This is a genomic window from Methylobacterium thuringiense (assembly GCF_022179645.1).
Lineage (GTDB): Bacteria > Pseudomonadota > Alphaproteobacteria > Rhizobiales > Beijerinckiaceae > Methylobacterium > Methylobacterium thuringiense.
The window spans coordinates 168,539-226,209 of the sequence record NZ_BPRA01000005.1 but is presented as its reverse complement, the minus strand read 5'-3'; the positions used below and the strand labels follow the sequence as shown (position 1 = coordinate 226,209).

The window sequence follows — 57,671 nt, the reverse complement described above, 5'->3', positions numbered from 1 at the left end:
GCTTGAGCTCGTCGGGGGTGGTGACGTGGGCGCCGACGCCGCCGAAGGCTTCCATCATGCGGTCGTAACGCGCCTCCGGCACGAAGACGGTGGTGGCCGGGTCGCGGCCGGTCGGGTCCGTGTCGGTGCCGCGGTAGATGCCGTTGTTGTTGAACACCACGATGCAGACCGGCAGGTTGTACCGGCAGATGGTCTCCACCTCCATGCCGGAGAAGCCGAAGGCGCTGTCGCCCTCGACGCACAGCACCGGCTTGCCGGTCTCGACAGCGGCGGCGACGGCGAAGCCCATGCCGATGCCCATGATGCCCCAGGTCCCGACGTCCAGGCGCTTCCTCGGCTGGTACATGTCGATGATCCCGCGGGCGAGATCGAGGGTGTTGGCGCCCTCGTTGACGAGGATTGCGTCCGGCCGCTCCTTGATCACGGTGCGGAGCGCGCCCAGCGCCGAGTGGAAGTCCATCGGCGCCGTGTTCTTCATCAGCTTCGGCGCCATCTTGGCGACGTTGGCCTCGCGCTTGGAACGCAGCGTCTCGATCCAGTCGGCCGGCGCGGTCTTCCAGCCCTGGCCCATGCCTTCGAGGAGTGCCGCGAGGCAGGAGCCGATATCGCCGACCACGGGCGCGACGATCTCGACGTTCGAGTCCATCTCCCGCGGCTCGATGTCGATCTGGATGAAGCGCTTGGAGCCGGGCGCGCCCCAGGTCTTGCCCTTGCCGTGCGAGAGCAGCCAGTTGAGGCGGGCGCCGACGAGGAGGACGACGTCCGAATCTTTCAGAGCCGTCGAGCGCGCGGCACCGGCCGAGAGCGGATGCGTGTCCGGAAGGAGGCCCTTGGCCATGCTCATCGGCACGTAAGGGATGCCGCTGGTCTCGACGAGTTCGCGCACGAGTTCGTCGGCCTGGGCGTAGGCGGCGCCCTTGCCGAGCACGATCAGCGGGCGCTTGGCGTTCTTCAGTTCCTCAATGGCGCGGGCGACGGCCGATGGCGCCGGGATCTGGGCAGGGGCCGCGTCGATCACCTTGACGAGCGAGGCCGCGCCGGCTTCGGCATCCATCACCTGGCTGAAAAGCTTGGCGGGGAGATCGAGATAGACCCCGCCCGGACGACCGGAGACGGCGGCGCGGATGGCGCGGGCGATGGCGATGCCGATATCGGCCGCGTGCAGCACGCGGAAGGCGGCCTTGCAGAGCGGCTTGGCGATGGCAAGCTGGTCCATCTCCTCGTAATCGCCCTGCTGCAGGTCGACGATCTCGCGCTCGGAGGAGCCCGAGATCAGGATCATCGGGAAGCAGTTCGTGGTGGCGTTGGCGAGTGCCGTCAGGCCGTTGAGAAAGCCCGGGGCCGACACGGTGAGGCAGATGCCGGGCTTCTTGGTGAGGAAGCCCGCGATCGCCGCCGCGTTGCCGGCATGCTGCTCGTGCCGGAAGGAGATGACGCGCATGCCCTCGGCCTGGGCCATCCGGCCGAGATCGGTGATCGGGATGCCGGGCACGCCGTAGATCGTCTCGATGCCGTTGAGCTTCAGCGCGTCGATGACGAGGTGGAAGCCATCCGTCAGCTCCATCGGAGCGTCGGCTTCGGCGATGCTGACGTCGGTCGTCGACGTATCGATGAGCTTGGCCACTGCAAACATGTCGTTCCCTTCCGAGAGAATGTGTGAGGTGTCACCCTTGTCCGACCGGGTTGTTCGGAATCGGCGGGCGCGTGGGATCCGGCTGAGATCCGATCTTTGGTATACCAAATACCAATAATTGGGTCAACGAAAACGCCGGCCGAAATGGGGATCGGCCGGCGTCTGGGAGATCGTCAGGCGAGGGTGAGCGAGCGATCTTTGGCCACGGCCTGGCCCGGCTCCTCGGTGAGGTAGCGCCGGCGCAGGGGCTTCAGCACGAACATCGCGAGCGATGCCGCGACGATGTTGAGACCGATGATCAGCGCGAACACCGCCGACCAGCCATAGGCCGCCGAGAGCATACTGCCGAACGGCACCAGGAAGGCGGCCGATCCCTTTGCGGTGTAGAGGAGCCCGGCATTGCTCGCCGCGAACTTCGAGCCGAACGTGTCGCCGCAGGTGGCCGGGAACAGCGAGTAGATCTCGCCGAACACCCCGAAATAGACAGCCGTCGCGAAGACGAAGACGTAGGGGTTGGTGCCGAGGTTGAGCAGGACGATGATCGCCATTGCCGCGATGCTGAAGGCGATGAACATCGTGTTCTCGCGGCCGATATTGTCCGAGACCCAACCGAAGAACGGCCGGCCGAAGCCGTCGAAGATCCGGTCCAGCGAAATCGCGAAGGTCAGGGCCGCCATCTGCAGGCCGAACAGGCTCACCGGGACGTCGGCGACCTTGAAGTCATGGGCGATCGGCGCGATCTGCGCCGCCGCCATCAGGCCGCCCGAGGCCACCATGACGAACATGGCGTACATCACCCAGAACACGGGGGTACGGACCGCTTCCTTCGGGCTGCGGTCGACGCTCGTCTGCGGCAGGCGCAGGCTCTTGCGCTGGACCGGGCCGGCCGAGCGCGGCTTGCGCAGCAGAAACGACAGGGCGACGACGACGAGGCCCTGTCCGACGCCGAAATACAGGAAGGCGTCCTGGTAGCCGCTCGTGGCGATCATCTTGGCGATCGGAACCACCGTGATGGCCGCGCCCGCGCCGAAGCCGGCCGCCGTGGCGCCGGCCGCGAGGCCGCGACGGTGCGGGAACCACTTCAAGGCGTTGCCGACGCAGGTACCGTAGACCGAGCCGGCCCCGATCCCGCCGATGACCGCGGCCGTGTACAGCACGGGCAGCGACTCGGCATGGGCGTTGAGGAACCAGGCGAGACCGATCATCACGCCGCCGAAGCCGACCACGACGCGCGGGCCGTAGCGGTCCACGAACCAGGTCTCGATCGGTACGAGCCAGGTTTCCGTTGCGACGAAGATCGTGAAGGCGAACTGGATGGCCGCACGGCCCCAGTGAAACTTGGCGTCGATGGGATCGACGAAGAGCGTCCAGCCGTACTGCAGGTTGGCGATCATCGCCATGCAGAGCACGCCGAAAGCGAGCTGCCACCATTTGGCCGAGGGCGCGTCGTGCGCTGCCTCCCGGTGTCGAGCGGATGTGTTCGGCGCGTCCTGGCGATCCATCCCGGATACCTCCCGTTGCGGGTTTTCTTGATTCCGTAGCAGGTCCATCAAGCATGATATTTCTAGGTATGCAATATACCAGAGATCGGATCGGGCGAAGAATATGGTGCCGCGCAGGTCGATCGTACGATCCGCGCTGGGCATGGTCGAGACCGAAGGCCTGATCATCGCGGCCGGAGGAGGGCCGAAACGACGACGCGCGCCGGGCGTCTCAGCCACGGCGCGCGTCCGCGCAAAAACAAACCGGCGGCCGGTTGCTCGAACCGGCCGTCGGCGATCGTGGGGAGGTTACTCCGCGGGAACCGCGTGGAGGGCGAGCGCCGGCTTCGTATAGGCGGCCCGCATCGGCTTGAGCACGAACAGCGCCATCAGCGCTGCGAGGATGTTCAGCCCGGCCGCGGCCAGGAACACCGCGTGCCAGCTTCCGGTCATCGTGGTCAGCACGCTGGAGAAGGGCACGATCAGCGCGGCCGTGCCCTTGGCCGTGTAGAGCAGGCCGGCATTGGTCGCGGCGTATTTCGAGCCGAAGGTGTCGCCGCAGGTGGCTGGGAACAGCGAGTAGATCTCGCCCCAGGCGAAGAACACGAGCCCGGTGAGGATCACGAACATGAACGGGTCCTGCCCGAACACGCTCAGGAGGTAGATGCCGACGCCTTCGATGCCGAAGGAGAGGAACATCGTGTTCTCGCGGCCGATATGGTCGGAGACCCAGCCGAAGAACGGTCGGGTGACGCCGTTGAGCACCCGATCGATCGTCGCTGCGAAGGTCAGGGCCGGCAACGTGATGCCGAGCAGGCTCACGGGGGTGTCGATGATGTGGAAGTCCTTGGCGATCGGCCCGAGCTGGGCGGTGGCCATCAGGCCGCCGGCCGCCATCATCACGAACATCGCGTACATGATCCAGAAGATCGGCGTGCGCACCATCTCGCCGGGCGTGAAGTCGCGCTTGCTCTGGCTGACCTTGGCCACCTCCGGCACGTCGCCCTTCTTCGGCGCGATCAGGAACAGCGCCAGGATCATGACGACGACGCCCTGGCCGATGCCGAAGTAGAAGAAGGCCGACTCGTAGCCGTAGTTCTTGATCATCGCCTGGATCGGGATGACCGTCAGTGCCGAACCCGCGCCAAAGCCCATCGCGGTGAGGCCGGCGGCGAGGCCGCGGCGATCGGGGAACCACTTCAGCGAGTTGCCGACGCAGGTGCCGTAGACGGCGCCGGCGCCCGTGCCGCCGACGGCGGCGGCGGCGTAGAGCATCGTCAGCGAGTCGGCGTAGGAGTTCATCACCCAGCCGACGGCACAGAGCAGGCCGCCCATCAGCGCGACGATGCGCGGGCCGTACTTGTCGACGAACCAGCCTTCGATCGGGACGAGCCAGGTCTCGGTGACGACGAACATCGTGAAGGCGACCTGGATCGCGGCGCGGTCCCAGCCGTGACGCTCCTGGATCGGGTTCACGAAGAAGGTCCAGCCGTACTGCATGTTGGCGATCATGCACATGCAGACGATGCCGAAGACCAGTTGCAGCCATCGACTGGTGGGCGGTGAACCGGCTGTCGTGGAGGGGGTAACCATGGCGTTTCTCCAAGGAGAGGTCTTTGGGATGCTTGGCGTTATTGGACCGTCTTGATTGTCTTGATTCTTGATTGCGTCGTCGGCCGGCCGGCTTCGCGCGGATGGCTGCGGACGAGGTTCGGACGCTCCTGCGCAGACGAGCGCCGCAAGCGGAAAGCCGTATTGAAATAAGTTCGGGGACGTCGTCCTTCGGTCACGGGTCAAGGCCTCCGTCGGAGCGAAGAGGCGCGAGAGAAGTGAGTGTCGTCACAAGCCCGGCGGTGCCGGAATCATGCGAATGCTTCGACGGCCAGATGCGGATGTATGTTTCCGCTTCTCCGACCGGCGCCTGCACCATAATTCAAAATTCAGAATTGACAATAGGTATGTTGTATACCAGATTGGCCTCCATGGATCGTTCCCGGCCATAAGGGGACACCTGACAGGAGGAGCGCCATGGACCGGGAATCGGGCCGAGCGCGCGGCAGAACGGACGCGCCGCGCATCCACAGGGATAGCTCCGTGGGCGAAGCGGCGCGGCGGCTCTCGCAATCGGGCGCCGGGGCTTTGCTGGTCGTCGATGGCCATGCCGCGGATGCCGCCGTCGTCGGGCTGTTGACCGAACGCGACATCTTCCGGGCCCTCGCCACACGCGGCTCGGACATCTACGGTCATTGCGTCTGGGTCATCGCCGAGCACGACTTTCCGGCGATCGACGTCACCGCCTCGCCCGGCGACCGGATGCGGGCCTTCTGCGACCACAAAGTCGACCACATCGCGCTGATGGACGGATTTCGGGTCAGCGCTATCCTGAGCATCTGGGATTGCGCCGGTGCGGCGGACGCCGCGGCTGCGCGAGCCTAGAGCGCCTTCCGGCCAAGTGGATACCGCTTGGCCGAAAGAAGGCGCGGCAAGACAAAGCCTCGGAGCCGCGGGCGATTGCAGGGCGATCGGGCACGGCTCCAAGCCCCCCATCGCATGAGCCGAAAGAGCGCCCGATGAAATACCTCACCGTCGTCGAATGCCCGGTGGCCTTTCCGGCCGAGAACGAGCACGGCCTGTCGAGCAAGGACATGCTGCCCCGCGCCGGCGTGACCGGCGGCCTCGAGAGCCGGCACGTGCGGGTCCTGGAGAACCGGATTACCGCGGTCTGCATCTGGGCGAGCCAAGCCCAGGCCGAGCGGTTCTTCGACCGGGACTGGCACGACAAGGCCGACGCGATCTGGGGCGCGGAATACCAGACCCGGTTCGAGACGATCGACAGCGTGTCGGCCGCCTGAGCGATCCGGCCCGGGGCCTCGCAAGTGGCTATGCCGGAGCCCGACCCCATCGCGAACGGCGACGGCACCGGCTTCCACGCCTGGAACCCCGGCCTCGTCTCGGGCCTGCCGCGCTACGTCCGGCCGCTGGCCACCGTCTTCCGGCCGGAGAACGTCGAGAACACGTTCGCGGAGATCCATGAACTCAGCGATTTCAGCGGGCTGCCGGCGACGCAGCTCGCCCTGTTCCGCCCCGAGCGCCTCGTCGTCCACGAGGTGCTGATCCGGGTGATGGCCGACCTGTCGGTGCCCCTCGGAAGCGTCTACGCCGATCTCGGCGTCAACACCCGCCGCATCGCGGCGACGATTCTTCGCGATGGCGTCGCGGCGCGCCTCCCGCAGATCACCGAACTCCTGGCGTCGATCCGTACCCGGGCGAACGCCGTGCTCGATGGCGAACTCGCGGCCCTGTTCGACCATCCGGGAGAGGAAGGCGATCGCGAAAAACGGCCGTTCGGCCTGTCGGTCTTCGCACGGCGTGTCCCGTCGCCGCCCGCCGAGGACCGCGAGGCGCGTGCCCTGCGCCGCCTCCAAGAGCCGGCGGGTGCACCCGAAAGCCTGGAGCGCTGCGCGCGCGAGTCCCTGCGCACCGTCGTGGCGTGCGTCGTCACCCGCCAAGGCTGTCTGATCCGCGATCGGAGGTTGCTGCGGGGGCTCGCCGTCATCCTCGTCTCGAACGCCCATGGCAGCCGGCGGATCGGGGAGACCCTCGAACCCTGGATCGCGGCCGTCGTCGCGCAGGAGGGCTATCGCCGGGTCGGCGCCCAGGACCGACCCGTGGTCATGAACGTCAAGGGCGCCTCGGCCTCGGGGAAGAGCACCATCCGCCCCTACCAGCGGGCGCTCGTCGAGCGCAGCGGCGCCGACTGGTCCGACTTCGCGGTGATCACACCCGACGTCTGGCGGAAATTCCTGCTCGACTACGACGGCCTCGGGCCGGCCCGGCTTTATGCCGGCCCACTGACCGGCCACGGAGTCGAGATCATCGACGCCAAGCTCGACCTTTACATGGCCCGCAAGGCGGCCGAGGGCCGGATTTCGCACCTGCTGATCGACCGCTTCCGCTTCGACAGCTTCTCCGCCGATGCGCGCGGCGACGGCACCAGCCAACTGCTGACCCGCTTCGGCCACCGGATCTACCTGCAATTCATGATCACTCCGCCCGAGGCGACGGTTGAGCGGGCCTGGAAGCGCGGCGAGGAATTCGGGCGCTACAAGGCCGTGGAAGACCTCCTCGCGCACAACGTCGAGGCCTTCGCGGGCATGCCGCGGCTGTTCTTTCTGTGGGCCCTGCGGACGGACAAGGCGGTGGCGTTCGAATTCCTGGACAACACCGTCCTGAAGGACGAGACTCCGCGCACCATCGGCTTCGGCAGCAACGGTGCCATGACCGTCCTCGACGCGCGGGCGCTCCTCGATATCGACCGCTACCGTAGGATCGACATCCACGCGCGCTCGCCCGCGGAAGTCTATGCGGGCGCCGATCTCGCCCCCGAGCACAATGCCGGATTTTTGCGGGACTGCGTCGGCCGGCTCGCCAGCGTCCGGTTCGCCGAGCGCTCGACCGGCCGCGTCTTCGCCCGGTTCGAGCGCAGCCGCCTCGTCGGCCTCGATCGGGATGTGTATGCCGCCGTCTGCACGGATGACGGGATGCGGGACGCGCTACTCGCCGCAGGCCTTCCCGCCGGGGTCATCGATGTGGCCGGGATCAGCGAGACGCTGTGCGCCGCGGAGATCTCCACGCTGGGAGCATGGGGGCGCGGATAAAAAGCTTCCGAACGGTCGCGGTGCCGCACCGCAGCATCGCGATGGGCCGAAAATGCTGGCCCTCGGAGGGAAATCACGACGACAGCGCGCCCCAGCATGCACAAGGCGCATGGCTGTATCTGGTATTTTGTACTTCATATCCAAAATAACACGAGCTATCACTCTCTTGTCGCACCGCAACATCGGTTCAAGAGGTCATCATGCTCGGTACCGCCCTCGTCGCCCTCGTCCTTCTCTTCGCCCTCCAGGGTCTGCTCGTCGTCAAGCTTGCCGACAAGCTGACCGCGAACGCCGCAACCAGCCCCGATGGCCGCAACGGGAACCTCCAGAACGCCGGCCGCTACGCACAGCTCGCCTGACGGGCTTGGCCGTTCACCGGTCGGTAGACGATCGCTCATCGACGGCTCGCTGCACTCTCGGCTTGGCCGACGAACGCTGCGGCGATGACGGCGAGATCGGACGGATGGTCCGACGCCTCGCTGCCGGTGGGCGGCATCGGTGCCTCCAGGTCTTGGCCGAAGGCTTCCGCGAGGAGTGCCAGGGGTTCGTCGATCATCGTCATTCCTCAGACGCCACCAACCATCCGACGCATCGAATCGCAGCTTCGTAGCCACTCTTGGTATTTGGCATACCAAAATACAATTCGTCAATATAATGCATGCTCGTATCCGCGATCTCCGCGGCACGTGAACGTTATTCTGCGGCGACCCTCTGGATCGCGCCGGTGGCGCCCGAACCCCGTATCGTGTCGATCTCGGCCTCGGAGCAGCCCAGCACGTCGCGAAGAACCTCGTCGGTGTGCTCGCCGAGGAGCGGCGACCGCGTGATTGCCACGGAATTCGCCGAGAGCTTGATCGGGTTGCCGACGGTCAGATACGGCCCGCGCGTCGGGTGATCGACCTCGACGACCGTTCCGCTGGCGCGCAGCGCGTCGTCCTCCGCGATCTCCTTCATCGACAGGATCGGCCCGCACGGGATGTCGTAGGCGTTGAGGATCTCCATCGCCTCGAGCTTGTCGTGCTTCATGGTCCACGCTTCGATGCGCGTGAAAATCTCGTTGAGATGCGGCAGCCGGGCTTTCGGCGTCACGTAGTCCGGATCGGTCTTCCAGCCGGGCTCGCCGATGATGTCGCAGATCGGCTCCCAGACCGCGCCTTGGGTGATGAAGTAGATGTAGGCGTTGGGGTCCTGCTCCCAGCCCTTGCATTTGAGAATGCGCCCAGGCTGGCCGCCGCCGGAATCGTTGCCGGCCCGCGGCACGGATTCGCCGAACTCCACACCCTCGCCGAACTGGCTGTATTCCGCGAGCGGGCCCCGCGCGAGGCGCTGCTGGTCGCGCAGCTTCACCCGGCAGAGGTTGAGCACGCCGTCCTGCATGGCGCAGTCGACGCGCTGGCCCTGGCCGGTCTGCGTGCGGTGGTAGAGCGCCGTGACGATGCCTAGCGCGAGGTGCAGGCCGGTCCCGGAATCGCCGATCTGCGCGCCGGTCACCGTCGGCAGGCCATCGCGCCAGCCGGTGGTGGAGGCGGCCCCACCAGCGCATTGCGCAACGTTCTCGTAGACCTTGCAATCCTGGTAGCGGCCCGGGCCGAACCCTTTCACGGAGGCGAGGATCAGGCCCGGATTGGCAGCCTGCAGTGCCTCCCAGGTCAGGCCCATGCGGTCGAGGGCACCCGGCGCGAAATTCTCGACGAGGACGTCGCATTCCCGGATCAGCCGCCAGAGGAGTTCCTTGCCGGTGGCGTTCTTGGCGTCGATCGTGATCGAGCGCTTGTTGTGGTTCAGCATCGTGAAATAGAGGCTGTCGACGCCGGGTATGTCCTGCAGTTGCTGGCGCGTGGCGTCGCCGGCGCCGGGCCGCTCGACCTTGATCACGTCGGCGCCGAACCAGGCGAGAAGCTGCGTGCAGGTCGGGCCGGACTGGACATGCGTGAAGTCCAGGATTCTCACCCCATCGAGTGGCGTGCCCGTCATAGTCTCCTCCCGAGGAGCGGTTGGTCTTCCGCGGATCCCGGCCGGGCCTTTGTCGGTCCGTACCGGGGCGCGCGCCGCCTGGAAGCGGGCGACCCGGATCTGCTGCGGACCGAACGAAACTCGGGCGCGGAGCAAGGGCGAAAGCTTCGTGTTCGACGACTCGCAGAGTATTGGCATACCAAATACCAGCGGTCAATTTTGCTGGCTGCCGCGGGTGCGACCGTTTCGGGCTATGCCCTGCCAAGCGCGGCCGCCGCCTTGTGTTTCCAACGGTGAGCCGCCATGGTCCCGACGGTTCGCGAAGCCTTCAGCGATCCCGATCCGAAGCCAATACCGGACTGATACTGACGCGATGCAGACCTTCACAATAAAGCCGATCGTCCCGGCGACGAGTTTGCGGACACTGGCGTATGAAGCGCTGAAGTCTGCCATCACCAACATGGACATCTACGGTCAGACCGGTGACGTCCGCCTCGACGAGCGCGGCCTGTCGCAGACGCTCGGCGTCAGCCGCACGCCGATCCGCGAGGCGCTGACGGTGCTGGAGCAGGAAGGCTTCGTCCGCAACGAGCCGCGGCGCGGCGTCTTCGTCGTGCGCAAGACCCGCAAGGAGATCGTCGGCATGATCCAGGCCTGGGCGGCCCTGGAGAGCATGGCCGCGCGGCTCGCCTGCGCGCGCGCTTCGGACGAAGACCTCAAATGCATGCGCACGATGTTCCCCGAATTCTTCGAAGGTACGCCGGCGGACCACCTCGCCGAATATTCGGAAGCCAACATCCGCTTCCACCAGAAGATCATCTCGCTCGGTCATTGCGAGGTCATCCAGGATCTCTGCAGCAATCTGCTGATGCACGTGAAGGGCGTCCGCAACATCGCCCTGCGCGAGGGCGATCGGGCCTCGACGTCGATTGCGGAGCACATCCAGATCATCGAGGCGCTCGAAGCGCGCGATGCCGATCTCGCCGAGCGGCTCGTCCGCGATCACGGGCTGGGCCTTGCCATCCATGTCGAGCGTTACGGCAAGCACCTGGAATGAAGCCGTAGATCGGTGCAGCCGGTTGGAACTGGGGTTCGCAAGCCCAAGTATCGGCGGTCGCGACTTGGGCCAGTTTCGCTTGGTCGGCGGGCCGACGCGCTTCGATGTTCTGCATGTCCGGAATGGACTGGAACGGCGATAGCGAGCCATCGACGATCTACATGACGAAGAAGGGAGCCGCGCTCGAAACGCGGCTCCCTTCTTCGTTCCAAGCCCGTGGCCAACCCGATCGGATCGCGGGGCCACGTCCTGGTGTTGTCCCCGTTTCCCTTCGACGAAACGGCAACCGTCTCGTCGAAGGATCCGCTAGTGCCGCGGCAGGCGGTGCAGCGCCTTGAGGAAGATGTCGACGTCCTCGCGGGTGTTGTAGAAGGCGAGCGAGGCGCGGATCGACTGGTCGACGCCGAAGCGGCGCAGGGCCGGCAGGGCGCAGTGGTGGCCGGAGCGCACCGCGACACCGTGGCGGTCGAGGTGGTGGGCCACCGCCTCGTTCTTCTGGCCCTCGATCGTGAAGGACATCACGCTGGCCTTCTCGCGGGCCGTGCCGATGAGGCGCAGACCCTTGATGTCGGCCAAACCCGCCTGCGCATAGTCCAGCAGGTCGTGCTCGTAGGCCGCGATGGCCGGCAGGCCGACGCTCTCCAGGTAGTCGAGCGCCGCACCGAGGCCGACCGCGCCGGCGATGTCCGGCGTGCCCGCCTCGAACTTTTCGGGCGCGCCCTTGTAGACGGTCTTCGTGAAGGTCACGTCCTCGATCATGTGGCCGCCGCCCTGCCAGGGCGGCATCGCCTCGAGCAGGTGCTTCTTGCCGTAGAGGGCGCCGATGCCGGTCGGCCCGAACACCTTGTGGCCGGAGAAGACCACGAAGTCGGCGTCGAGCGACTGCACGTCGATCGGGATGTGCGGGGTCGACTGGGCCGCATCCACCAACACCGGCACGCCGTAGGCGTGGGCCAGCGCGATGATCTCGCGGACTGGGTTCACCGTGCCCAGCGCGTTGGCGACATGCGTCACCGACACGATCTTGGTGCGGCCCGAAAGCAGCGCGGCATACTGCTCGAAGATGATCTCGCCGCGATCGTTGACCGGGATCACCCGCAAAGTCGCGCCGGTGGCCTGCGAGAGCAGTTGCCAGGGCACGATGTTGGCGTGATGCTCGATCGTCGAGACGATAATCTCGTCGCCCGGGCCGATATTGGCGCGACCGTACGAGTTCGCGACGAGGTTGATCGCCTCGGTCGTGCCGCGCAGGAAGACGATGTCGTCCTTCGACGGCGCGTTGAGGAAGCGCCGCACCTTTTCGCGGCCTCCTTCGAACAGATCGGTCGAACGCGCCGCCAACGTGTGTGCGGCCCGGTGGATGTTCGAGTTGTGGCGGCCGTAGAACTCGCTCGTCGCATCGATGACCGATTGCGGCTTGTGAGTCGTCGCCGCGTTGTCGAGCCAGACCAGCCGGTGCCCGTTCACACTCTGGTGGAGCGCCGGAAAATCCTTGCGGACATGCTCGACATCGAAGGGCGCGCCGGCGGGGCTCGACTGGGTCGAGGTCACGCGCGGAGCCGGACCCTCGTTACGCGAGGGTTCGACGCGAGGCGACGCATGCGTCTTCGCGTTACGCGAAGATCCGGTCAGGAAGTAGTAGTCGCCTGACGAGAACGGCTCGTCGCTGCCATGCTCCACCGTGCGCACGGGGTCGCCCGAGAGCCGGCCGGTGCGCTGGAAGTTTTCTTGGGCGACGTCCTTGCGGTGATGCGACGGGTCGGCCGGCACGAGGCTCGGCGCCACCGCACCCGCAAACGCGGTTGCTCGCGGATGGTCCGCCGCGATGGTCCGGTGCAGGTCCGGTCCGCCGGGTAGGAAGGCGGCGACGTCGGGCAAGCTCGGCACGAAGAACTCCGGCAGGCCACGCTGCGCCGACAGAGCATCGGCGAGAGGATGCACCGACGGAATTGTCGTCACGTCGAGGAAGCCGGCGCTGGCCGGCGCAGGCGTCCCGCCGATCGGGTTGGCCGCGGACGGTCCGGTCAAGCCCGGAAGCCCGACGGCAGGGCCGCCGAAGTTCCGCGCGCCGAGAGTGGCCGCGTCGGGCTGGAGGCCCGACGGCAGGGCACCGGAGGGCGCCGAGGGGGTGCCGATAGCGGCACCGGGGAAGGACGGCTGCCCGGAGGCCTGGGGAATGGTCTCCAGGCCTTGGGGAAGCTGCGGCGAAGCCGGCAGCGCAGGGGTCAGCGGCGTGGAGGCCGCGTTACCCTGGCCGTAGATCTCCCGGGCGAGGCGCCCGACGAGATCGGCGTGGGCGAGATCGCCGGGTGCGCCCGTGGGGATGCCGATGGCGGATACTCCCAAAGGGCTGGCCTCAGGCGTAGTCATGGTAGTTGCCGAGCAGCACGTTATCGAGACGTGCGATGGCATCCTCGACCAGCACCGCGGCCGAGAAGTAGCGGGTCACGAGGTGCGAGGCGATAGAGTGGTCGTTGGTGCCCATGTAGCGCACCGACAGGCCGGGCTCGATCTCGCCGGTGACGCCCGACTTCTGCAGGCCGACGACGCCCTGCTCGCCCTCGCCGACGCGCAGCAGCAGGATCGAGGTGGTCTGGGCGCCGGTGACCGGATCGATGTTGATCGGCAGCTTGTCGCTCGGCACCAGGGGTACGCCGCGCCAGGTGAGGAACGGGGCTCCGAACAGGTGGACGACGACCGGCGGCACGCCGCGGCGGGTGGCCTCGCGGCCGAAGGCGGCGATGGCGCGGGGATGGGCGACGAAGAAGGCGGGCTTCTTCCAGACCAGCGTCAGCAGTTCGTCCAGATCGTCCGGGGTCGGCGGTCCCGAGCGGGTCGGGATGCTCTGGCGGCCGTTGACTTCGTTCAGGAGGCCGAACTCGGAGTTGTTCAGCAGCTCCCACTCCTCGCGCTCCTTCACGGCGTCGACCGTGAGGCGGATCTGCTCGCGGAGCTGATCGATCTCGTTCGAGTAGAGATCGGTGACGCGGGTGTGGGTGTTGAGGATCGTCTGTATCGTCGAAAGGTGATACTCGCGCGGGTCGATCTCGTAGTCGACGAAGGTCGTGGGCAGGCGCGGCGCGCCGGTATGGACGGCCAGGAGCTCGATGCCCTGCTCGCCGTGGCTGTTGGTGTGGCCCTTCAGCCGGTCGCGCTCCTCGACATACTGCGAGATGCGGGTCTTGATCGCGTCATCGTTGAGTGCCGAGCGGTCGAGGGTGAGCAGCGTCACGGCCGAGAGCGCCTTGACGGCCGGGGCGGGCTGGCCGTCGCCGACGATGGTCTCGTCGCCGAAGAAGTCGCCGCGGGTGGCGAGGCCCGAACGCAGGCGGTTCTTGTAGGGGCCGGACAGGGAGAGTTCGACCGTGCCGTCGGCGACGATCGTCAGGCTGCGATCCTTCGCGCCCTCTTCGGAGATCGTGTCGCCGGCATTGTGCTTGCTCTCGGTGAACTTGTCGGCGAGCGCGGACAGCTCGGCATCGCCGAGGCGGCTGAACGGCGGCACGGCGCGGAGCGAAGCCGGGCTGACCGCGCGCTTCTTGCCGTCGGTCGGTAGGTCGATGCGGCCGGGCTTGGCCAGCACCACGGCGCGACGGTTCACGCGGTAGACGCCGCCGTCGACATTGACGAAGGGCAGCAGCCGGAGGAGCCAGCGCGGCGTATTCGCGAGGTTCTGGACCGAAGTGACGGTCGCGGTTGATAGATTGCGTGCTGCCGATGCGCCCACGCTCTGTCCCTGTCCGCTCATTGTGGTGGTCTCCGCTTTATTCTTAAAGGTCGGGCTGCGCTCTCCTCGGCACGTGGCGGCTTAGGTACAGTCGAATGACCGCACCGAAAGCCGCGCTCGGGAGCAGCGCGTCCGGGTCAACAGGGTGAATTCTTGAGTTCCGGTATCGACGACTTAAGTCGCTCTGGGAACGGTCGATGGTCTAGCCGCGCCTGCGACATCCCGTCAATGGAAGGATCTTCTTAATTTTTACGACTTTGCAGATCTTCGTTCCATCAAATAGTCTAATACAAAATTATACTGCTATAGATGCCGGCTATGGTAGAAATTAATTCTTCGATTGCCGTGCTGGTCACGGAATTTTCCGGAAAAATCATCTCCCGTCGCCATTGATCGTCGCGCGTCCGCCGAACGAGGCCTGCTCGTCCACCGGCGGGCACAAACCGCCACGGACAGCGATGCCAGGATGCGAAAAGGGCTTCCGGCAACATCGGGGAGCGGCATCCGGCCGGCGCAGTGATTCGCGCTTCCCGTTCAGATCCCATCTCCGAAGAATTGGTCCATGCTCTGGGCCGGCTCCTGGTTGCGGGCCAACTTCGAGACCACCCGCGCCGGCACCCCCGCCACGGTGGTGTGAGCGGGGACGTCGTGCAGCACCACCGCAGCGGCGGCGACCTTGGCACCCTCTCCGACGCGAATGTTGCCGAGCACCTTGGCGCCGACGCTGAGCAGCACGCCGCGCTCGATCTTGGGGTGGCGGTCGCCGCTCTCCTTGCCGTTGCCGCCGAGCGTCACCGACTGCAGGATCGAGACGTCGTCCGCGACCACCGCAGTCTCGCCGATGACGACGCCCGTGGCATGGTCGATGAACACGCCCGAGCCGATCCGCGCGGCCGGATGGATGTCGGCCCCGAAGATTTCGGAGATGCGGCTCTGTACGTGAAGCGCCAGCGTCGCCCGGCCCTGATGCCACAGCCAATGCGCCACGCGGTATGCCTCGAGCGCCGCGAGTCCCTTGTAGAACAGGAACGGATCGAGATAGCGCCGACAGGTCGGATCGCGCTCGCGGATGGCGACGAGGTCGCGCACAGCATGAGCGCTCGCATGTGGGTCGGCCTCGAAGGCCGACAGGCAGAGGTCACGCATGGCGAGCCGCGACAGGTCGCCGTCGCCGAGCCGGTGTGCGAGGCGATAGGCGAAAGCCTGCGCGATGCTGCGTTGATCGAGCACCGTTGCCTGGATGATGCCGGCATAGAGCGGCTCTTCGATCAGGGCCGCCTCGGCCTCGGCCCGCAGCTCGTGCCAGACCGCGTCCACGGTCGACGAACGGCTCGTCGCCCGCAGCGGTGCCTGCGGCAGCGGCGACCGCCCGCTGAGAACGGCACCGAGGCTCATGCCGCGATCCTCGCGTGCGCCATAGGTCTCAATTTGTCTGCTTCTCGAAGAGGTCCGGCAGGTAGCGCTGCAGGGTCTCGTGGCCGTCGAACTGCACGTCGACGGTGATCCGGCCCTCCGAGGTGCCCTTCGCCTCACCATGCGTCTCGACTACGCGGCCGGTGGCGTGCCGCCAGATCCCGAGGGCCTCGGCCACGTCGAGGCGCGCGAAGACCACCTGGTCTCCGGGAGCCATGACGCCGTTTCCGACGCCCGATTCCGCCTTTTGCCGGCGCGAGTCGGCCACCGGCCGATCTGGGCGATCGGCGCTTGAAGTGGCGGAAGGGTAGCTTTCCTCCGAACTGTCCAAATGGGAGAAACTTTGCGTCGCGGAAACCCTGTCCAACAGCATGATTCTTCCGTTAAGTCATTGTTCTGATTAGACAATTGGCGATCGCTGCCGCTTTTGCAAGCCTTGTTTCGCATCGGCTGCCGCGATACGCGGACACAGTCGGCGGAGGCGCTCGCCGGCGGGAGGCCGCGCATGAAACTCACCCCTGTCCATGAGAAGCTCTCGGTCGCGGGACAGCCGGACGCTGCGGAGATCGCTGCGCTCGGGTCCGGCGGCACGGTGCTCCTCATCAACAACCGCCCGGACGACGAGGAGCCGGGTCAGCCGGGCACGGAGGCCGAGCAGGCGGCGGCCGAAGCCGCCGGCCTCGCCTATCTCCACCTGCCCGTCACCGGGCCGGGCCTCAGCCGCTCCGACGTCGACCGGTTTCGTGAGGCGGTGCTCGCCGCTCCAGGCCCCGTCGTCGCGCATTGCCGGAGCGGCACGCGCTCCCTGACGCTCTGGGCGATCGGCGAGGTGCTCGCTGGGAACCTCTCCCGCGCCGAACTACTCGATTACGGCTCGGAACACGGCTTCGACCTGACCGGCGCGGCGCGCTGGCTCGATGCGAACGGGGATCCGACGTGAGCGAGTATCTCGCCTCGCTCGCCGGTGGCGCGCTGATCGGCCTGTCGGTGGCTCTGATGCTCCTGCTCAACGGCCGCATCGCCGGGGTCAGCGGCCTCGTCGCCGGCCTCGGCACCGACCGGGGCGAGCGCAGGTTCGTGGATGCCGCCTTCGTCGCGGGTCTCGTGCTCGGGCCGCCGGCCTTCGCATGGCTCGCTGGAGCCTGGCCGGCGATGACGATCGTCGCCTCGCTACCGGTGCTCGCCATTGCGGGCTTGCTCGTCGGCTTCGGCACGTGGCTCGGCTCGGGCTGCACCAGCGGCCACGGCGTCGCCGGGCTGGCGCGGTTTTCCCCGCGATCGTTCGTGGCCGTGCTGACGTTCCTTTCGGCCGGAATGCTCACCGTGGTCCTCACGCGGGCCAGCGCCGCGTGGTGGTCGTGATGAGCTCCCTGATGCGCATCCTGACGGCCCTGGTGCTGGGCCTGATCTTCGGGCTGGGCCTGTCGCTGTCGGGCATGCTCGACCCGGCCCGGGTCCGTGGGTTCCTCGACATCACCGGGGCCTGGGACCCGAGCCTGATGTTCGTCCTCGGCGGTGCCGTGACCGTCTCCGCTCTCGGCTATCAGCTCGTGCGCCGGCTCGCGAGGCCGACCTTCGCGCCGGAATTCGAGATTCCGACGAACCGCCGGATCGACGGGAAGCTGATCGGGGGATCGGCGCTGTTCGGGATCGGCTGGGGCCTGTCGGGCTTCTGCCCCGGCCCGGCCGTGGCCGCGCTCTCGACAGGCGTTCTGCCGGTGGCGGTCTTCGTCGCGGCCATGCTGATCGGCATGACGGCCCACCGGCTGGTCGGGCGACGGAGTCCCGCCGTGCCGGCGCTCGGTTCGAGATTCTGATCCCTCGATCCACCGTCTCCGGCTGAACTGATCGGGCTGCGCGCATTTCCTCGCCCCGCTTGCGGAGAGAGAGGGCACGCGCACCACCGGTCCGCTTAGCCGGAAGCGGTATCAGGAGTTCGGCCGGTTCAGTGCCTCAACACCAACGGGGCCCCGACGGGAACGCGTGGGATCGGCGGCGCCGCGGCGAAGACGGCGCCGATGCCGAGCCAGCTGCCCTGTACCGCCTGCCTGAGTGCGGGCAGGTCGCTGCCGTCGATCATCGCCAGCGGGAAGGTGTCGAGGCCGAGCGAGGCGTAGACGTTGGCCCGCGCATTCTGCACGGCGGCATGGGCCAGGTCGTACTTCACCTCGGCGATCAGCGTGTTCATCTCCTCGCGGATCAGCGTCTGCTCGCTCGCCGACTCGGCGGCGGCCGAGGCGCGCAGCTGCTCGACGATCCGGCGCTGGACCCGGCGGAACTCGGCGGCGGTCTGGAACTCCTTCATCGACAGGATGTGGCGGATGCGGCTGACATGGACCTGCGTCAGCACCGCCATCGTCACCGCGAGCGCGCGCTTGTCGAGGAGCGCGTCCTGCGTGTCGATCAGCCCCTGGCGCGCGGGATAACGGAACACGTTCAGCAGGTTCCAGCTGGCGCGGGCGCCCCAGCCGACCCAGTTCGAGTTGTAGAGCAGGCGGTTCGAATCCGCATTGCCGCCGACGATGAGGTTCATGCCGGGCAGGAGTTCGAGCAGGGCGGCGCTCGCCTCGCGGCCGTTGATGCGCTGGCGGTAGGCCACCTCGCGCAGCTCCGAGCGGTTCTCGAGAGCGACCTTCACGAGATCGGAATCGGGCACACCGATCTTCAGACCGGCCTCGACGCCCTCCATCTCGGCGAGCCGGAACGGCAGGTCGGGCGGCAGGTTCATGAGGGCGGCGAGCTGGCTGCGGGCGACGAGCAGGTCGGCCTCGACCCGCTGGACCTCGCGCTTGATCTCGATCAGCTCGCGCTCGTAGGTCAGCGCGGTGATGGGCGAGGTCTGGCGATCCTTGTAGAGCTTTCGCGCGTCGCCGATCGCCGCCTGGGCGCGGCCTTCGAGCCTGTGCAGGCGGTTGACCAGGCGCTCGCTCGTCAAGGCGCGCCAGTACGCGGTACGAACGTCCTCGATGATCCGGCTGACCACGCGGCGGCGGCATTCCTCGGCGATGAGGACCGCGTCGCCGGCCTGTCGGGCGCGGATATAGGACAGGCCGAAATCGAGGATGTTCCAGCTCAAGGACAGGTCGCTGAAGACGTAGTTCTTGTCCTGGCTGTACGACGGCTCCAGCGACTGGCGCTGCGTCAGCACCGAGATGGAGGAACTCGCGGCATAGCTGTCGCGGCCGGCATAGGCGCTGTTGGCGACGAAGTTCGGCAGCATCGAGTAGCTGGCGAAGCTCAGCTCCTGCGCACGCACCGCCGTCTGCATGATCTCGACGCGCTGATCGAGATTGTATTTCAGGGCACGGGCGAAGGCCTCGTAGAGATCGATCTGGGGGCCGGGCAGCGGCTGGTCGGCGGTGACGCGGCGCAGCTTGTCCGCAGCGTAGGCGCCGAGCTCGGCCGGTCCCAACGGCTGCGGCTTCAGGGTGCAGCCCGCCATCGTCGTGGCGAGTGCCGTCACCCCAAGCAGAGCCGCGGCGATACGGCGTATCCGCCGACCGCCAGCGTGCCGATACTCCACCATGGTCCCCGATACCCCCTCAGCTCGGGCGCACTCGGGAAGCCCCGGGGACACGCTCTCGCGACCCCTCGTTGTTTCGATTGTTAAGGTAAACGAAGCGTCAAACTGGGCCTCCGGAAAACCTCTCGCCTTTCAAAGACCTCGTGTGAGCGCCTTTTCGATCAACGCAAGGTCGAACGCACCGCGCTCACCCAGGGAAGCAAGTTGCATCGTGAAGAGGGGAGCCTCGGGGCGGCGAGCGGGCTCCGAGTCGCGAGCGCCGTGAGGCTTCAAATCTGCAGCAGGCCGCTCGGGTGGCAAGGCGCGGATTTCGCCGGTTTCGGCATCGACGCTGAGGGGCCGGCGCACGATGCGTCCGTCCTCCAGCTCGATCTCCAACTCGAGCCTGACGAGACCCGTGCCGGCCGGGGGACGTCCCCAGAAGCCGCCCCTGCCATCGCTCTCGATCCAGTCCGGACGCGGTCCATCGTCGATCCCGAACAGCCGGACCGCCGCAACGGCCGTGAAGCCTGGCGCATCGTTGCGCAGGTTGATCGCGAGGGTGTCCGGACGCCGGATCGCCTCGACCATGAGATCGTTCGTCTGGAAGCCGAGCGCATCCGCTGTCAGCGATACGCCGAGCGAGCGCCCGAGATAGGGTCGGGGCGAGAACCAGGGCGTCTCGCCGATCGGAACGCGCTCGAACCGCTCCCACGAGAGACGGGCGATCCGGTCGCTCTCGTCGAGCGTCACCGAACGATCGACGAGGATCGCCGTACCGTGAAGGGAGGCGACTCCGTTGACCGCCGCCACCACGGCTCCGTCCGCGAGAATGACGTCGCCGACGGAGCCGAGTGCGTCGATCTCGGTCACGGCCGGCAGGATGATCCCGTTGGCGGCGATGGCCGACGCCGAAGGCAGCACCGGCGGCGCGGCCGGGGCGTCAGGGAATGGCTGTAGGGGCGACAGGATCGGAACCAGTGCGGATGGCGGCACCTGCACCGGATTCGGCGTGATCGCGATCTCGACCGTGACGACCGTACGTCCGCCGTTGCCGTCGCCGACCTCGACGACGAAGCTGTCCGCGCCACTGAAGGCGGCATAGGGCCTGTAGGCATACGAGCCGTCGGCGGCGAGGCTGACGGTGCCGTTGACCGGTCGACCGGTCAGGCGAAAACTCATGGTGTCGCCGTCGCGGTCGGCTGCGGTGATCCGTCCCGTGCCGACGGTGTTGGCCGGAAGCGTGAGCGGATCGGCCGTAGCCGTGGGCACGTCGTTCACCGAGTCCACGGTCAGGTGAACGGTGGCCGTCGCGCGTCCACCGTCGGAATCGATAAGCGCATAGGTGAAGGCGTCGGCACCGTGGAAGTCGGCGTCCGGCGTGTAGGTGAAGGTGCCGTCGGGCCTGAGGTCGAGGCGGCCATGGACGGGGCCGCCCACCGGCACCGGATCGACGCGAAGCGCGTCGCCATCGGGATCGCGGTCGTTGCCGAGCACGTTGCCGGTGAGGATGCCGTCCTCGGCGAGCGTGGCCTCGTCGTCGGCTGCGATAGGGGCGAGGTTCGCCACCGTGATCGTGAACCGCGTCGTGGCGGAAGCCCCGCCGCTGTCCGTGCCGGTCAGCACGATCGTATAGGCCCCGCCCGGGACACGGCCGGAGGCGTCGGAGGCGATGGTGCCCGCGATCAGCCCCGTGGCCGGATCGACGCTGAGGCCCGGCGGCAGGCCGGTCGCCGTGAAGGTCAGCCGATCGCCCGCATCGACGTCGCGGAAGGCGCTGCCGGCCGGGATCGCGACCGTGTCGGCGTCGTTCGCCGCGCGGTCGGCGAGGGCGGGCGAGGCCGGATCGACGGTCGGGGCGTCGTTGACCGGCGTGACGGTGACCGTGGCGGAGGCCGTGGCGAAGCCGCCATTGCCGTCGGTGATCGTGTAGACGATGCGGTCGGTGCCGTTGAAGTCGCGGTCGGGCGTGTAGCGCAGGCTGCCGTCCGGGTTGAGGATCACGGTGCCGTGGCCGGCCGCCATCGAGCCCGGCACCACGGTGAGCGGGTCGCCGTCCGGATCGATGTCGTTCGCGGTGACGTCGATGTCGACGGGCGTGTCTTCGGCCGTCGCGATGGCGTCGTCGGCGGCCGCGGGAGCGGGATTGGTCACGGTCCAGGCAAAGCTGCGGGTGACCGCGAGGCCGCCCGGATCGGTGGCGGTGAGGGTCACGACGTAGGTCGCACGGCCGCTCGGACCGGAAGCCGCACGGTCGATCGTGCCGGTGATTTCGCCGATGGCCGGATCGATGCTCAGGCCCGGCGGCAGCCCGGTCACCGAATAGGCGAGCCGGTCGCCGTCCGGGTCGGTGATGAGGTGTCCGAGCGGCACCCGTAAGGTCTCGCCGTCGGCGACATTGCGGCCGGGCAGGGGCTCGGGCGCGACGGGGCGGTCGTTCACGGGCGTGACGGTCACCGTGAGGATGCCGGTGGCGCGCCCGCCCTGCGCATCCATGATTGTGTAGACGATCGTGTCGGTCCCGGAGAATCCAGGATCCGGCGTGTAGGCGAGAAGCCCCGTCAGCGGATCGACCGTGACGCTGCCATGGGCCGCGCCCGTCGCGCCGGGTTCGTCGACGAGACGGATCGGGTCGCCGTCGGCATCGCCATCGTTGGCGGTGACCGCGACGAGGACCATCGTTCCCTGGCGGGTGCTGGCCGCGTCCGGCGCGGCAAGCGGCGCGGTGTTGCTCACCGTCCAGGTGAAGTCGCGCACGACGCTGGCGCCCGACGCATCGGTCGCTCTGACCGTGACGGCGTAGCGGGAGGCCGCCGAGGCGTCGCTCGGCAGCGTACCGGTGATCAGCCCCGTCGCCGGGTCGATGCTCAGGCCGGGGGGCAGGCCGGTGGCGGCGAAGCGCAAGCTGTCGCCGGTCGGAGCCTGGACCACCGACGGATCGGTGTCGGCATCGCGGAATCGGCTCGAGATGTCGTAGCGGACGGGGTCACCATCCCGGCCGAACTGGTCGGGCAGGGGGCCGGCGTCCGGCGCGTCTTCGGCCGGGCCGACCGCGACGGTGACCGAGGCGGTGCTGAAGCCGCCGTTCCCGTCCGCGATCGAATAGGTGATCGTATCGGTGCCGTTGAAGTCCGGGTCCGGGCTGTAGGCGAGCTTGCCGTCCACGACCGTCACCCGCCCATGGCCGGCGCTCGGAGCGGCATCGCCCGCGCCGACGATCACGAGCGGGTCGCCGTCGGGATCGCGGTCGTTGGCGAGCACGTCGATCGTGACCGGCGTGTCCTCGACCGTGGTCACCCGATCCTCCGCGGCCTGTGGGAGCGGATTCGTGACGCGTATGGTGAAGCTGCGCTCCGCGGTCGTGCCCTGGGGGTCGGTCGCGATAACGGTGATCCGGTAGTCGGCGAGTCCGGTGGTGCCGGAGGCCGCACGGTCGACAGTGCCGGCGACGGCGCCCGTGGACGAATCAATGCTCAGGCCCGGCGGCAGGCCGGTCGCGCCGAACCGGAGGCCCCGGCCCTCGGGATCAGCGAAGAGGCTGCCGAGCGGCAGCGAAACGGTCTGTCCGTCGGCGAAGGCACGATCGCCCGGTGCGAGCGCAGCAGGCGGGACGTTGCGCCCCGTCACGGTGACCGAGACGCTCGCCTCGGCCGTACCGCCGTCGCCGTCCGCGAGCGTGTAGGTGATCCGCGTGGTGCGGGTTTCGCCCGGGGCGAGGTCGGCGAAATCGCTACCCGGATCGAAGCGGTAGCTGCCGTCGGCAAGCACGGTGAAGCGGCCGCCGGCCGAGCCGGCGACGGGTTGTCCGACATCGGCGGCCGCACCGTTCACGGCAGCGACCGTGAGCGGGTCGCCGTCCGGATCGCTGTCGGCACCGTTGCCGTTGTCGGCGAGGACCGAGCCGGTGCCCTGGGTCGCGGCATCGACGACGGCGCCGTCGTTCCGCGCGATCGGCGCCGGGTTGATCACGCGCCAGGTGAAGGTGCGGTTCGTGACGCCGCCGTTGCCGTCGTCTGCACTCACCGTGACGGTGTAGTCGCCGCCCAAGCCGCCGAGCGAGGCCGACCGGTCGATCGTGCCACTGACGACGCCGGTCACCGGATCGATCGCGAGACCGGGCGGCAGGCCGACGACCGTGAAGCGTAGCGTGTCGCCCTCGACATCGGAGAAGTAGCGGCCGAGATCGGCGCCGGCGACGGTGTCACCTTCGAGCGAGCCGATTGCCGGAAGGATGCCCGCCCGCGGCGCGTCGTTCACCGCGGCGATCGTCAGGGCGATCGCGTCGGTATCGATCTGCGCGCCACCCGAGCCCGTATTGCCGTCGTCGTTAGTCAAAACGGTAAGCGTGTCGGCGCCGTTGTAGTCCGCCGCCGGCCGGTAGGTGGTGCCGTCGAGGGCGGCGTTGATCGCGTCGACGGTGCCCGTCAACGTGACCAAGCCGGTGCCGTCGTCGACCACCGTGACCCCGGTGCTCGAGCCGAGGGTCAAGGCGCCGTGCAGGACGGTCAGCGTCGTGGTGATTGGACGGCCTTGGGCGTCCGCATCGGAGACGCTGATGCGGTTGCCGTTCGCCGTGGAGAAAACGAGCGGCGTGTCCTCGGCGAGGCGCTGGTCGGCCGGCATGTCGTTGACGGGGGCATCGTTCACGGCCGTGAAGGCGATGGTGGTGGTGGCGACGTTGGAGTCGAGCCTGCCGTCGTTGACGCTCACGTCGATGCTGCGAGCGACGGTCGCGGGATCGCGCTCGGCCGAGGAGAACCGGATCTGCCGAAGAGCGGTCTGGTAGTCGGTCTTACTGGCGCCGCCGCTCAGCGTCAGCGTGTAGGTCGCGGCGTCGAAGTTCGCGGTGATGCCCGCGGGCAGCGTGCCCTCGACGGAGAGCGTGTCGCCGGTCTGGCCGTTGGTGACGATCGCCTTGGCGGACGCCATGCCGGCATCGTCGACATCGATCACCGACACGTCGGCATCGACGATCGCCACGCCGGGGGCGCGCTCGGTGTAGCGCGTCGCATAGCCGGTTCCGGCGACCACCAAACCGAGATCGAGGACAGGCGCATCGTTCACCGCGCGGACCGTGACGGTGATGGTGGCCGTCTCGGTCGTACCGCCCGATGTCACCGTATAGGTGAAGCTGTCGGTGCCGTTGAAATCTGCTTCCGGGGTGTAGGTCATCGTGCCGTCGGGCTGGAAGACCACCCGGCCGCGGGCGCCCTGCGTCACCGAGGTCACGGCCCGCGCGGCATCCTCGAAGGTGTCGGCCGAGGCGCCGTTCGCGCCGGTGATGGCATTGAACGTGATGGCGGTGTCTTCGTCCGTCGCGACGGAATCCAGCACGATGTCGGCGACGGGCGCGATGGTGACGGCGATGGAGCTGGAGGCCGTCGCGCCCTCGGGATCTTGCGTCGTCAGCACGATCTGCGCGGGGCCGTTCACGTCGGCATTCGGCGTGAACGACAAGCCTTCGAGGGCGGCATTAATGTCGGCGATTGCGCCGGAGAATCGCATCGCTCCGTCGCGGGCACCGTCGCCCTGCAGGAAGGTCAGGCCGTTCGTCCGCGACAAGGTCAGCAGGCCCTGCGCCGAACTCAGCGTGACGGTGAGGCTGCCGCCATCCGGATCGACGACGCTGATACCGTTGCCAGCGCCGGCGGAGAAGATCAGCGGCGTATCCTCGTTCACCGTCTGTGTCGCGGCAGGGACCGAGTTCACCGGCGGGTCCGCGACCGGACGCACCGTCAGGGCGAGCATGTCGGTATCGCTTTTTGCACCGCCCACGCCGGTGTTGCCCCGGTCGTCCGTGGTGATGGTCAGGGTATCGGGACCGTTGTAGTCGGCCGTTCCGCGATAGGCGGTGCCGTCCAGAGCAGCGTTGATGTCGGTGATCGTACCCGTGAGCGTAAGAGTGCCGGTTCCACTGCCCGTGACTGTGACGTTGGCCGTGCCGCCGACGGTCAGGGTGCCGTGCAGGACACTCAACGTCGTCGTCAGGCTGCCGTTGCCCGCATCGATGTCCGAGACGGCGATGCGGTTGCCATTGCCCGTCGAGAAGACGAGGTCGGCGTCCTCGTCCACGGTTTGGGCGGAAGGGAGGCCGTTGACCGGCGCGTCGTTCACCGGACGAACGGTGACGGTCACGGTGCCGATCTCGGTCGTACCACCGGAGGTCACGGTGTAGGTGAAGCGGTCGTTGCCGGCGAAGTTCGCCGTCGGCGTGTAGGTCATCGTGCCGTCCGGCTGGAAGCTGACGCTTCCATGCGCGCCCTGCGTCACCGCGGTGACCGATCGGGTGGGATCCGCGAAGGTGTCGGCAGAGGCGCCGTTCGTGCCGGTGAGGGCGTTGAAGGTGAGGCCGGTATCCTCGTCGGTGGCCACGGTATCCGCCACGATGTCGGGGACAGCCGCGATGGCGACGTGGATGTTGCTCGCGACCTCGAAGGATTGCTGGATCTTGATGCCGTCGACGAAGTTGCCGACGCTCTGCGACTGGCCGGCCGCGCTGATCGAGCGGAACTCGAACCGCAGCGTGTTGCCGCTGGCGTTCTGGGCGAGGTCTTCGTGATACGCACCCCAGGCGGTCTTGCCGTCCGCGTAGGACTTGTCGAGCAGTACAGTGTCGTCGGCCGTGCCGAGGGTGTTGTCGGCTCCCAGATCGGTCACCACGACCTTCATGGTGTCGATGCCCTCGCGGCCGCGATGGGCGAAATCCAGCGAGATCTTCGATCCGGCGGCAGCGGCGAAGGTCTGGAAGAGGGCCGCGACCTGATTGGCGTTGATCTCGGCGAACTGATTGCCTTCATAGGCCGTCACGCCTTGAAAGCCGGATTTCCAGAGCTCCATCTCGCGGTCGGTTGCGTCTGTTTTCCAGCCGGGTACCGTCGAATCGGGAATGATCTGGAAAGTCTCCCCGGCGATAACCGGGGTCTCGAAGCCGCCATTGGTGAAATTGTCGGCTGTCCGGGTCGGTCCACGCATGACGAGCGCGATATCGGCCGAGCCGTTGTAGTCGGCGGACGGGTCGAACTTGAGCCCTTCGAGCGCCGCGTTGATGTCGGCTTGCGAGCCCGAGAACGTCATGGCCGCGTCGCCGGTGCCGTCGCCCGCCGTGAAGGTCAGGCCGGTCAGCTGTGACAGCGTCAGCCGGCCCTGCGTGGTCGACAGCGTCACCGTCAAGCCGCTGCCGTCGACATCGGTGACCGAGACCGCGTTGCCGTTGGTGGACGAGAACACCAGCGTCGTGTCCTCCGTCGCCGACTGGGTGCCGACCGGCGCCGTGTGCCGCGGAGGATCGGCGACCGGAACGACCGTCAGGGCGATCGTATCGGTGTCGCTCTTGGCGCCGCCTGTGCCGGTATTGCCCTTGTCGTCCGTGGTGATCGTCAGCGTATCCGCGCCGTTGTAGTTGGCCATCCCGCGATAGGTAGTGCCCTCCAAGGCCGCGTTGATGTCGGCGACTGTGCCGGTGAGCGTGAGCGTGCTGGTCCCGGTCCCCGACACCACGACGTTGGCCGCACTTCCGACGGTGAGAATGCCGTGGACGACGCTCAACGTCGTGGTCAGACTGCCGCCGTCGGCATCCGCGTCCGACACCGTGATCCGATTGGCGTTGGCCGCCGAGAACACGAGGTCCGTGTCCTCGTTCACGCTCTGGCCGGCCGGCACGCCATTGACGGGCGCGTCGTTCACCGCAGTCACGATCACCGTCGTCGTGGCAGCGACGGAAGCGACTGTGCCGTCGTTCACGGTAACTGCGATGCTGCGGCTCGCGGAGGTCGGGTCGTCGCTGTCCGACAGGAACCGGATCTGCTGGAGCGCCGTCTGATAGTCCGCCTTCGTCGCGCTGCCGGTCAGGGCCAACGTGTAGGTCGCGGTGTCGAAGGTCCAGCCGATGTTCGACGGCAGGCTGCCGGCAACGCTCAGCCAGTCGCCGGGACGCCCATTCGTGATCACCGCCCTGGCCGATGCCATGTTGGTGCTGTCGACGTCCGTGACCGAAACGTCCGTGTCGACGATGGCGACGCCCGTGCCGTTCTCCGTATAGCTCGCGGTATGGCCCGTGCCCGGTCCGGAGGCATCGAGATCGAGCACGGGCGCATCGTCGACGGCGACGACCGAGACGGTCGTGGTCGCGGACGTGCCCTGAATGGTGTTGCTCGTCACGTTTGTCTTGACGACCCGATCGATCGTGCTCGGATCGCCGCTGGTGTTCTCGAAGCTGATCGCCCGAAGGGCGGCCTGGTAGGTGGCGGGATCGGCGTCACCCGACAGCGTCACCGTGATCGTGCCCGAACCCGTGGACGGCGTGGCGGTGATCCCGTTCGGCAGCGCGCCGACGTTCAGCCGATCGCCCGCCTGCGCGTTCGTTAGGGTGACCGTTGCGCTCGAAACCATGGGGGCGGTGTTCGTGACGAGCGGATCGGTGTCGACGATCGCGACGGCATTTCCCTTCTCCGTAAAGGTCGTCCTGTAGTCGGTGCCGGTGGCACCGCTCGAATCGTCGGCGTCGAGGTCGACCTTGGGGATCGTGTAGGTGATGGGGCTGGTGATTTTCAGGCCGTCGTCGCCGTCGTTCAGGAAGGCGGCCTGACCGGTGACGCCATTGGGGGCGAGGTCGTAGGTGACCTTCCACGAGGACACGTTCGACCAGTCGAAGCGCACTATGGAAACGGAGTCCGGCGGTGAGGCCTGCTCATCCTGCGTACCCGAGACGCGGACGCGATCGTCGCTCGTGTCGATGACGAGGTCCGTGGTCGCTGCGATGGTGTAGGAGGTCAGGCCGAACTGCGAGGGCGTCACCGTCTCCCGCGTGTAGGGCTGGCCGCCGACACCATCGATGTCACCGATCTGGAAGTCGACATCGGTCGTCACCGGTGTCGTTCCATCGGACGCGCGGACGAGATCCCAGCGGATGCTGATGGAGCCCGCCTGATTGTTCGCCGGATTGCCGTTGTTCTGCGTCCGGACCAGGATGGTGGCATCGCCGCCGGCCGCGGACGTCGAGAACGACACGGCGTCGTCGGCCTGCCCGATGGCGACGACGGTCGCCCGCAGGCTGACCGCGATACCGTCGGCAGTGCCGGCATTCGCCCAGAACGCCGTCGCGCCGATCACGGCGTTGTTCACGTCGAAGCTGCCGCCGTTCAAGGCGATGGTGCCTCCGCTTCCATCCTTCACCGTCGGATCACCAGTCACGTGGATCAGGGCCGGCGCCAGCAGATGGTGCCAGGCGGCCTGCGCGGTGGCATCGACGATCACGCCGGTCTCGATGGCGCCGTCTTGGACTTCGAGGTTCCAGTCGCCGCCGCGCGCGGTATCGCCGGTGGCGTCGTTCGAGGCGGCGACGTCGGCGCCGGTGGCCTGGGCCAGGAGCGCAGCGGCACGGGCTCCGGTCTCGCCCGCGGCGAAGTCGCAGCCGTAGATCAGGAGGTCGCCCGTGGTGCTGAGCGCCCGGCCGATGATCGCGAGGTCGGCGGCGTAGCGCCCCTGGATCGACGCGGCCGTCAGGTCGCCCGTGCCGAGGCGCAGGTCGCCGGCCGTGCCGTGTGAGAGGATGTGAATCGCGTCGATGCCGCTGCGCCCTTTCAGGGCGCTGGCGAGCTGGTCGAAGCCGTCCCTGGCGGAGTCGATCAGGACGACCTCGGCTGCGGCCGGTACGCCGGCGAGCAGGGTCGCCAGATCGGCCACGCCCTTGTCGATCACCACGATCTCGTAGCGGCCGTTGGCGGAGGCGGTCTCTTGGACAGGCGCCGCTGCGGCGGGGGCAGTCGTTTGTCTGTCGGCGGGTTCGGCATGGGAGGTGTCGACTTGGTCGCCATGCGATTGCGTGGCGGCATCCGACTGAGCCTGGGCGGCGGCCGGCGCGGCGGCACCATCGAAGACGAAGCGCGGCTCGAGCGCACGGATCGCCGGGGGCGGCATCGTCGTGTGCCGAGCCTGCGCATCCGATCCGTTTCGCAACCTGCTGCGGAAGCGTTCGAACATCGATCTCAGCCCATCGTCCGTCGGGAACACGCCGGGCATTCCTGTCGGGCGAGGCTAGGCCGGCATGGTTAAGGAAGGATGGGTCGGGCGGCCGGTCGCGCGGCGATCAGAACCCGCTCTCGCGCACGAGAACGGCGACGACGCGGCGAAGCGCATGGGCAGCGATGCTCTCGCGATGGCCCGAGACGGCGACGACGCCGCGCACCACGGCGGGCGTGCCGGACAGGCGAAGCTCGTCGTCGGGCCGGTTGAGCACGACGGCGTAGTGCGCCTCGACCGGCACCGGCCCGACACCCTTCTCCTCGCGCACGGCCACCGGCCCGCCGAGATGCGAGGCGAGCGCGGGAATCTCGACGGTGGCGACCGCCGCATTCGAGACGGCGCTGACGGCGACCGGGATCGAGCCGGTCGTGAGATCGTCGGGCACGAAGAGGCCGGTGGCGCCGGCATAGAGCCGCGCCATGGCGTCCTCCGGCACGAGACCGCGCACCTGCCGACGTCCGTTCGAGACCAGTGTGCCGAGCTCCTCGCCCTTGCCGACCCAGCGGCCGGGCTGCAGGTCGGGCTCGATCTCGGCGACGATGCCGTCGAAGGGCGCGCGGATGACGAGTTCGTCGTGGCGCCGCTGCAGGCCCTGCAGGGCCTCGCGGCGCGCGCCCTGCTCGCCGTCGAGGACGAGGCCGCCGGCCCGGTCCTGCGCGTCGGCGGGGCGGCGGTCCTGCTTGGACTCGACGAGGGCGAGACGGATTCGTGCGGTGGTGAGTTCGTGGTCGAGGCGGGGCGAACTCAGCCGCATCAGGATCTGCCCGGCGCTGACCGCTGCGCCCGGCTCGACCTCGACGGACTCGACCCGCGCCGGCGCCACGGCGGTGAGGCGCTCGGTGCGCTCGGGTTCGGCGATGGCGGGAATCTCGACGCGGCCCGACAGCGGCAGGAACAGCAGCACCAGCAGGCCGGCGAGCGCCGCCCCGGTGAGGCGGGCCCGCCCGCCCGGCGCGATCCGCCCACGGTTCTGCCACCAGAACAGCGTCTCGCGAAAGATCGGGCGAACCACGAAAACGCCGATCTCGACGGCGAAGAGCAGCAGGCCCAGGATCTTGAAGGCCATGGTGTAGACCATCACGGCGATGCCGGTGAACAGCACCAGCCGGTAGATCCAGACCGCGACGCCGTAGGCGATCAAAGCCGTGCGCCGACGCGGGCTCCAGGCCTCGGGGCAGGGGTCGCCCAGCACGAACAGCGTCTCGCGCAGGGCCCAGGTCGTCAGGGCGAAGGCGCGGGGCTGCAGGTTCGACACCCCGAACAGATCGGCGGCGATGTAGTAGCCGTCGAAGCGCATCAGCGGGCTGAGGTTGATCGCGACGCTCATCACCCAGCTTGTGGTGGCCAGGAAGAAGGCGATGGAGCGCGGCGTGCCCTCCGGCAGGAACGACCAGGCGAGCGTCGCGATGGCCGCTACGGCGAGTTCCACGGCGACTCCGGCTGCGTCGATGGCGACGCGCTTGCGGCGGTCGTGCACCCGCCAAGCGTCGGTGGTGTCGGTGTAGAGCACCGGCATCAGCACCATGAATGCCACGCCCATGCTCGGCACGCGGCAGCCGTGATGGGTTGCGACATAGGCGTGGCCGAGTTCGTGCAGCAGCTTTACCGCCACCAGCGCCAGCATGTAGCCGGCGATGCCTTCGGGCGTGAGGAACTGCAGGAAGGTCGCGCAGAACGCGTCCCATTGCTGCGCGGCGAGGTAGAGGCCGAGGAGCCCGGCAATCGCGATGGCGATCAGGCTGCGGCGGTCGGCCAGCCGGCGCGCCAGCGGCAGGGTGCGGTCCAAAAACGCCTGCGGCCGCACGAGGGGAATGCGGATGAACAGGTAGTTGTGCAGCAGCCACGCGCCGAGCCCGTGCTTGCGCGCCGCCACCTGACGGGCCAGCCCCTGCCAGCCGCCGCGATGGGCGACGAGGCCGCTGGTCTCGCAAAAGCCCCGGAAACTCGCGACTTCGGCCTGCGTGACCGCGCGCCCGAGGGTGCTGCCGGCGGCCTCGGCGAGTTCGGCCAGCGTGATGCCCTCTCGCCATGCCTTGAGAAGGGCGAGGCCGGTCGCGTCGATCTCGAAATAGCGGTGCGCCAGCGGATCATAGAGTAGCCAGGGCGCCGGCCCGCCGCCGCCGGGCACGCCGCCGCGCTCGATCCGGAGGTCTTCGCGGAGCGCAGTAAGCGGAGGCTCGCCGGGGGCAGGGCTTGGGGCGCCGCTCACAGCCCGATCTTCTGCCGAAGGAACGTCAGCGGCTTGCGCAGCAGGTAGAAGCCGAAGGGCACGGTCGCACCGTAGAGCTGCGCCGTGCCATGCGCCCCGAGCCGCGGCGCAGCTGCCGACGGGTCGAGCCGGGCGGTGACGCGGTGGGCGAGCACGCCGGCATCGGTCAGGCGAGAGACGGGCGTGACCCGCTCGACGCGGGCTTCGCGGGCGCTGAGCGGATCGGTATCGAGGAAGAGGCGGACGCGCGCGTCGGGAGCGAGGGCGATCGCATCCGACACCGGCAGGTCGATGCGGACTTCCACCGTCTTCGGGTCGGCGATCTCGAGGATGCGCTGGCCGGCGCCGACGGGCTTGCCGTACCATTCCTTGCGGTCGGCATAGACCGCGACTCCGGCGCGCTCGGCGCGCACCTGGGTCTTGGCGAAGGTGTCGCGGGCGAAATCGCGCTCGGCGGCCTTCAGGGCGAGTTCCGCCCGGGCCTGGCCGACGTCCCGCCGGGCGCGCTCGTCGCTGTAGGCGCCCTGCGTGACCTGCCGCAGCCGGGCATCGGCGACCTGGACCTCGCGCTCGGCGACCGAGAGCGCGTTGCGCTGGGCGGTGTCGACGTAGCGCAGCACGACGTCGCCGACCGCGACGGCTGCGTTCGGCGCCACCGCGATCTCCTCGACGATGCCCTCGATCGGCGCGGCGACGACGAAGGGCTTTTCGGCCGTGACGGTGGCCGGCGCCAGCACGGTCATCGAGACGGGCAGGCACAAAACCAGCAGGGCGACGCCCGCCACTGCGAGCGCGGGCTTGCGCAGATCGCCGGACAAGCGCGGCAGCAGAGGAGGGCGCAGCGCCAGCATTGCATGGGCGCCGGTCTCGGCGAGGCGTGCGGCGAGTGCCGTATCGGCTGCGTCGAAGGCAAGCTCGCGCGCGAACAGCAGACCGCCGATCACCGCGCCGGCGCGGTCGCGCAGCGGCATCCAGAGACCGTGGCCGAAGGGATAGTTTTTCGCTTCTTCTCCGTCCTGGGCCGCGAGGTCGAGAGATCGAGGCGCACTGCGCTCGGACTCGGGAATCGCGGCGACGGCCGCCTCGACGAAGGCGATCAGCGGCGCGTTGCGCTCGACCTGCACCGTGCCGGAGACGCGCTCGACGATCAGGCCGCCGATGCGGTCCTTCTTCAACAGAAAGCCCTGGCGGGCGCGGACGAGCTTGACGCTCTCGTTGACGATGGCGAGGCTCAGCGCGTCGCGGTCCGGCGCCTGCCGGAAGGCCGCCTCGATGCCCAGCAGCTGGCGCAGGCCGGCGCCTGCATCGTCGACGGGCACCGGCATCGGCATTCGCACCGACGTCTCCCCGGTCGGGTCGACGAGGAGGCGGCGACGCGGAGGGTCGGTTTTCAGTTGTCCTGCGGGCATTACGACAACCGCCCTCGCGTTTCGTCACGGCCCTGCGGATGGGCTTGCAATCCCCTGCGGTCATTCCGGGGCTCGCCGGAGGCGAGAACCCGGAACCCAATCGACACGCTGTGCCCAGTCGTGGGTTCCGGGTTCCGCTGCGCGGCCCCGGAATGACGGCGGAGGGTACTGGAACCCTCGGAGCAGCAGGGGGCGAACACTAGGAGCCCGGACGTTCGAACGTCGCGTCGAGGCTCATGCCGGGCAGCACGGCGGAGGTGTCGCCGGGGGCGAAGCCGGCGGTGATCTTGATGGTCTGCGAGACGGGATCGACGGCTGCGGCGGTGCGGATCACCTTGGCCGCGTAGGTCCGGCCGGTCTCGTCGACCTTCACCTGCAACGGCGTCGCGACCTTCAGCCAGACGAGCCAGGCCGACGGCACGATCAGGTCGATCTCGACGGACGCCGCGTCGACGATCCGCAGCAGCGGCTGGCCGGCGGTGGGCATCTCGTGCTCGCGCGCCCGGAGTTCGGCGACGCGGCCGGAGAACGGCGCGACGATCCGGCAGTCGCGGACGCGAAAGCGCAGGGCGTCGGCCGCGGCATGGGCCTTGTCCCATTTCGCCTTGGAGGCCTGGACCTCGATGCGGCCGATGGCGTGGCGGCGGTCGAGCTGCTGGGCGTTGTCGAGGGCGATGCGGTTGACCGTGTCCTCGGCCTCGGCCGCGCGGAACTCGGCCTCGGTCCGGTCGCAGTCGAAAGCGACGAGCGTGTCGCCGGCCTTGAACGATTCGCCCTCGCGAAACGGCAGCTTGACGATGCGCGCGTTGAGATCGGTGGCGATGCTGGCATCGCGCACGGCGCGGACGACGCCGCGCACCGGCGGGTCGGATTGGGCGAGTGCGGGAAGCCCCGCGAGCGACAGCACCAAGACCGTTGCCAGACGCACGATAACCCCCTCACGCACGCTCGATGCCGTGAGCGTGACCGTGCGCGATTAGGGTTAAGACATCGTGCGGCGGAGCGAGGTTCGACGAGAGATCCGGTGCCCCACCGGCTCGATCAGAACGCCTTGTTCTCCAGCCTGCGCTCGATCGTCTGCGGCTTGAGGCCCGGTGCGACGAGGGGCGGCTCCGGTACGTCGGCATCGCCTTTGCGCGACGAGAGCGCCCCGGCGAGACGAGAGCGCTCGAACATCAGCACCACGACGATCGCCACGGCGAAGGGCAGCAGCAGGTAGAACAGCCGGAAAATCAGCACGGCAGCGACCACCGAGGCCTTCTGGTCGTCGGCGTTGATCTGCATGGCGGCGAGGAAGACGAGCTCGAACACGCCGAGGCCGCCCGGCGCATGCGAGGCCAGTGCCACCGAGAACGAGGCCAGGAAGATCGCCAGAACCGGGATGAAGCCCGGGTTCAGGCTGTCGGGCAGGGCGAAGTAGATGATGCCGGCCGCACCCAGCAACTCCATCGGCGCGGCGATGAGCTGCCGCAGCATGATGCCGGGGCGCGGATACTCGACCTTGAAGGAGCGGATCGTCAGCGGCTTGAAGTGCAGCACCGAGCCGAGAACGTAGAGCGCCACGAAGCCGAGCATGGCGAAGCCGACGATGCGGGCCGTGGTCGGGTTGGTCAGCAGGCTCGGGAGCAGCGTGTCGAGGCGCGCCAGCAGGTGCGGATCGTAGACGAGGCAGAAGCCGCCGAGCAGCAGGGTGCCGAGCCCGAAGGTGAAGGAGCAGAGCGCCACCAGCACCGCGACCTGCGCGGCCGAGAGCCCTTTGGCGGTGTAGGCCCGGTAGCGCACGAGCGCGCCCGAAAACACCGACGCGCCGATATTGTGCGACAGCGCGTAGGTCGTGAACGAGCAGAGCGAAACGAAGACCCAGCCGATATGGCGCACGCCGAGATGCAGCAGCGCGATCCGGTCGTACCAGGCGAGCGCGGCGTAGGCGACGAGGGTGGAAACGGCGGCGAGCAGGAAATGATGCAGCGGGATCGCCGCGAAGGCCGCCTGAAGCTGGACCCAGGACAGGGTCTTGAGCTGGCCGTAGAGCAGGTAGCAGGAGACGACGACGGCCCCGAGACCGATGAGCGGCCAGAGGAATTCACTGATCTTCTTCATGCAGAACCGGCCGCAGCTTGGGGACCGGGTCCTGATGCGCCACGGTGCCGTGCATCGCAAGCGGGACCGGTCAGGTCTCGTGATGCGCGCACCCTTGCACCGGGATCATGACATTGTCGTGCCGCGGACGTGATCCGCAGCGTGAAGGCCGGCTCAGGCGCGGGCGCGGCTGAGACCGATGGCGTCCATCTCGGCCTGCTCGCGCACGCCGGCGGCGGCACGTTCGGCGGAGCGCTCGCGATCCTCGAGGATCTCGACCTTCTTCAGTTCCTCGAAGGCCTCGCCGAGTTCGGCCTTGGCCTCGGCCAGCTGGCCTTCCAGCGCCAGAGCCGACTGGCGCATGTTGTCGCGACGGTTGGCGGCGGCGCGGGCATAGGTCGGATAGGCGAAATGCGCGATGTCCGTGATCCCGGCGCGGGCCTCCTCATGGGCGACCTCGCGGTCGAGCTCGACAACCATGCGGTTGAAGTCGGCCATCATCATCTCGATCTGGGCGACCCGGCGACGCTTCTCGTCGACCTGGAACCGGCGCAGCCGGATCAGCGTGTCACGCGATTTCATCTCGAGCCATCCATCTCAACGCAACGCGGGCTACGGGCCGCTCTCGCACTCGGCCTTTCAGCCGGTACCGACGATCGTGGCCAACCGTGCGTAACCCTCGCCGATGGAGGTTGCTTCTTCCTTACTTTGCCCCAGAAAAGCCTCAAGATCCGGCATGAGCGCGACGGCCTCATCCACCTCCGGCGAAGAGCCTGCCCGGTAGGCGCCGAGCCGGATCAGCTCCTCCATGTCGGCGTATGTGGCCAGCAGCGCGCGGGCCCGCCGCATGGTCGGCAGGAAGGCCGGATCGCAGGCCCGCGGCATGGTGCGGGAGACCGAGCGCAGCACGTTGATCGCCGGATAGCGCCCGCGCTCGGCGATGCGCCGCTCCATGACGATGTGGCCGTCGAGGATGCCGCGCACCGCGTCCGCTACCGGCTCGTTGTGGTCGTCGCCCTCGACGAGCACGGTGAACAGCCCCGAGATCGAGCCCTCGCCGGTGCCGGGACCGGCCCGTTCGAGCAGGCGCGGCAGCTCCGAAAAGACGGTGGGGGTGTAGCCCTTGGCGGTGGGCGGCTCGCCGCCGGCCAAGCCGATGTCGCGCTGGGCCATGGCGAAGCGCGTGATCGAGTCGATCATGCACAGCACCTGCGCGTTCTGATCGCGAAAATACTCCGAGAGGGTGAGGGCGAGATAGGCGGCGTTGCGGCGCATCAGCACCGGCTCGTCCGATGTCGCCACCACCACGACGGACCGGGCGAGGCCGGCCGGGCCGAGATCCTCCTGCAGGAACTCCTGCACCTCGCGGCCGCGCTCGCCGACGAGGCCGATCACCGCGACGTCGGCCGCGGTGTAACGGGCCAGCATCGAGAGCAGCACCGACTTGCCGACGCCGGAACCCGCGAAGATGCCCATCCGCTGGCCCGAGCACATGGTCAGGAAGGTGTTGATGCAGCGGACCCCGAGATCGAGCGGCGGGCCGACCCGGCGCCTGGCATGAGCCGGCGGCGGATCGGCCCGCAGCGGATAGGCCACCGGCCCCTGAGGAAGCGGCCCGAGCCCATCGATCGGCCGGCCGAGCGCGTCGACCGTGCGGCCGAGCCAGGCCTGCGTCGGGCGGATCGCCCCGGCGGAGTCTTCGCGCACATAGGCCGGGCAGCCGCGGCGTACGCCGTCGAGGGAACCGAACGGCATGGCGAGCGCGCGGTCGCCCTGGAAGCCGATGATCTCGCAAGGCACCGCCGCCGCGCCGGCGGAACCGACGGCGATGTCGATCCGGCCACCAAGCCGCATGGCGGCGATCGGCCCGGCCACCTCCACGAGGAGTCCGCGAATCGCGGTGACGCGGCCGTAGACTTCCAGCGTCTCGACGTCCGCGAGCGCGTCGATCGCAGCCGCCAGATTCGGGCCGGTTCGCGGAGTGACCGTTCCACGGCGATCCTCACTCATTCGCTCAACCTCAACGGTTCGTTTACCTCCCTCATTAACACTACGGGCATCGCTTCGTTAACGAGTGGCGCTTCAGCGTGTCTAAGAGGCCACGCAGGGCATCAATCGTTTTCGGGGAAGGGGTTAGCAGGAAGGCTCGGAGGCTCGTGCAGCCCCGAATCGCTGTCGGACGGGAACGGATCGGCAACGACTCGGGTAAACTGGAAAGACCTTCATAAAGAGTGTGCTTGCAACCGGGATTCGGGTTTTGTTAACGGTTAATCGTTAGCGTTTCGAAACAGGAACGAAGCAGCGTCCGCCGAGGCCGTCGGCGGGCGAGCGGCGGGCGCATGCCCGCCCGCCTTAGACGGCCGGCCGGGCTGGGGACCGACGATGCGCGTACTTCTTATCGAGGACGATGGCGCCACGGCGCAGAGCATCGAATTGATGCTCAAGTCCGAGAATTTCAATACTTATACGACGGACCTCGGAGAAGAGGGCGTCGACCTCGGCAAGCTCTACGACTACGACATCATCTTGCTCGACCTGAACCTGCCCGACATGTCGGGCTACGAGGTTCTGCGGAACCTGCGGGTGGCGAAGGTCAAGACGCCGATCCTGATCCTGTCGGGCATGGCCGGCATCGAAGACAAGGTGAAGGGCCTCGGCTTCGGCGCCGACGACTATCTCACCAAGCCCTTCCACAAGGACGAGCTGGTCGCACGCATCCACGCCATCGTGCGCCGGTCCAAGGGTCACGCCCAATCGGTCATCACCACGGGCGATCTCATCGTCAACCTCGACCAGAAGACGGTCGAAGTCTCCGGCAGCCGCGTGCACCTCACCGGCAAGGAGTACCAGATGCTGGAGCTGCTCTCGCTCCGGAAGGGCACGACCCTCACCAAGGAGATGTTCCTCAATCATCTCTACGGCGGCATGGACGAGCCCGAACTCAAGATCATCGACGTGTTCATCTGTAAGCTGCGCAAGAAGCTTGCGAATGCCAGCCAGGGCAAGAACTACATCGAGACCGTGTGGGGCCGCGGATACGTGCTGCGCGAGCCCAACGAGGTTGAAGAGCGCATCGCCGTCTGAGCCCCCAGCCCACACGGTCGCGAGAAGAGCCCCGGATTCCGGGGCTTTTTCTTTTGGCGACGGGCTTCCACTCAGTGAAAGTCCCGCGACTTCGGCAGGATGCGGACGTTGCGTGGATGCCCATGCGGCCCGCGCGGCTGTTGGGGATGGGTGAACTCGTCGGCCCGGCTCAGGGCGATGGTCACGTCGCGGTCCTCCGACAGGCGCTTGAGCTCGCCGCTGCGGTCGTAGAGCCGCTCGGCCATCAGATGCGCCACGCCCTCCGGGCTCTTCTGCACCCGCCCCTCCACCAGCAGCAGCCGCGCAGACATGATCGCGCGCCGGAAGCGCTCGAAGGTGCCCGCCCACAGGATGACGTTGGTGACGCCGGTCTCGTCCTCCAGCGTGATGAAGATGGCGTTGCCCGCCCCGGGGCGCTGGCGCACCAGCACCACCCCGGCGTTCCTGACGTAGCTGGCATCGGGCAGGGCGGCGAGTTCTGCGCAGGTCACGACTTGCTCTGCGTCGAAGAGCGGCCGCAGGATCTGCAGCGGATGGCCCTTCAGCGAAAGGCGCGTCGACTGGTAATCGGCCGCCACATGGGCGCCGAAGCTCATCTCCGGCAGAACCACCGCCGGTTCGGGGCCGAGTTCGCGCGCATCGGCGGCAGCGAAGAGCGGCAGCGGCGCGTCGTCCGGCAGGCGGCGTACGGCCCAGAGGGCGGCCCGTCGTTCGAGACCGAGGGAGCGGAACGCATCCGCCTCGGCGAGCAGCCGCAGCGCCCGTCCCGAGAGGCGCGTACGCGCCGCCAGATCCTCGACGTCCGAAAAACCGCGCCCGCGCGCGGCGACGAGCCGGTTGCCCTCCGCCTCGCCGATCCCGCCGACCTGCCGGAAGCCGATGCGCAGGGCGAGCGAGCCGCGATCATCCCGTTCCAAGGTGTTGTCGCGGGCGCTGTGGTTGACGTCGACCGGGCGCACCGCGACGCCGTGCTCCTGAGCGTCCCGCACGATTTGCGCCGGCGCGTAGAAGCCCATCGGCTGCGAATTCAAGAGCGCGCAGGCGAACACCGCCGGGTGGTGGCATTTGATCCAGGACGAGACGTAGACGAGCTTGGCGAAGGAGGCGGCGTGGCTTTCGGGAAAGCCGTAGGAGCCGAACCCCTTGATCTGCTCGAAGCAGCGCTGCGCGAAGGCGCGCTCGTAGCCCCGCGCCACCATGCGCTCGACCATCAGCTTTTCGAAGCCGCCGATCGTGCCGACATTGCGGAAGGTCGCCATGGCCCGGCGCAGCTGGTTGGCCTCGACATCCGAAAACGTCGCCGCGACCATGGCGAGCCGCATCGCCTGCTCCTGGAACAGCGGAACGCCCTTGGTCCGGTTGAGCACCTGATAGAGTTCGTCGGGATCGCCCTGTCCGAAAGCCGGTGACGGATAGGTCACCGGCTCCAGGCCGGCGCGGCGGCGCAAGTAGGGGTGCACCATGTCGCCCTGAATCGGCCCGGGCCGGACGATCGCGACCTGGATCACGAGGTCGTAGAATTTTTCAGGCTTGAGGCGCGGCAGCATGTTCATCTGCGCGCGGCTCTCGACCTGGAAGACGCCGAGCGAATCCGCCCGCCGCAGCATCGCGTAGGTCGCCGGGTCGTCCTTCTGGATATCGGCGAGGCCGAGATCGAGGCCCTCGTGCTCCCGCAAGAGATCGAACGCCTTGCGGATGCAGGTCAGCATCCCGAGGGCGAGCACGTCGACCTTCATCAGGCCGAGTTCGTCGATGTCGTCCTTGTCCCACTCGATGAAGGTGCGGTCGGCCATGGCCGCATTGCCGACCGGCACGGTCTCGTCGAGCCGTCCCCGAGTCAGCACGAAGCCGCCGACATGCTGCGACAGGTGGCGCGGAAACCCGAGCAGCCGTCGCGCGAGGGCGACGGCACGGCGGATCGACGGGTTTTCCGGATCGAGCCCGGTCTGGCGAATATGGTCGTCGCGGATGTGGCTGCCCCAGCTGCCCCACTGGGTCGAGGACAGACGGGCGGTAACGTCCTCGGTCAGGCCCAAGGCCTTGCCGACCTCGCGCATGGCACTGCGAGGCCGGTAGCGGATCACCGTTGCGGCGATGCCGGCGCGGTGGCGCCCGTAGCGCGCATAGATGTGCTGGATGATCTCTTCGCGGCGCTCATGCTCGAAATCGACGTCGATGTCGGGCGGCTCGCGGCGCTCCTCCGAGATGAAGCGGGCGAAGAGAAGCTCGTTCTCGGCCGGGTCGACGGAGGTGATGCCGAGGACGAAGCAGACCGCGGAGTTCGCCGCCGAGCCGCGCCCCTGGCAGAGGATTCCCTTGTCCTCGGCGACCCGCACGATGTCGAGGATCGTCAGGAAGTAGCGGGCGTAGTCGAGCTTGGCGATGAGGCCGAGCTCTTCGCGCAATGCCATTCCGACCTTCTCGGGGATGCCGTCGAGGTAGCGGACCGCGGCGCAGCGCCAGGTCTGCGATTCGAGCCAGCCCTGCGGAGTCCAGCCCGGCGGCACGGTCTCGTCGGGATAATCGTATTCCAGTTCGGACAGCGAGAAATCGATGCGGTCGAGCACGTCCTGCGTCGCCGCGATCGCGTCCGGCGCGTCCTGAAACAGCCGCGCCATCTCCCCCGGGGTTTTGAGATGCCGCTCGGCATTGGCCTCGAGCCGACGCCCGGCGGTCTCGACGGTCACGCCCTCGCGAATGCAGGTGAGCACGTCCTGCAGGTCGCGCGCGGCCGGCATGTCGTAGAGCGCGTCGTTGACTGCGAGCAGCGGGACACCCGTCTCCCGCGACAGCAGCCGGAGACGGGCGAGCCGGCGTAGGTCGTCGCCGCGCCGGTGCATGGCGACGCCGAGCCAGACCGCGCCCGGCGCAGCCTCCGTGATCCGCCCGAGCGCTGCGGCGAGACCATCCGCCCGGCGTGAGGGTATGACGATCAGCAACAGCCCGGCCGTATCGGCCAGGAGATCGTCGAGATGCAGGATGCACTGGCCCTTCGCTGCCCGGCGATTGCCGCGGGTGAGCAGCCGGCAGAGGCGACCCCAACTCGCGCGGTCTGTGGGATACACGACGACGTCCGGCGCCCCGTCTGCGAAGACGAGGTGCGCGCCGACCGCGAGCCTGAACGCCGCGGCCTGCCGCTTGATCGCCTCCTGCGAGACGATCGTGTCGGGCGCCAGCGGATGCTCGACGAACACAAACTCGCCGGGCCCTGAACCGTCGCGCAGCTTTTCGGGGAGCGGAATCCCTTCCGCGCGCAGTTCCTTCAGGGCGCGATGCGCGCGCACCACCCCGGCCAGGGTGTTGCGGTCGGCGATGCCGATGCCGGACTGGTCGAGCAGCAGCGCAGTCAGCACCATGTCCTGCGGCTGCGAGGCCCCGCGCAGGAACGAAAAATTCGTCGCCGCAACGAGCTCCGCATAGGCCGGTGGTAGAGGCGGCTCGGCATTGTCCTGCTCGATCATGCCGGCCGCGATCGATCACGCCGTGCATCCCCTCTCCCCGCACGCGATGAGAGGGGATGCGCGGCGGTCGATGCGAGACCATCCGATCCCGAAATCATGCGAACAGGCCGTGCAGGTACCAGCGCGGCCGGTCGGTCTCGCTGCCGTAGAGGCCGGCGCGAAACAGCCAGAAGCGGCGGCCGTCGGCGTCTTCCACGCGAAAATAGTCGCGCGTCGGCTGTTCGCACGCACGCCACCACTCGGCGGAGATGCGCTCCGGCCCCTCCGCCCGCACCACCTTGTGTAAGACGTGCCGCCAGCGGAAGCGGATCGGCGGCCCGTCCGGCACCTCGGCCAGCGTCTCGATGGGCTGTGGCGGCTCGAAGAGCTGGAGGGGACGCAGGGGCGGTTCGCCCGGCTCGGGCATGAGCCACTCTGCCGGCCGGGTAGGGAAGGCCGAGGCCGGGACCAGCCGCGCGGCACGCACCGGGTCGTGCGTGTCGACCGAGACGAAGCGGACCACCCGCGCAGCACCGAAGCGCGCCACCAGCCGGTCGACGAGATCGGAGACCTCGCCGTCGCCGACCGTCTCGCCGTCGAGACTCACCTGGACCGGTGCCAGCGACTCGGTGGTCGGCACGCCAAGGCGGATCAGGTCGTAGCCGTAGCCGGGGTCGAGGGGGTCGGCGAGGGAGTCGAGCCGCTCGTGCAGCAGGCGCAGGATCGCGGCCGGATCGCGCGAGGGACGCCCGGTCTCGACGGCGATGCGCCGGACCTCGCCGTCCGTCCGAAAAAAACTCGCCTCGAAGACCCGGCCGCCCCGGCCCGCGGTTTCGAGCAGTAGCGCGGCCCGCGCGATCAGGTCGCGCAGGGTCCGCTCGATCGCAACCGTATGGGCGATCGGCTCCAGAAATCGCTGCTCGACGCAGCAGGCCGGCGGCGGCCGCAGCGGCGTGATGCGCCGATCTTCGAAACCGAGCACGCACCGCAGCTGCCGGGTCAGATCTTCGCCGAACCGGGCGGCGAGGGGGCGGCTCGGCAGGTCGGCGAGGTCGGCGATCTTTTTCAGACCCGCGAGTGCAAGCGCTGCACGGTCGGTGTCCGGAAGGTCGAGAGCGGCCACCGGGAGGGGACGGACCGCGGCTTCCTCTTCGCCCGGTGCCACCAGCCGGACCCGGCTGAAGCGGGCGAGAGCGCGGGCGGCATCGGGCGTGCCGGCGAGCGTTCCACGGGTCGAGACGCCGCCTCGGCGGAAGGTCACGACGATGCGATCCCGCAAGACGCCTTCGCCGCCGAAGAGATGCGCGCAGCCGGTGACGTCCAGGGAAAGGCCGTCGATAGAGTCGAGGGCGACGAGGGGCGTCCAGCGATCGCAGGCCTCGGCCATGCGGCCGAGCAGGGCCGCGTCGGCCGCCGGGTCGTGCTCGGCCGCCGCAAGGGTCGGGATGCGGGCGCGGGCATCGGCGAGGGTCAGGCCGGGCCTCAGGCCGAGCGCCAGCGCCTCCCGGCTCACGGCCGCGAGCCGCAGGGCGCCCTTGAGGGAATGGGTGAGCACGAGGGGTTCATCCGGCGCGACGCCAGAGCACGCCGGATTCCGCCGCCACCGGTCGATGGACAGGAACGGAAACCACAGGGCGAGGTAGCGACGCGGGTGCGAAGGATGCGCTGTCACGGTCCCACTCCAGCCTCCAGCTGCGTTGGCCGAGCCCGGAGCGATGACGCAGCAGGGAGGCCGCGAAGGCCGGACGGCCGGGGGCATTCGCCTCCAGCGGCACCGAGGCCGACGCCGCGATGCCCCAGCGGCTCGCCGCCGCGCTTGGACAGGGTTCGGCCTGGAGCCGAATCATCACCAGGGTGACTCCCGAGGCGCCTGCCGCCAGTGCCAGCCGCCGGCTCGCCTTGAGGTCCAGGACCCGCGGATCGCCCCAGATCTCGACGAGGGCCGCACCGATCGCAGCGCAGCGCGCCGCCTCGGCCACCGCCCGCAGGGCAGCGGTGGGATCGCGCGCGCGCACCAGAATCAGGCTCTGCGGGTCGAGCCCGAAGGCGGCGAGCCCTGCGCCGTGGAGTTGCCCGGTCTCGATCCCGACGAAATCCTGCCGCGCCCAGACGAGGGACCGTCCCGCGGCCGCCCGAGCGGCCATGCCAAGCCCGAAACCTGCCGCCGCTGCGGCATCCGCCACCCGCTCGGCATAGACCTCGTGCAGCGCACCGTAAGCGAGCCCGCCGCCGAGCCAGTCATCGAGCGAGGCCAAGCCCAGCCGAAACCGATTTGCGGCGCACACGACCTCGCCCGGCTCGAGGGCTGAAACGGCACGGCGCAACGCGGACAAGGTGATGGGTTGCGCCGAAGCCATTCATGTTCCCTATTTGTTCTTATAACGACTCCGATAATGGGTAGAGTCAAGCATAGGTTTCAGGGGCCTGTGGATTGGGAACTAAAACGCGAGTTCCGTGCGGAGCAGGCGCACAACCGCCTCCGCGGTCACGGATCGCAGCCGTCGCGCGAATGCCGGCGACCTGAACGAAGCCGCTCAAAGCAAAGACCACGGAAACGCTTCTTCGGCCGACAGCCCAGCAAGCACCATTGCTCAACGCCCCGATCCGCAGAAGCGATCCGGCACGAAAGATGAGGGTTTTCAGGACTTTAAAAGGTTGGCTCCCCGAGCAGGACTCGAACCTGCGACAAAGCGATTAACAGTCGCTTGCTCTACCAACTGAGCTATCGGGGATCACCGGCGCCGCTTCCGCGTCACGGCGGGGTCCTTAGCCCATCGCCGGCGAAGAACGCAAGGGGCTGAGCGCCAGGAATGTGGTCGGCGTTGGATCGATCTGCCAAGCCGGCTTCCTCTCGGAAAGATTAAGTTGAACGAACCTGTCATCACGCTGCAGGAACACCGTTGCCGATCGGCCTGCGGCTCTGCTAGAGACCCGTCCTCCCCCGATCGGCCGCCCGGTCGGGAGACGATGGTCGCCCTTAGGCGCGGCCCGGACTGGTTGGCCTCGTGGCGGAGTGGTTACGCAGAGGACTGCAAATCCTTGCACCCCGGTTCGATTCCGGGCGAGGCCTCCATCAAATTTTTCGACACCGCCAAACTCAGACCCTCGGCATGCCAAGCTCAAAGCTTCGCATGAGGCGCGCCGCGCTTTCTACGCTTACCGGAGCCGGGGCTGCGGCACTCTCGGCGCAGATGATGGGCCGCTTTTCAGCGGCCGTCACGCCAACGCGACACGAAGGCAACGCCCGGCAACAAAGCTGTCCGGTGAAGCAGTACGGCCATATCTCGGGCGGCCCGCACTGTCGGCCCGATGGGCCGTAGGGACGAGGATCGGTAGGGCAGAAGCTCCACCTTTTTCGTCTCTGCCAACCGGTCGGCTGTCGATCCCTATCGCGAAAATCTTGCGTTTTTGGAATCGATCCACGACAACCCGGCCGCTGCTGGAGCGCCGGGCGACCAAGGGGGTCGTCCAAGGCTGCGACGGCGCCTTCCGAAGATGGTGCGGCATCTCATGCTCGATCACGCCCAGGCACGGCAGCTCATGGTCGATTGCCAGCTGCGCACCTTCGATGTGAACGACGTTGCCGTTCTCGACGCCTTCGCCACCGTGCCGCGCGAACGATTCGTGCAGCCGGGGACGGAGGATTTCGCTTACATCGACCGTACCCTGAGAATCGGTGCAGATGACGGCGGGGGCCGGGCGATGCCCGCTCCGATGGTACTGGCCCGCATGATCCAGGCGCTCAAGATCCGGCCCGGCGCGCGCGTCCTCGACGTTGCGGCAGGTTACGGTTACGGCACCGCACTCCTCTCCGAACTCGACGCACGCGTCGTCGCCCTCGAATGCCAGGCAGATCTGGCGCAGGCGGCACGTGAACGCCTCGGCCAGACCGCCAAGGTCATCCATGGGCCACTCCGCGAAGGCGCAGCGGCGCAGAGCCCCTATGATGCGATTCTCGTTCAGGGCCGCATCGAGACCCGGCCGCAGGGCCTTCTCGACCAGCTCCGCACAGACGGACGCCTTGTCTGCCTGTTTGGCCCGGACCGTAGCGCGAAGGTGACGCTGTTCGTCCGCGCAGGCGACGCATTCGGCTCCCGTCCGCTCTTCGATGCCAATCTGCCGGCACTGAGGGACTTCACCACGTCACACGGTTTCACCTTCTGATCCTGCGCAGCAGCTATCTTGGAGCGGTGTCGCCTTTATGTGGCACCGTCGATCAATCGAACATTGCCATCCCGCGCAATCTGGTCGGTGGTGCCGTGTATCGGCTAAGCTCGCTCCGAGGCGGGCAAGCTGGCATCGCGTGTTCGACGCGTTAGAGGCCGCGTTGCAATACGCGGCCGCCGGTTCATTCAGAAACCGCAAGGGCTGATGAGCGTGAGTGTAAGGACACCAGCGGCACGGTGGTCGCGTAGGTTGTCGGGCGCTGCAGTTCTGGCGCTCGTAGCTGCCGTACCCGCCGGAGCCGAGACCTTGGAGAGCGCGTTGTCGCGGGCATATGCCGCGAATCCGGCTCTCAATTCGGAGCGTGCGCGGCTGCGCTCGGTCGATGAGACCGTGAGCCAGGCGCAAGCGGGCTATCGCCCGACCGTGTCACTCGACGCCGATATCGGCGTCCAACAATTCGAAGGCATCCTGGCCGGTCAGCGTGCGGGAGGAGGCGGACTTCTCGGCTCGGGCATTGGGTCAGGGTCTACAACGAATGGCGGCGCGCTCGTGACGCGCCCCGGCGGAGCGTCCCTGACGATCAACCAGACGCTTTTCAACGGCTTCCGAACCGACAACCAGACTCGTCAAGCCGAGTCGAACGTGCTGACCAACCGGGAGGCCATCCGTCTCACGGAAATGACAACGCTTTTCAACGCTGCGCAATCGTACATGAACGTGCTGCGCGACACCGCGAATCTCGAACTGCAGCGCAACAACGTCGAGGTGCTCGAAGAGCAGCTCCGCCAGACCCGTGATCGCTTCAATGTCGGCGAGGTGACCCGTACCGACGTGGCCCAAGCCGAGGCGCGTCTCTCTGGTGCCCGCTCCCAGGTCAGTGCGGCCGAGTCGCAGTTGCGCTCCTCGATCGGCATCTACCGGCAGAACATCGGCGTCGAACCGCGCCAGCTGGCTCCGGGCCGGCCGCTCGACCGCTACGTGCCCAAGAGCTTGGAAGAAGCCGTCAATATCGGATTGCGCGAGCACCCGCAGATCCTTGCTTCGTTCCATGCGGTCGACGCGGCGGAACTGCAGGTCAAGGTGGCCGAGAGCATGCTCTACCCGACGGCCGGCATCTCCGGCTTGGTGCAGCAGCGCTACGACCAGCAGTTGCCGGGCGACAACGGCGTGACCGCGTCCATCGTCGGACGGATCTCCGTTCCGATCTATCAGGGCGGTACCGAGTACTCGCAGATCCGTCAGGCCAAGGAGTTGGTCGGCCAAGCCAGACTCATCGCCGAGCGCGACCGCGACTCGGTCCGCTCATTGATCGTGCAGGCCTGGGGACGCCTCGAAGCCGCCAAGGCCCAGGTGCTGGCCTCTCAGGCCCAGGTCCAGGCGAACGAGGTGGCGTTGAACGGCGTCCGCGAGGAGGCCCGCGTCGGCCAGCGCACGACTCTCGACGTGTTGAACGCACAGCAGGAACTCCTGAACTCGCGCGTCAACCTGATCCTGGCCCAGCGCGACCGGGTGGTGAATTCCTACGACGTCGTACAGACGATCGGCCGATTGACCGTGCGCTACACCTCTTTGCCCGTAGCAGCCTACAGCCCGAAAGAGCATTTCGATCAGGTCAAGGACCTCTGGTACGGGGTGAGCACACCGGACGGACGCTAAAGCGGGAATCATCGATCGGCCGACGACGAGACAGTGCATCTGACGAAACTCCCACTGCATTGCCGTAACCAGTGGGAGCAATCCCGTCGGCCGGGAATCTTGCACGAGACGCTAAAATCCTCTTCGGCAACTCGGAGAGTTCGGCTTATCCTCAAGGGATGAGCGTAAAATATTAACCATCATAGCCGATTCTTTTCCGCACCCCTCGCGTGAGTCGTCGTCAGGATGAGTGCTGCAAGCCCGAAGTTTCCGGATACGATGAAGGACTCCTCTGCGGGGGAGCCGTCGATGGAGGACATCCTCGCCTCCATCCGTCGCATCATCGCCGACGACAACGCGCCCGAGGCAGAGCCCGAAGCCGCGCCGCCGCCTGCGCCCAAGCCCCGGCTCGACGACGTGCTCGATCTCGCTCAGGTCGCCAAGCCCGTGCGGCGCCCACAGCCCGTCGCATTCGATCCGCCCGAGATCGAATTCGACATCGACGAGGTCGATTTTTCGACGCCGGAGCCCGAGCCGGTCCCGGTAGCCCCTCCGCCCCCTCCGCAGAGCAGCGCGCCGGAGCGATTGCAGGCCGCCGTCGAAGAGCAGGTGGTGGAGCGTCTCGTCTCGAAAACGACCGACGACAGCGTCGGACAGCACTTCACGATGCTCGCCCACACCGTGCTGACGAACAATGCCCGCACGCTGGAGGACCTCGTCAAGGACATGCTTCGGCCGATGCTGAAGTCCTGGCTCGACGACAACCTGCCGACGATGGTCGAGCGGCTGGTTCGCGCGGAGATCGAGCGGGTCGCGAGGGGACGCTAAGTTTCGGATACCGAGGCTCGGACGCCGGGTCTCGGGCGCCGAGCGATGCCCCGTGGTTGACGGCAGGGCGGCGAAGGGTTGAAAGCGGCGGCATCTTCAAAAGACCGCCCGCACGATCGGCCCGACCGCCTCATGATGGACAAGACCTTCGATCCCGCCGCCGTCGAAGCGCGCGTCGGTGCTGCCTGGGAGGCCGAGGGCGCCTTCAGGGCCGGCAGGCCCGAGCGCGCCGGCGCCGAGCCCTATTGCATCGTGATCCCGCCGCCGAACGTGACGGGATCGCTGCATATCGGCCACGCACTCAACAACACGCTGCAGGACATCCTCTGTCGCTTCGAGCGCATGCGCGGACGCGACGTGCTCTGGCAACCGGGCACCGATCACGCCGGCATCGCCACGCAGATGGTGGTCGAGCGCCGTCTTATGGAAACCCAGCAGCCGGGCCGGCGCGAGCTCGGCCGTGAGGCCTTTCTCGAAAAGGTCTGGGCCTGGAAGGCGGAGTCGGGCGGGGCCATCGTCGGCCAGCTGAAGCGCCTCGGTGCCTCCTGCGACTGGTCGCGCGAACGCTTCACCATGGACGAGGGCCTGTCGCAGGCCGTCCTCAAGACCTTCGTCGACCTCCACGCACAGGGCCTGATCTACCGCGACAAGCGCCTCGTGAACTGGGATCCGAAGTTCCAGACCGCGATCTCCGACCTCGAGGTCCTGCAGGTCGAGACCAAGGGGCACCTCTGGTACTTCGACTATCCGGTCGTGGACGAGGCCGGCGCGCTCACCGGCGAAACCATCACGGTCGCCACGACGCGGCCCGAAACCATGCTCGGCGACACCGCCGTCGCGGTGCATCCGGAGGACGAGCGCTATACGACGCTGGTCGGAAAGCGGGTGCTGCTGCCTCTGGTGCGTCGGCCGATCCCGATCGTCGCCGACACCTATTCCGATCCCGAGAAGGGCACCGGTGCAGTCAAGATCACCCCGGCCCACGATTTCAACGACTTCGAGGTCGGCAAGCGGCACTCCTTGCGCCCGATCAACGTGCTCGACGAGGAGGGGCAGATGCTGCTCGTCGGCAACGACGCCTTCTTCGAGGGTGCCGAGCCGGAGCCGCCGGCGCTCGAACTGCACGGCCTCGACCGCGCCGTCGCCCGCAAGCGCGTCGTCGCGCTGATGGAAGAGCGTGGCCTGCTGCTCAAGATCGAGCCGAACGCCCATGCGGTGCCGCATGGCGACCGCTCCGGCGTCGTGATCGAGCCCTATCTCACCGATCAATGGTACGTGAACGTCAAGCCGCTGGCCGAGCGCGCGCTTCAGGCCGTGCGCGACGGCCAGACCCGGTTCGTCCCCGAGAACAACGAAAAGGTCTTCTTCCAGTGGCTCACCAACATCGAGCCGTGGTGCATCTCGCGCCAGCTCTGGTGGGGCCACCAGATCCCGGTCTGGTATGACGAGGAGGGCGGCATCTACGTCGCCATGAGCGAAGCCGAGGCGCAGGCCAAGGCCGACGCGGCCCGTGGCGGTCCCGTCACGCTGCGGCGTGACGAGGACGTCCTCGACACGTGGTTCTCCTCGGCGCTCTGGCCGTTCTCGACCCTCGGCTGGCCCGAGACGACACCGGAACTCGCACGCTACTACCCGACCAACACTCTGGTCACCGGCAAGGACATCCTGTTCTTCTGGGTCGCCCGCATGATGATGATGGGCCTGCATCTCACCGACAAGGTGCCCTTCGACACGGTGTACCTGCACGCCCTGGTGCGCGACGCCACCGGCGCCAAGATGTCGAAATCCAAGGGCAACGTCGTCGATCCGATCGGCCTGATCGAGCAATACGGCGCCGATGCCCTGCGTTTCACCCTGGCCGCGCTCGCCGCGCCCGGGCGCGACATCAAGCTCGGGCCGAACCAGGTCGAGAGCTACCGCAACTTCGCGACGAAGCTCTGGAACGCCTCGCGCTTCGCCGAACTGAACGGCTGCCGCCTCGATCCCGCCTTCCGGCCGGAGAGCGCGAACGCCGTCCTTAACCGTTGGGCGCTCGGCGAGGCTGCCCGCGCGGTGACCGAAGTGGGTACGGCGCTCGACGCCTACCGATTCAACGATGCCGCCGCCGCAGCCTACCGCTTCGTCTGGAACATCTTCTGTGACTGGTATCTCGAACTCGCCAAGCCCGTGCTGCAGGGCGAGGGCGTTGACGCCGCGCTGAAGGACGAGACGCAGAAGACCATCGCGTTCCTGATCGACCAGATCGCCAAGCTGCTGCACCCGTTCATGCCGTTCCTCACGGAAGAGCTGTGGGCGATCAAGGGGGAGGGCATCGCCGATCGCGGGCTGCTCACGCTCGCGCCCTGGCCGGATCTGTCCGGGCTCGCCGACAGCTCCGCCGAGTCGGAGGTCGGCTTCGTGGTCGATCTCGTCTCGGAAATCCGCTCGGCCCGCTCGGAGACCAACGTTCCGGCCGGTGCGCAGATTCCGCTGGCGCTCGTCGCCGTCGATGAGAGCGTGCGCGAGCGCGTCGGGCACTGGCACGACACCCTCCTTCGTCTCGCCCGCCTCTCGGAGATCCGTTTCGTGGCGGAAGCGCCGAAGAACTCGGTGCAGCTCTTGGTACGCGGCACTGTCGCCGCTCTTCCTCTAGAAGGGATTGTCGATCTCGGCGCCGAGGTCGCGCGCCTTCGGAAGGAGGAGGGCCGCACGGTCACCGAGATTGGCAAGATCGACTCTAAGCTCGGCAACGCCGACTTCGTCGCCCGTGCCCCGGAGGACGTAATCGAAGAGCAGCGCGAACGTCGCGACAGCGAGGCCGCGAAACTCGAAAAGATCCGAGAGGCGCTGGCGCGGTTGACGGATCAGAGCTGAAGACCGGATCGAAGCGCCATGAGATGGCTGCGCAGCTTCGGCCTCGCAGCGGCCGGCCTGCTCATCGTGTTCTTCTTCGCTGTCGTCCTGACGGCGAAGCCGGGTGACCCGGCCCTCTACCCACCCACGGACACCAATTCCCGAACGATCCACCTCGTCAGCCACGGCTGGCATTCGGGCGTCGTGCTGCCGCACGAGGCGCTGACGGGGGAGGGCACGGGCGCAGCGCTCCGTGCCGTGGCCACCCGCTTCCGCAACTACCAGAAAATCGAATTCGGCTGGGGCGAAGCCCGCTTCTATCGGACGACGCCGACGGTGGCGGATGTCGATTGGATGCTGGCGGCGAAGGCGCTGTTCACGCCCGGCGGCGCTGCGGGCGTGGTCCAGGTGGTCGGACTGCCAGACAACCTGCGCGCCGCCTTCCCGAATGCCGAGATCGTGCCGATCCGCGTCTCCCCGGCGGGCCTCGCTCGGCTCCTCGCTCGCCTCGACGCGGCGTTTCGCCTGGACGGGCAGCAGCCGGTCGAGGACGGCCCGGGCCTCTACGGGCCGAGCCTGTTCTATGCCGGCACCGGCCGCTTCTCGTTCGCGAATGTCTGCAACCACTGGACAGCGAATCTGCTCAGCGCCGCCGGCCTGCCGGTCGCGCCGGTAATCGATACCCACCCGCGCGGACTGATCCTCGACCTCGCTTGGCGGTCGGGCGCTACGGTTTTACCGCCGCTTTGATCATCATTCAGCGAGCTTCAACCCCAAAATGCCCGCGACGACGAGGGTGATGCATCCGATGCGCGTGGCGGTGACGGGCTCGGCGAACAGCACAATTCCGAGAACGCGGTGCCGACCGTGCCGATGCCGGTCCAGACGGCATAACCGGTGCCGATCGGCAGCGTCCTAACCGCGAACGACAGCAGCACGACGCTGATGACCATGCTGACAAGCGTCCATACAGACGGCCAGAGTTTCGTGAATCCGTCAGCGTATTTCAGCCCGATCGCCCAACCGATCTCGAACAGGCCGGCAACGAACAGGATGGCCCAGGCCACGGCGGTCTCCTCGCCCAACGGTTCTTCAAGGCCGTCAATGACAAGGATCGGGGACGGGGGTGGTGCCGGATCGCACGCGGGCGTCCGGCACCCGTCCTCAGGTCTCGAGCGGGCTGTCCCAGTACAGAAAGTCGAGCCAAGTGTTGTGCAGTTCGTTCTTCGCCTTGGGCAGGCGCCTGGCGATGGCGTCGAGCTGGTAGGGCGACGGTTCGAAGGGCTGGCGACGCAGGTTCAGGCCGCTCTTCGCGAGCGAGCGGTTGCCCTTGCGCAGATTGTCGGCGCTGCAGCTCGCAACGATGTTCGACCAGACCGACTCGCCGCCCTTCGAGCGCGGGTTGACGTGGTCGAAGGTCAGTTCCTGCGGGGGCAGGCGCTCGCCGCAATACTGACAAGTGAACTCGTCGCGCAGGAAGAGGTGGTAGCGCGTGAAGGCGACCTTCTTGCGCCGGTGATAGCTCTTAAGGGCGACGACCGAGGGCACCTGGAACGCCTGGCTGGCGGAGTGGACCTCGATGTCGTCGTAGGTCTTCACCTGGATCACCCGGTCCTGCAGCACGGCGACGAGGGCGTCCTGCCAGTTCCAGACGGAGAGCGGCGCCCAGCTCACGGGCTGCATGTCGGCATTGAGGACGAGGGTGCGAAGATTGCCGACGGGCGCGTTCATGCGGCCCTCCTGGCACCAAGGGGCGCGGCGTCCGGTCGTTCGGAACGCCTAGAGATATTCGGGTCGGCGACGCAGGCTCGGATGCTCGTCATAGACGCAACTCTCTGATCGCGTGCACGAGCTCTGACCTCGTGGCTCGGTCCAATACTCCGATACGGCACAATATGGCACCCCCAAGCGCACGGCCAAGCCTTCGGAAGCTTGGCCGCTGGACTGCTGAAACGTCGGTGCGAGACGGGAGTGGACTGGAAACGCCAGCGACGACTGCCGAAAAGGGCAGCCGATGACACGTGGGCAGCAAGAGCGTCGGACGTCGTCACGACGGTCGTCGCTGCCCGGCAGCGAGACGACAAGGCCATGTCCATTGCTGCTCAGTCTAATATCGACGTGACAGGGTTGTGAAGGTGGGCCGTATCGGCGAGACGGCGGGCGCACAGGTTCCGCGATTGCCGGGCTGCCACGCGCGCGCCTTGCACCGTTTCGCCCCATTGATCCGCGACGGAGGGAGCGATGCCGGGGACGGAGACCGCGAGCCGCCCCATGCTCCTGTGCAGATCGGAGCAGCCCCTCAAAGTGATTCGGCCTGGAGGCACGCTCGCACCGAGCGCGCCCCGCACTCGAACAAGGACGACGATGGTTCGATCGACCTTTCGCGCCGCACGCATCGCGTGCTTCTCGGCCGTTCTGGCGGCGGCCGCCCTTGCGGTGCCGACGGGAGCGGTCGGGCAGGGAGCCGCGCCGAGCCCGCAGCAGGACCAGAAGACCGCTCCCGTGCCTCAGGCCGGCGGCGACAAGTCGCAGGCCGTTCCGCAGCCGGGCGCGACGCCGCAAACGGCGCCACCTTCGCCCGTCGCAAAGCCCGCACCGAAGCCCGCCGTCTCGGAGGGCATCAAAACGGTCCGCGAGCGCCTCGACGAGATCAAGGGCAACCTCGACGGTCGCGAGAAGGCCGTGACCGGCCGCAACGTCGGCGCCGGCGATCTCACCCGCGCTCGCGACGGGCTGGAGGCCGTCTCCGACCGGATCCGCGCGATCATCGCCGCCCTCGAACCACGCCTTGAAGCCGCCCGGGAGCGTCAGACCCAACTCGGGCCGAAGCCAAAGGACACTGAGGAGGGCGAGGACGTCGCCAAGGAGCGCGTCGAACGCGAGCACGCCGTAACCGAGATCGACGAGACCCAGCGGCTCGCCAAGTCGTTGCTCGTCCAGAGCGACCAGATCGTCGACCAGATCACCAACAAGCGCCGTGCCGCCTTCACTCGCGGCCTGTTCGAGCGCTCTTCGGCGCTGTTCAGTCCCGATCTCTGGATGAAGATCGGCGCGGACCTGCCGCGCGATCTGAATTCCCTTCAGGCGGCACTCGAGGACATCGTCACGCTGTTCGCGCGCAACGGCAGTCTCTGGAACCTGCTGGTCCTCGGCATCGCCTTCGGCATCTCGTTCGCGCTGTATTTCGGGCGCCGCAACATCGCGCCCAAGCTCGGCCGGCGCGATCCGAAGGTCGCGAATCCGACCCGACGTGCAAAGCTCCTGGCGGCTTGGCGCGTGCTGCTCCTCGGAACGGTGCCGGCCGTCGCCGGAAGCTACGCCGTCTACTACGCCCTCGACGCCACCGACCTGCTCCCGACCCGGCTGATGCCGGTAGCCAGCGCAATTCTGATCGGGCTGGCCTTCATCGCTTTCGTGCAGGCGCTCAGCGACGCGCTCCTCGCCGTCGGCAAGCCGGCCTGGCGGCCGACGCCGGTGAGCGATGCCGCCGCCTGGCGCATCCAGCTTCTCGCGGTGAGCATCGCGGTGGTCATCACCGTGTCGAAATCCACCGAGGCGCTCAATTCCGGCATCTACGCCGCGCTCTCGATCTCGATCGCCACCCGCGGCATCGGCGCGGTCACGGCCGCGCTGCTCCTGGCCATCGGCCTGCACCGCTTCGCTGATACGGCCGAGAAGGAGGAGGCCTGCTTCGGTCCCTACGTCGCCACCGAGACGTCGAGCAGCATCGGCGGGCCGTTGCGCCTGCTCGGCTGGGCGGCGACGGTCCTCGTCGGCCTCGGCGCGATCGTCGGCTACGTGGCGCTCTCGGCCTTTCTCGTCGATCAGCTGATCTGGACAGCGAGCCTGTTCGTCCTGCTCTGGCTGCTCATCGCCAGCGCCGACGTCTTCATCGGCGGCTCGCTCTCGGACGATACCAAGATCGCGACCGCGCTGCAGGCGAATACGGGCCTCCGCAAGCGCTCGCTGAACCAGATCGCCGTGCTCGCCACGGGCTTCGCCCGGGTCGTGCTCGTCGCGGTGGCGGTACTGCTGGCGCTGGCGCCCTGGGGGCTCGATTCGAATGACGTTTTCTCCTCGCTGCGCTCGGCCTTCTTCGGCTTCAAGGTCGGCGACGTCACGATCTCGCTCTCGGCGATCGTCTTCGGCGTCGGCATCCTCGTGCTCGGCGTGTTCATCACACGGTCGATCCAGCGTTGGCTCGAAAACACCTACCTGCCGGCGACAGATCTCGACGCCGGCCTGCGCAACTCGATCTCGACGGTAGCCGGCTATGTTGGCTTCCTGCTCGCGCTGGCGCTCGCGTTCTCCTATTTGGGCCTGAGCCTGGAAAAGCTGACCATCGTCGCCGGCGCGCTCTCCGTCGGTATCGGTTTCGGTCTGCAGTCGATCGTCAACAACTTCGTCTCGGGCTTGCTGCTGCTTTGGGAACGCCCGATCCGCGTCGGCGATCAGGTGCTGATCGGCGACAGCGAGGGCATCGTGAAGCGCATCTCGGTCCGCTCCACCGAGATCCAGACCTTCGACCGCTCGGCCGTGATCGTGCCGAACTCGAACCTGATCTCGGGCGTGGTGAAGAACCGGGTCCGCGGAGACCGCACCGGCCGGGTCATCATCTCGGTGAGCGTGCTGCGCAACCAGGATCCGGTCCGGGCCGCCGAGATGCTCGTGGCCTGCGCCAGCGCCCATGCCGACGTGCTCAAGGAGCCGCCGCCGCGGGTGGTCTTCAAGAAGATCGGCGATCCGTTCCTCGAGTTCGACCTGATCGCCCTCGTGACCGACGTCAACCTCGGCCAGAAGGTCCAGAGCGATCTGAACTTCTCGGTGTTCAAGACCCTCTCGGACGCGGGCTTCATCCCGGCGATGGGACCGGCCTCGAGCGTCGTCACCGTGCAGGGCCTCGAGCCGATGCGCGACGCCCTCGGCCAGATCGCGAGCGCCGTCGGCACCGGCGCTGCGCGCAGTCCCGTAACGGCGCAGGACGCGCCAGAAGGCGGCGACAGGGACGTGGAGCCCGCCCGGCGCAAGCTCGGAACGGCCGCCTCTTGATGCGTGGCAGAGGTCATGGGGCTTGCCTCGACCCATGCGTCGGGGCACTGCCGCGGTCTCGACACCGATCGGCACGAGCCTTGCCCAATGTGCCCATGCGCTCGTACCAGTGTGGCGTAGTCCTCGCGGAGGATGTCCGATGTCTGCCTTGAGTCTCTGCCGACCGCTGATTTTGGGTATTCTTGCTACGGCGGCGGTCGCAGCTGCACCGGCGGCCGTCATGGCGCAGCACGCCTATCCCAACCGGCCGATCACCCTCGTCGTACCCTTCGCGGCCGGCGGTCCGACCGACACGATCGCCCGGATCGTCGTCCCCCCGATGGCCAAGGCGCTGGGCCAACCGGTGGCGATCGAGAACGTCACGGGCGGCGGCGGCACCACAGGCATCACCCAGGCCTCGCTGGCCGAGGCCGACGGCTACACGATCATGATGGGCCACATGGGCACGCACGGGGCGGCGCCCGCTCTGTTCCGCGCCCTGAAATACGACCCAGCCCGGACCTTCGACCCGATCGGCGTCGCCGCCGGCACGCCGGTTGTGATCGTCGCCCGGAAGGACTTTCCGGCGAGCGACCTGAAGGGCTTCATCGCGGCTCTGCACGACAACGGCACGGCCTACAGTCAGGCCCATGCCGGCGTCGGATCGGTTTCGCATTCCGCCGGGATGCTGTTCGACTCGATCGTCAACGCGAAGCCGACCTTCGTGGTCTATCGCGGCACCGGCCCGGCGGTGAACGACCTGATCGCCGGTCAGGTCGACTTCCTCACCGACCAGATCGTCAACGTCGCTCCCCATCTCCAGGCCGGCACGATCCGGGCCTATGCCATCGCCACCCACGAACGCTCGCCGGTGCTGCCGGACGTGCCGACCACCCGCGAAGCGGGGCTGCCCGAGTTCGAGGTGACCGCCTGGAACGCCGTGTTCGCACCGAAGGGCCTGCCGAAGGAGGTCCGGGCCAGGCTCGTCGAGGCGCTCAACGCGGCCCTGGACGACCCGCCGACCCGCGACCGTCTGCTCAAGCTCGGCGGCAAGGTTCCTCAGGGCGCCGACCGGGGGCCTGCCGCCCTGCAAAAACTCGTTGAGAGCGAGGTCGCGCGCTGGACGCCGGCATTGAGGGCGGCCGTCGACAATCAATGAGCACGCCTGCGTCGCAGCGCTCGTTGGTTCCCCACGCAATCCGGTGAGCCGCCGTTCCGCGCTGATTGACGGAAACCGTAAGACTTCGTCTAAGAGCCTCAACGAGAGGGGCGTGCATGTCGGATCGGGCCGATCCTGAAATCATCCTGGAGAGGCGCGGCGCCGCTGGCCTGATCATCCTGAACCGGCCGAAGGCGCTCAATGCGCTGACGCTGCCGATGATCCAGGCGATGCATGCCCAACTGCGGTCCTGGGAAACGGAGGAGGCCGTCACCCGGATCGTCGTACGTGGCACAGGCGGCCGCGCCTTCTGCGCAGGCGGCGACATTCGCCAGATCTACGAGCTCGGCAAGGCTG

At 67.8% G+C, this 57,671-nt stretch carries 38 protein-coding genes, 2 tRNA genes and 1 pseudogene (2 of these 41 running past the window's edge); 18 read left to right on the top strand and 23 right to left on the bottom strand.

Translation table 11 applies throughout. The annotated features are described in order from the left end of the window. The 3 genes from oxc to oxlT (MFF07_RS06515) all read right to left on the bottom strand — a co-directional run. On the bottom strand, nucleotides 1-1,633 hold the 5' portion of the coding sequence (gene oxc / locus MFF07_RS06525) for an oxalyl-CoA decarboxylase (protein ID WP_147813064.1). 131 nt of this gene lie to the left of the window's left edge; the window shows 1,633 of its 1,764 coding nt (coding positions 1-1,633); it begins with the start codon at nucleotides 1,631-1,633; its stop codon lies off the left edge, out of view. A 173-nt stretch (nucleotides 1,634-1,806) separates the two neighbouring features. Next, complete coding sequence (gene oxlT / locus MFF07_RS06520; RefSeq protein ID WP_147813066.1) at nucleotides 1,807-3,135, bottom strand: oxalate/formate MFS antiporter; 1,329 nt, start codon at nucleotides 3,133-3,135, stop codon at nucleotides 1,807-1,809. 288 nt (nucleotides 3,136-3,423) lie between these two features. Then, nucleotides 3,424-4,707 carry an oxalate/formate MFS antiporter gene (gene oxlT, locus MFF07_RS06515; protein WP_147813068.1) on the bottom strand — a complete coding sequence of 428 codons (1,284 nt, stop codon included), beginning with the start codon at nucleotides 4,705-4,707 and terminating at the stop codon, nucleotides 3,424-3,426. A gap of 435 nt (nucleotides 4,708-5,142) precedes the next feature. On the opposite strand from oxlT (MFF07_RS06515), the gene MFF07_RS06510 reads away from it, so the two are divergent. The 4 genes from MFF07_RS06510 to MFF07_RS06495 all read left to right on the top strand — a co-directional run bounded on the left by MFF07_RS06510 (nucleotide 5,143) and on the right by MFF07_RS06495 (nucleotide 8,131). Beyond that, nucleotides 5,143-5,550: a CBS domain-containing protein gene (locus MFF07_RS06510; protein ID WP_147813070.1), complete on the top strand. Its 408-nt coding sequence runs from the start codon at nucleotides 5,143-5,145 to the stop codon at nucleotides 5,548-5,550. A gap of 134 nt (nucleotides 5,551-5,684) precedes the next feature. After that, nucleotides 5,685-5,966: a hypothetical protein gene (locus MFF07_RS06505; RefSeq protein WP_147813072.1), complete on the top strand. Its 282-nt coding sequence runs from the start codon at nucleotides 5,685-5,687 to the stop codon at nucleotides 5,964-5,966. 30 nt (nucleotides 5,967-5,996) lie between these two features. After that, complete coding sequence (locus tag MFF07_RS06500; RefSeq protein ID WP_147813073.1) at nucleotides 5,997-7,772, top strand: DEAD/DEAH box helicase family protein; 1,776 nt, start codon at nucleotides 5,997-5,999, stop codon at nucleotides 7,770-7,772. A 200-nt stretch (nucleotides 7,773-7,972) separates the two neighbouring features. Next, nucleotides 7,973-8,131 (top strand): hypothetical protein, encoded by a 159-nt coding sequence (locus MFF07_RS06495; protein WP_187272367.1) that lies wholly within the window; start codon nucleotides 7,973-7,975, stop codon nucleotides 8,129-8,131. A 35-nt stretch (nucleotides 8,132-8,166) separates the two neighbouring features. Here MFF07_RS06495 and MFF07_RS06490 read toward each other — a convergent pair whose 3' ends face one another. Beyond that, nucleotides 8,167-8,328, bottom strand: a complete 162-nt coding sequence (locus MFF07_RS06490; RefSeq protein ID WP_187272368.1) for a hypothetical protein — start codon at nucleotides 8,326-8,328, stop codon at nucleotides 8,167-8,169. A 137-nt stretch (nucleotides 8,329-8,465) separates the two neighbouring features. Further along, a complete protein-coding gene (gene frc / locus MFF07_RS06485) occupies nucleotides 8,466-9,746 on the bottom strand; it encodes a formyl-CoA transferase (RefSeq protein ID WP_147813075.1) in 1,281 nt (426 codons plus the stop codon). 352 nt (nucleotides 9,747-10,098) lie between these two features. Between frc and MFF07_RS06480 the strand changes: the two genes are divergently transcribed. Beyond that, on the top strand, nucleotides 10,099-10,782 hold the full coding sequence (locus MFF07_RS06480) for a GntR family transcriptional regulator (RefSeq protein ID WP_147813395.1): 684 nt from the start codon (nucleotides 10,099-10,101) through the stop codon (nucleotides 10,780-10,782). A 306-nt stretch (nucleotides 10,783-11,088) separates the two neighbouring features. Here the strand turns inward: MFF07_RS06480 and MFF07_RS06475 are convergent, their stop codons facing one another. The 4 genes from MFF07_RS06475 to MFF07_RS06455 form a co-directional block, all read right to left on the bottom strand. Continuing rightward, the gene (locus MFF07_RS06475) at nucleotides 11,089-13,152 is read right to left on the bottom strand and encodes a family 2A encapsulin nanocompartment cargo protein cysteine desulfurase (RefSeq protein WP_147813077.1); all 2,064 of its coding nucleotides are present in this window, start codon (nucleotides 13,150-13,152) and stop codon (nucleotides 11,089-11,091) included. Then, on the bottom strand, nucleotides 13,139-14,530 hold the full coding sequence (locus tag MFF07_RS22480) for a family 2B encapsulin nanocompartment shell protein (protein ID WP_147813079.1): 1,392 nt from the start codon (nucleotides 14,528-14,530) through the stop codon (nucleotides 13,139-13,141). The genes MFF07_RS06475 and MFF07_RS22480 overlap by 14 nt, the downstream gene beginning before the upstream one ends. A 513-nt stretch (nucleotides 14,531-15,043) precedes the next feature. Further along, nucleotides 15,044-15,904: a serine O-acetyltransferase gene (gene cysE / locus MFF07_RS06460; RefSeq protein WP_147813081.1), complete on the bottom strand. Its 861-nt coding sequence runs from the start codon at nucleotides 15,902-15,904 to the stop codon at nucleotides 15,044-15,046. 28 nt (nucleotides 15,905-15,932) lie between these two features. Further along, nucleotides 15,933-16,139, bottom strand: a complete 207-nt coding sequence (locus tag MFF07_RS06455; RefSeq protein ID WP_147813083.1) for a hypothetical protein — start codon at nucleotides 16,137-16,139, stop codon at nucleotides 15,933-15,935. Nucleotides 16,140-16,427: 288 nt separating this feature from the next. Here MFF07_RS06455 and MFF07_RS06450 point away from each other — a divergent pair, with 288 nt between their 5' ends. From MFF07_RS06450 to MFF07_RS06440, 3 genes are read left to right on the top strand one after another with little or no spacing between them, the layout of a single operon-like run. Further along, on the top strand, nucleotides 16,428-16,862 hold the full coding sequence (locus MFF07_RS06450) for a protein tyrosine phosphatase family protein (RefSeq protein WP_147813085.1): 435 nt from the start codon (nucleotides 16,428-16,430) through the stop codon (nucleotides 16,860-16,862). Next, a complete protein-coding gene (locus MFF07_RS06445) occupies nucleotides 16,859-17,284 on the top strand; it encodes a YeeE/YedE family protein (RefSeq protein WP_147813087.1) in 426 nt (141 codons plus the stop codon). The genes MFF07_RS06450 and MFF07_RS06445 overlap by 4 nt, the downstream gene beginning before the upstream one ends. Next, nucleotides 17,284-17,739, top strand: a complete 456-nt coding sequence (locus MFF07_RS06440; protein ID WP_147813089.1) for a YeeE/YedE family protein — start codon at nucleotides 17,284-17,286, stop codon at nucleotides 17,737-17,739. The genes MFF07_RS06445 and MFF07_RS06440 overlap by 1 nt, the downstream gene beginning before the upstream one ends. A 128-nt stretch (nucleotides 17,740-17,867) precedes the next feature. On the opposite strand, the gene MFF07_RS06435 is transcribed toward MFF07_RS06440, so the two are convergent. From MFF07_RS06435 to fliI, 8 genes are all read right to left on the bottom strand, one after another. Beyond that, the gene (locus MFF07_RS06435) at nucleotides 17,868-19,385 is read right to left on the bottom strand and encodes a TolC family protein (RefSeq protein WP_147813091.1); all 1,518 of its coding nucleotides are present in this window, start codon (nucleotides 19,383-19,385) and stop codon (nucleotides 17,868-17,870) included. Nucleotides 19,386-19,577: 192 nt separating this feature from the next. After that, nucleotides 19,578-29,339 (bottom strand): cadherin-like domain-containing protein, encoded by a 9,762-nt coding sequence (locus MFF07_RS06430; RefSeq protein WP_187272370.1) that lies wholly within the window; start codon nucleotides 29,337-29,339, stop codon nucleotides 19,578-19,580. A 169-nt stretch (nucleotides 29,340-29,508) separates the two neighbouring features. Beyond that, the gene (locus MFF07_RS06425; protein WP_238231134.1) at nucleotides 29,509-31,653 is read right to left on the bottom strand and encodes a site-2 protease family protein; all 2,145 of its coding nucleotides are present in this window, start codon (nucleotides 31,651-31,653) and stop codon (nucleotides 29,509-29,511) included. Then, nucleotides 31,650-32,978 carry an efflux RND transporter periplasmic adaptor subunit gene (locus MFF07_RS06420; RefSeq protein WP_238231132.1) on the bottom strand — a complete coding sequence of 443 codons (1,329 nt, stop codon included), beginning with the start codon at nucleotides 32,976-32,978 and terminating at the stop codon, nucleotides 31,650-31,652. Before MFF07_RS06420 ends, MFF07_RS06425 begins: the two co-directional genes overlap by 4 nt. Nucleotides 32,979-33,261: 283 nt before the next feature. Beyond that, nucleotides 33,262-33,990, bottom strand: a complete 729-nt coding sequence (locus MFF07_RS06415; RefSeq protein WP_187272372.1) for an efflux RND transporter periplasmic adaptor subunit — start codon at nucleotides 33,988-33,990, stop codon at nucleotides 33,262-33,264. Between the two features lie 113 nt (nucleotides 33,991-34,103). Beyond that, nucleotides 34,104-35,162 carry a putative bifunctional lysylphosphatidylglycerol flippase/synthetase gene (locus tag MFF07_RS06410; protein ID WP_147813101.1) on the bottom strand — a complete coding sequence of 353 codons (1,059 nt, stop codon included), beginning with the start codon at nucleotides 35,160-35,162 and terminating at the stop codon, nucleotides 34,104-34,106. 153 nt (nucleotides 35,163-35,315) lie between these two features. Beyond that, the gene (gene fliJ / locus MFF07_RS06405) at nucleotides 35,316-35,723 is read right to left on the bottom strand and encodes a flagellar export protein FliJ (RefSeq protein WP_147813103.1); all 408 of its coding nucleotides are present in this window, start codon (nucleotides 35,721-35,723) and stop codon (nucleotides 35,316-35,318) included. Nucleotides 35,724-35,780: 57 nt separating this feature from the next. Then, nucleotides 35,781-37,151 carry a flagellar protein export ATPase FliI gene (fliI, locus tag MFF07_RS06400; protein ID WP_147813105.1) on the bottom strand — a complete coding sequence of 457 codons (1,371 nt, stop codon included), beginning with the start codon at nucleotides 37,149-37,151 and terminating at the stop codon, nucleotides 35,781-35,783. Between the two features lie 372 nt (nucleotides 37,152-37,523). Here fliI and ctrA point away from each other — a divergent pair, with 372 nt between their 5' ends. Beyond that, nucleotides 37,524-38,225 (top strand): response regulator transcription factor CtrA, encoded by a 702-nt coding sequence (gene ctrA, locus MFF07_RS06395; RefSeq protein WP_147078500.1) that lies wholly within the window; start codon nucleotides 37,524-37,526, stop codon nucleotides 38,223-38,225. Nucleotides 38,226-38,296: 71 nt separating this feature from the next. Here the strand turns inward: ctrA and MFF07_RS06390 are convergent, their stop codons facing one another. From MFF07_RS06390 to MFF07_RS06375, 4 genes are all read right to left on the bottom strand, one after another. Then, on the bottom strand, nucleotides 38,297-41,686 hold the full coding sequence (locus tag MFF07_RS06390) for an error-prone DNA polymerase (RefSeq protein ID WP_147813107.1): 3,390 nt from the start codon (nucleotides 41,684-41,686) through the stop codon (nucleotides 38,297-38,299). A 94-nt stretch (nucleotides 41,687-41,780) separates the two neighbouring features. Next, nucleotides 41,781-43,220, bottom strand: a complete 1,440-nt coding sequence (locus MFF07_RS06385; RefSeq protein WP_238231130.1) for a Y-family DNA polymerase — start codon at nucleotides 43,218-43,220, stop codon at nucleotides 41,781-41,783. 7 nt (nucleotides 43,221-43,227) lie between these two features. Beyond that, nucleotides 43,228-43,920: a hypothetical protein gene (locus MFF07_RS06380; RefSeq protein ID WP_187272374.1), complete on the bottom strand. Its 693-nt coding sequence runs from the start codon at nucleotides 43,918-43,920 to the stop codon at nucleotides 43,228-43,230. A gap of 401 nt (nucleotides 43,921-44,321) precedes the next feature. Further along, a tRNA-Asn gene (locus MFF07_RS06375) sits at nucleotides 44,322-44,397 on the bottom strand. Between the two features lie 267 nt (nucleotides 44,398-44,664). Here MFF07_RS06375 and MFF07_RS06370 point away from each other — a divergent pair. The 6 genes from MFF07_RS06370 to MFF07_RS06345 all read left to right on the top strand — a co-directional run bounded on the left by MFF07_RS06370 (nucleotide 44,665) and on the right by MFF07_RS06345 (nucleotide 51,877). After that, nucleotides 44,665-44,738, top strand: a tRNA-Cys gene (locus MFF07_RS06370). A 437-nt stretch (nucleotides 44,739-45,175) separates the two neighbouring features. Then, nucleotides 45,176-45,829 carry a protein-L-isoaspartate O-methyltransferase family protein gene (locus MFF07_RS06365; RefSeq protein WP_238231129.1) on the top strand — a complete coding sequence of 218 codons (654 nt, stop codon included), beginning with the start codon at nucleotides 45,176-45,178 and terminating at the stop codon, nucleotides 45,827-45,829. A gap of 207 nt (nucleotides 45,830-46,036) precedes the next feature. Next, on the top strand, nucleotides 46,037-47,488 hold the full coding sequence (locus MFF07_RS06360) for a TolC family outer membrane protein (RefSeq protein WP_147813113.1): 1,452 nt from the start codon (nucleotides 46,037-46,039) through the stop codon (nucleotides 47,486-47,488). 225 nt (nucleotides 47,489-47,713) lie between these two features. Continuing rightward, the gene (locus MFF07_RS06355; protein WP_187272375.1) at nucleotides 47,714-48,295 is read left to right on the top strand and encodes a PopZ family protein; all 582 of its coding nucleotides are present in this window, start codon (nucleotides 47,714-47,716) and stop codon (nucleotides 48,293-48,295) included. 132 nt (nucleotides 48,296-48,427) lie between these two features. Continuing rightward, on the top strand, nucleotides 48,428-51,148 hold the full coding sequence (locus tag MFF07_RS06350; RefSeq protein WP_238231127.1) for a valine--tRNA ligase: 2,721 nt from the start codon (nucleotides 48,428-48,430) through the stop codon (nucleotides 51,146-51,148). A gap of 18 nt (nucleotides 51,149-51,166) precedes the next feature. Continuing rightward, nucleotides 51,167-51,877, top strand: a complete 711-nt coding sequence (locus MFF07_RS06345) for a DUF2459 domain-containing protein (protein ID WP_238231125.1) — start codon at nucleotides 51,167-51,169, stop codon at nucleotides 51,875-51,877. Between the two features lie 3 nt (nucleotides 51,878-51,880). Here the strand turns inward: MFF07_RS06345 and sugE are convergent. Both sugE and MFF07_RS06335 read right to left on the bottom strand, forming a co-directional pair. Continuing rightward, nucleotides 51,881-52,194: pseudogene (gene sugE, locus MFF07_RS06340) on the bottom strand (quaternary ammonium compound efflux SMR transporter SugE). Nucleotides 52,195-52,291: 97 nt separating this feature from the next. Continuing rightward, nucleotides 52,292-52,858, bottom strand: a complete 567-nt coding sequence (locus MFF07_RS06335; protein ID WP_147813119.1) for an HNH endonuclease — start codon at nucleotides 52,856-52,858, stop codon at nucleotides 52,292-52,294. 633 nt (nucleotides 52,859-53,491) lie between these two features. Here MFF07_RS06335 and MFF07_RS06330 point away from each other — a divergent pair. The 3 genes from MFF07_RS06330 to MFF07_RS06320 all read left to right on the top strand — a co-directional run. Further along, the gene (locus MFF07_RS06330) at nucleotides 53,492-56,176 is read left to right on the top strand and encodes a DUF3772 domain-containing protein (RefSeq protein WP_147813121.1); all 2,685 of its coding nucleotides are present in this window, start codon (nucleotides 53,492-53,494) and stop codon (nucleotides 56,174-56,176) included. Nucleotides 56,177-56,315: 139 nt separating this feature from the next. Further along, a complete protein-coding gene (locus MFF07_RS06325) occupies nucleotides 56,316-57,314 on the top strand; it encodes a tripartite tricarboxylate transporter substrate-binding protein (protein ID WP_187272376.1) in 999 nt (332 codons plus the stop codon). Nucleotides 57,315-57,430: 116 nt separating this feature from the next. After that, nucleotides 57,431-57,671 carry the start of an enoyl-CoA hydratase/isomerase family protein gene (locus MFF07_RS06320; protein WP_147813123.1) on the top strand. The gene runs 821 nt beyond the window's last position, so the window shows 241 of its 1,062 coding nt (coding positions 1-241); its start codon is at nucleotides 57,431-57,433; its stop codon lies beyond the right edge, outside the window.

Bases quoted from the DNA above. Each gene is read 5' to 3' on its own strand.
- oxlT (WP_147813066.1), bottom strand. From the start codon at position 3,135: ATGGATCGCCAGGACGCGCCGAACACATCCGCTCGACACCGGGAGGCA.
- oxlT (WP_147813068.1), bottom strand. From the start codon at position 4,707: ATGGTTACCCCCTCCACGACAGCCGGTTCACCGCCCACCAGTCGATGG.
- MFF07_RS06510 (WP_147813070.1), top strand. From the start codon at position 5,143: ATGGACCGGGAATCGGGCCGAGCGCGCGGCAGAACGGACGCGCCGCGC.
- MFF07_RS06505 (WP_147813072.1), top strand. From the start codon at position 5,685: ATGAAATACCTCACCGTCGTCGAATGCCCGGTGGCCTTTCCGGCCGAG.
- MFF07_RS06500 (WP_147813073.1), top strand. From the start codon at position 5,997: ATGCCGGAGCCCGACCCCATCGCGAACGGCGACGGCACCGGCTTCCAC.
- MFF07_RS06495 (WP_187272367.1), top strand. From the start codon at position 7,973: ATGCTCGGTACCGCCCTCGTCGCCCTCGTCCTTCTCTTCGCCCTCCAG.
- MFF07_RS06490 (WP_187272368.1), bottom strand. From the start codon at position 8,328: ATGATCGACGAACCCCTGGCACTCCTCGCGGAAGCCTTCGGCCAAGAC.
- frc (WP_147813075.1), bottom strand. From the start codon at position 9,746: ATGACGGGCACGCCACTCGATGGGGTGAGAATCCTGGACTTCACGCAT.
- MFF07_RS06480 (WP_147813395.1), top strand. From the start codon at position 10,099: ATGCAGACCTTCACAATAAAGCCGATCGTCCCGGCGACGAGTTTGCGG.
- MFF07_RS06475 (WP_147813077.1), bottom strand. From the start codon at position 13,152: ATGACTACGCCTGAGGCCAGCCCTTTGGGAGTATCCGCCATCGGCATC.
- MFF07_RS22480 (WP_147813079.1), bottom strand. From the start codon at position 14,530: ATGAGCGGACAGGGACAGAGCGTGGGCGCATCGGCAGCACGCAATCTA.
- cysE (WP_147813081.1), bottom strand. From the start codon at position 15,904: ATGAGCCTCGGTGCCGTTCTCAGCGGGCGGTCGCCGCTGCCGCAGGCA.
- MFF07_RS06455 (WP_147813083.1), bottom strand. From the start codon at position 16,139: ATGGCTCCCGGAGACCAGGTGGTCTTCGCGCGCCTCGACGTGGCCGAG.
- MFF07_RS06450 (WP_147813085.1), top strand. From the start codon at position 16,428: ATGAAACTCACCCCTGTCCATGAGAAGCTCTCGGTCGCGGGACAGCCG.
- MFF07_RS06440 (WP_147813089.1), top strand. From the start codon at position 17,284: ATGAGCTCCCTGATGCGCATCCTGACGGCCCTGGTGCTGGGCCTGATC.
- MFF07_RS06430 (WP_187272370.1), bottom strand. From the start codon at position 29,339: ATGCCGCCCCCGGCGATCCGTGCGCTCGAGCCGCGCTTCGTCTTCGAT.
- MFF07_RS06420 (WP_238231132.1), bottom strand. From the start codon at position 32,978: ATGCCGGTGCCCGTCGACGATGCAGGCGCCGGCCTGCGCCAGCTGCTG.
- MFF07_RS06410 (WP_147813101.1), bottom strand. From the start codon at position 35,162: ATGAAGAAGATCAGTGAATTCCTCTGGCCGCTCATCGGTCTCGGGGCC.
- fliJ (WP_147813103.1), bottom strand. From the start codon at position 35,723: ATGAAATCGCGTGACACGCTGATCCGGCTGCGCCGGTTCCAGGTCGAC.
- fliI (WP_147813105.1), bottom strand. From the start codon at position 37,151: ATGAGTGAGGATCGCCGTGGAACGGTCACTCCGCGAACCGGCCCGAAT.
- ctrA (WP_147078500.1), top strand. From the start codon at position 37,524: ATGCGCGTACTTCTTATCGAGGACGATGGCGCCACGGCGCAGAGCATC.
- MFF07_RS06390 (WP_147813107.1), bottom strand. From the start codon at position 41,686: ATGATCGAGCAGGACAATGCCGAGCCGCCTCTACCACCGGCCTATGCG.
- MFF07_RS06365 (WP_238231129.1), top strand. From the start codon at position 45,176: ATGCTCGATCACGCCCAGGCACGGCAGCTCATGGTCGATTGCCAGCTG.
- MFF07_RS06360 (WP_147813113.1), top strand. From the start codon at position 46,037: ATGAGCGTGAGTGTAAGGACACCAGCGGCACGGTGGTCGCGTAGGTTG.
- MFF07_RS06355 (WP_187272375.1), top strand. From the start codon at position 47,714: ATGAGTGCTGCAAGCCCGAAGTTTCCGGATACGATGAAGGACTCCTCT.
- MFF07_RS06350 (WP_238231127.1), top strand. From the start codon at position 48,428: ATGATGGACAAGACCTTCGATCCCGCCGCCGTCGAAGCGCGCGTCGGT.
- MFF07_RS06345 (WP_238231125.1), top strand. From the start codon at position 51,167: ATGAGATGGCTGCGCAGCTTCGGCCTCGCAGCGGCCGGCCTGCTCATC.
- MFF07_RS06335 (WP_147813119.1), bottom strand. From the start codon at position 52,858: ATGAACGCGCCCGTCGGCAATCTTCGCACCCTCGTCCTCAATGCCGAC.
- MFF07_RS06330 (WP_147813121.1), top strand. From the start codon at position 53,492: ATGGTTCGATCGACCTTTCGCGCCGCACGCATCGCGTGCTTCTCGGCC.
- MFF07_RS06325 (WP_187272376.1), top strand. From the start codon at position 56,316: ATGTCTGCCTTGAGTCTCTGCCGACCGCTGATTTTGGGTATTCTTGCT.